Source organism: Anaeromicrobium sediminis (genome assembly GCF_002270055.1).
In the GTDB taxonomy this organism is placed as follows: Bacteria; Bacillota; Clostridia; order Peptostreptococcales; family Thermotaleaceae; genus Anaeromicrobium; species Anaeromicrobium sediminis.
On record NZ_NIBG01000001.1, the window covers coordinates 1 to 57,671 of the forward strand.

Annotated in this window: 56 protein-coding genes, 2 tRNA genes and 1 other annotated feature (1 of these 59 running past the window's edge); of the genes, 55 read left to right on the forward strand and 3 right to left on the reverse strand. The window is 30.6% G+C overall.

The annotated features are described in order from the left end of the window. The 14 genes from CCE28_RS00005 to leuS form a co-directional block, all read left to right on the forward strand. On the forward strand, window positions 1-734 hold a 734-nt coding region (locus CCE28_RS00005), incomplete at its 5' end, for a copper amine oxidase N-terminal domain-containing protein (protein ID WP_141228288.1). A 492-nt stretch (window positions 735-1,226) separates the two neighbouring features. Next, window positions 1,227-1,736, forward strand: coding sequence for a ribosome maturation factor RimM (gene rimM / locus CCE28_RS00010; RefSeq protein WP_095129702.1), 510 nt, complete (start codon window positions 1,227-1,229; stop codon window positions 1,734-1,736). Continuing rightward, on the forward strand, window positions 1,733-2,416 hold the full coding sequence (gene trmD, locus CCE28_RS00015; protein ID WP_095129704.1) for a tRNA (guanosine(37)-N1)-methyltransferase TrmD: 684 nt from the start codon (window positions 1,733-1,735) through the stop codon (window positions 2,414-2,416). The genes rimM and trmD overlap by 4 nt, the downstream gene beginning before the upstream one ends. 118 nt (window positions 2,417-2,534) lie before the next feature. Further along, the gene (rplU, locus tag CCE28_RS00020; RefSeq protein ID WP_095129706.1) at window positions 2,535-2,846 is read left to right on the forward strand and encodes a 50S ribosomal protein L21; all 312 of its coding nucleotides are present in this window, start codon (window positions 2,535-2,537) and stop codon (window positions 2,844-2,846) included. Window positions 2,847-2,851: 5 nt separating this feature from the next. Further along, on the forward strand, window positions 2,852-3,181 hold the full coding sequence (locus CCE28_RS00025; protein ID WP_095129708.1) for a ribosomal-processing cysteine protease Prp: 330 nt from the start codon (window positions 2,852-2,854) through the stop codon (window positions 3,179-3,181). A 7-nt stretch (window positions 3,182-3,188) separates the two neighbouring features. Beyond that, on the forward strand, window positions 3,189-3,488 hold the full coding sequence (rpmA, locus tag CCE28_RS00030) for a 50S ribosomal protein L27 (RefSeq protein ID WP_095130790.1): 300 nt from the start codon (window positions 3,189-3,191) through the stop codon (window positions 3,486-3,488). Between the two features lie 189 nt (window positions 3,489-3,677). Continuing rightward, complete coding sequence (gene obgE, locus CCE28_RS00035) at window positions 3,678-4,955, forward strand: GTPase ObgE (protein WP_095129710.1); 1,278 nt, start codon at window positions 3,678-3,680, stop codon at window positions 4,953-4,955. Window positions 4,956-4,974: 19 nt separating this feature from the next. After that, window positions 4,975-5,268 (forward strand): ribosome assembly RNA-binding protein YhbY, encoded by a 294-nt coding sequence (gene yhbY / locus CCE28_RS00040; RefSeq protein ID WP_095129712.1) that lies wholly within the window; start codon window positions 4,975-4,977, stop codon window positions 5,266-5,268. 141 nt (window positions 5,269-5,409) lie between these two features. Further along, window positions 5,410-6,048, forward strand: coding sequence for a nicotinate-nucleotide adenylyltransferase (gene nadD / locus CCE28_RS00045; protein ID WP_095129714.1), 639 nt, complete (start codon window positions 5,410-5,412; stop codon window positions 6,046-6,048). A gap of 17 nt (window positions 6,049-6,065) precedes the next feature. Further along, window positions 6,066-6,632, forward strand: coding sequence for a bis(5'-nucleosyl)-tetraphosphatase (symmetrical) YqeK (gene yqeK / locus CCE28_RS00050; protein WP_095129716.1), 567 nt, complete (start codon window positions 6,066-6,068; stop codon window positions 6,630-6,632). 14 nt (window positions 6,633-6,646) lie between these two features. Further along, on the forward strand, window positions 6,647-7,555 hold the full coding sequence (locus CCE28_RS00055; RefSeq protein ID WP_095129718.1) for an LCP family protein: 909 nt from the start codon (window positions 6,647-6,649) through the stop codon (window positions 7,553-7,555). 49 nt (window positions 7,556-7,604) lie between these two features. Continuing rightward, a complete protein-coding gene (locus CCE28_RS21910; RefSeq protein ID WP_176461561.1) occupies window positions 7,605-7,745 on the forward strand; it encodes a hypothetical protein in 141 nt (46 codons plus the stop codon). Window positions 7,746-7,920: 175 nt separating this feature from the next. Continuing rightward, window positions 7,921-8,274: a ribosome silencing factor gene (gene rsfS, locus CCE28_RS00060; protein ID WP_095129720.1), complete on the forward strand. Its 354-nt coding sequence runs from the start codon at window positions 7,921-7,923 to the stop codon at window positions 8,272-8,274. Window positions 8,275-8,321: 47 nt separating this feature from the next. Then, window positions 8,322-8,504, forward strand: a binding site (T-box leader). A 72-nt stretch (window positions 8,505-8,576) separates the two neighbouring features. Next, on the forward strand, window positions 8,577-11,036 hold the full coding sequence (gene leuS, locus CCE28_RS00065; RefSeq protein WP_095129722.1) for a leucine--tRNA ligase: 2,460 nt from the start codon (window positions 8,577-8,579) through the stop codon (window positions 11,034-11,036). Window positions 11,037-11,064: 28 nt separating this feature from the next. Here the strand turns inward: leuS and CCE28_RS00070 are convergent, their stop codons facing one another. Continuing rightward, on the reverse strand, window positions 11,065-12,378 hold the full coding sequence (locus CCE28_RS00070; RefSeq protein WP_176461562.1) for a D-alanyl-D-alanine carboxypeptidase family protein: 1,314 nt from the start codon (window positions 12,376-12,378) through the stop codon (window positions 11,065-11,067). A 140-nt stretch (window positions 12,379-12,518) separates the two neighbouring features. Here CCE28_RS00070 and CCE28_RS00075 point away from each other — a divergent pair, with 140 nt between their 5' ends. The 5 genes from CCE28_RS00075 (at window position 12,519) to CCE28_RS00095 (ending at window position 18,657) form a co-directional block, all read left to right on the forward strand. Continuing rightward, window positions 12,519-13,088, forward strand: a complete 570-nt coding sequence (locus CCE28_RS00075; RefSeq protein WP_095129726.1) for a ComEA family DNA-binding protein — start codon at window positions 12,519-12,521, stop codon at window positions 13,086-13,088. A 13-nt stretch (window positions 13,089-13,101) separates the two neighbouring features. Beyond that, window positions 13,102-14,145 carry a selenide, water dikinase SelD gene (selD, locus tag CCE28_RS00080; RefSeq protein WP_095129728.1) on the forward strand — a complete coding sequence of 348 codons (1,044 nt, stop codon included), beginning with the start codon at window positions 13,102-13,104 and terminating at the stop codon, window positions 14,143-14,145. A gap of 71 nt (window positions 14,146-14,216) precedes the next feature. Next, the gene (gene selA, locus CCE28_RS00085) at window positions 14,217-15,641 is read left to right on the forward strand and encodes an L-seryl-tRNA(Sec) selenium transferase (RefSeq protein WP_095129730.1); all 1,425 of its coding nucleotides are present in this window, start codon (window positions 14,217-14,219) and stop codon (window positions 15,639-15,641) included. 1 nt (window position 15,642) lies between these two features. Next, window positions 15,643-17,532: a selenocysteine-specific translation elongation factor gene (gene selB, locus CCE28_RS00090; protein ID WP_095129732.1), complete on the forward strand. Its 1,890-nt coding sequence runs from the start codon at window positions 15,643-15,645 to the stop codon at window positions 17,530-17,532. A 150-nt stretch (window positions 17,533-17,682) separates the two neighbouring features. After that, on the forward strand, window positions 17,683-18,657 hold the full coding sequence (locus tag CCE28_RS00095; protein ID WP_095129734.1) for a stalk domain-containing protein: 975 nt from the start codon (window positions 17,683-17,685) through the stop codon (window positions 18,655-18,657). A gap of 637 nt (window positions 18,658-19,294) precedes the next feature. On the opposite strand, the gene CCE28_RS00100 is transcribed toward CCE28_RS00095, so the two are convergent. Further along, a complete protein-coding gene (locus CCE28_RS00100; protein ID WP_095129736.1) occupies window positions 19,295-20,389 on the reverse strand; it encodes a GerAB/ArcD/ProY family transporter in 1,095 nt (364 codons plus the stop codon). A 255-nt stretch (window positions 20,390-20,644) separates the two neighbouring features. Between CCE28_RS00100 and CCE28_RS21915 the strand changes: the two genes are divergently transcribed. The 13 genes from CCE28_RS21915 to CCE28_RS00160 all read left to right on the forward strand — a co-directional run bounded on the left by CCE28_RS21915 (window position 20,645) and on the right by CCE28_RS00160 (window position 36,189). After that, a tRNA-Sec gene (locus CCE28_RS21915) sits at window positions 20,645-20,741 on the forward strand. 123 nt (window positions 20,742-20,864) lie between these two features. Further along, the gene (locus CCE28_RS00105) at window positions 20,865-21,851 is read left to right on the forward strand and encodes a tyrosine-type recombinase/integrase (RefSeq protein ID WP_176461563.1); all 987 of its coding nucleotides are present in this window, start codon (window positions 20,865-20,867) and stop codon (window positions 21,849-21,851) included. A 198-nt stretch (window positions 21,852-22,049) separates the two neighbouring features. Then, window positions 22,050-22,208, forward strand: a complete 159-nt coding sequence (locus CCE28_RS00110) for a tyrosine-type recombinase/integrase (RefSeq protein ID WP_278277506.1) — start codon at window positions 22,050-22,052, stop codon at window positions 22,206-22,208. Window positions 22,209-22,741: 533 nt separating this feature from the next. Further along, complete coding sequence (locus tag CCE28_RS00115; RefSeq protein WP_095129743.1) at window positions 22,742-23,245, forward strand: hypothetical protein; 504 nt, start codon at window positions 22,742-22,744, stop codon at window positions 23,243-23,245. A gap of 1,483 nt (window positions 23,246-24,728) precedes the next feature. Next, entirely contained in the window at window positions 24,729-25,742 is a 1,014-nt protein-coding gene (locus tag CCE28_RS00120; RefSeq protein WP_141228289.1) for a phage lytic cycle repressor MrpR family protein, read from the forward strand. Window positions 25,743-25,868: 126 nt separating this feature from the next. Continuing rightward, window positions 25,869-26,681 carry a hypothetical protein gene (locus CCE28_RS00125; RefSeq protein WP_095129747.1) on the forward strand — a complete coding sequence of 271 codons (813 nt, stop codon included), beginning with the start codon at window positions 25,869-25,871 and terminating at the stop codon, window positions 26,679-26,681. Window positions 26,682-26,794: 113 nt separating this feature from the next. Beyond that, window positions 26,795-27,997 carry a hypothetical protein gene (locus tag CCE28_RS00130; protein WP_095129749.1) on the forward strand — a complete coding sequence of 401 codons (1,203 nt, stop codon included), beginning with the start codon at window positions 26,795-26,797 and terminating at the stop codon, window positions 27,995-27,997. Between the two features lie 308 nt (window positions 27,998-28,305). Continuing rightward, on the forward strand, window positions 28,306-29,052 hold the full coding sequence (locus tag CCE28_RS00135; RefSeq protein ID WP_176461564.1) for an HNH endonuclease: 747 nt from the start codon (window positions 28,306-28,308) through the stop codon (window positions 29,050-29,052). A 490-nt stretch (window positions 29,053-29,542) separates the two neighbouring features. Next, complete coding sequence (locus CCE28_RS00140; protein ID WP_095129753.1) at window positions 29,543-30,346, forward strand: hypothetical protein; 804 nt, start codon at window positions 29,543-29,545, stop codon at window positions 30,344-30,346. Between the two features lie 214 nt (window positions 30,347-30,560). Then, window positions 30,561-31,190 (forward strand): recombinase family protein, encoded by a 630-nt coding sequence (locus CCE28_RS00145; protein ID WP_095129755.1) that lies wholly within the window; start codon window positions 30,561-30,563, stop codon window positions 31,188-31,190. A gap of 561 nt (window positions 31,191-31,751) precedes the next feature. Then, the gene (locus CCE28_RS00150; RefSeq protein ID WP_095129757.1) at window positions 31,752-32,984 is read left to right on the forward strand and encodes a hypothetical protein; all 1,233 of its coding nucleotides are present in this window, start codon (window positions 31,752-31,754) and stop codon (window positions 32,982-32,984) included. Next, window positions 32,971-33,915 carry a toll/interleukin-1 receptor domain-containing protein gene (locus CCE28_RS00155; protein ID WP_207652823.1) on the forward strand — a complete coding sequence of 315 codons (945 nt, stop codon included), beginning with the start codon at window positions 32,971-32,973 and terminating at the stop codon, window positions 33,913-33,915. The genes CCE28_RS00150 and CCE28_RS00155 overlap by 14 nt, the downstream gene beginning before the upstream one ends. 537 nt (window positions 33,916-34,452) lie before the next feature. Further along, window positions 34,453-36,189: an ion channel gene (locus CCE28_RS00160; protein WP_141228290.1), complete on the forward strand. Its 1,737-nt coding sequence runs from the start codon at window positions 34,453-34,455 to the stop codon at window positions 36,187-36,189. A 124-nt stretch (window positions 36,190-36,313) separates the two neighbouring features. On the opposite strand, the gene CCE28_RS00165 is transcribed toward CCE28_RS00160, so the two are convergent. Then, window positions 36,314-37,018, reverse strand: a complete 705-nt coding sequence (locus tag CCE28_RS00165) for a hypothetical protein (RefSeq protein WP_095129763.1) — start codon at window positions 37,016-37,018, stop codon at window positions 36,314-36,316. A gap of 274 nt (window positions 37,019-37,292) precedes the next feature. On the opposite strand from CCE28_RS00165, the gene CCE28_RS21920 reads away from it, so the two are divergent. The 23 genes from CCE28_RS21920 to CCE28_RS00275 form a co-directional block, all read left to right on the forward strand. Further along, a tRNA-OTHER gene (locus CCE28_RS21920) sits at window positions 37,293-37,380 on the forward strand. A gap of 99 nt (window positions 37,381-37,479) precedes the next feature. Next, entirely contained in the window at window positions 37,480-38,145 is a 666-nt protein-coding gene (locus tag CCE28_RS00170; protein ID WP_095129764.1) for a hypothetical protein, read from the forward strand. 216 nt (window positions 38,146-38,361) lie between these two features. Beyond that, window positions 38,362-38,856, forward strand: coding sequence for a crossover junction endodeoxyribonuclease RuvC (gene ruvC / locus CCE28_RS00175; protein ID WP_095129766.1), 495 nt, complete (start codon window positions 38,362-38,364; stop codon window positions 38,854-38,856). A gap of 16 nt (window positions 38,857-38,872) precedes the next feature. Next, window positions 38,873-39,469, forward strand: coding sequence for a Holliday junction branch migration protein RuvA (gene ruvA, locus CCE28_RS00180; RefSeq protein WP_095129768.1), 597 nt, complete (start codon window positions 38,873-38,875; stop codon window positions 39,467-39,469). Window positions 39,470-39,497: 28 nt separating this feature from the next. Next, the gene (gene ruvB, locus CCE28_RS00185; RefSeq protein WP_095130792.1) at window positions 39,498-40,496 is read left to right on the forward strand and encodes a Holliday junction branch migration DNA helicase RuvB; all 999 of its coding nucleotides are present in this window, start codon (window positions 39,498-39,500) and stop codon (window positions 40,494-40,496) included. Between the two features lie 11 nt (window positions 40,497-40,507). Continuing rightward, a complete protein-coding gene (locus CCE28_RS00190) occupies window positions 40,508-41,821 on the forward strand; it encodes a SpoIID/LytB domain-containing protein (RefSeq protein ID WP_141228291.1) in 1,314 nt (437 codons plus the stop codon). 11 nt (window positions 41,822-41,832) lie between these two features. Further along, a complete protein-coding gene (gene queA / locus CCE28_RS00195) occupies window positions 41,833-42,858 on the forward strand; it encodes a tRNA preQ1(34) S-adenosylmethionine ribosyltransferase-isomerase QueA (RefSeq protein WP_095129769.1) in 1,026 nt (341 codons plus the stop codon). A 27-nt stretch (window positions 42,859-42,885) separates the two neighbouring features. Continuing rightward, window positions 42,886-44,004: a tRNA guanosine(34) transglycosylase Tgt gene (gene tgt / locus CCE28_RS00200; protein WP_095129771.1), complete on the forward strand. Its 1,119-nt coding sequence runs from the start codon at window positions 42,886-42,888 to the stop codon at window positions 44,002-44,004. 69 nt (window positions 44,005-44,073) lie between these two features. Further along, window positions 44,074-44,343 carry a preprotein translocase subunit YajC gene (yajC, locus tag CCE28_RS00205; RefSeq protein WP_095129772.1) on the forward strand — a complete coding sequence of 90 codons (270 nt, stop codon included), beginning with the start codon at window positions 44,074-44,076 and terminating at the stop codon, window positions 44,341-44,343. Between the two features lie 226 nt (window positions 44,344-44,569). Next, on the forward strand, window positions 44,570-46,111 hold the full coding sequence (rny, locus tag CCE28_RS00210; RefSeq protein ID WP_242972875.1) for a ribonuclease Y: 1,542 nt from the start codon (window positions 44,570-44,572) through the stop codon (window positions 46,109-46,111). Between the two features lie 230 nt (window positions 46,112-46,341). Beyond that, the gene (spoVS, locus tag CCE28_RS00215; protein ID WP_095129775.1) at window positions 46,342-46,602 is read left to right on the forward strand and encodes a stage V sporulation protein SpoVS; all 261 of its coding nucleotides are present in this window, start codon (window positions 46,342-46,344) and stop codon (window positions 46,600-46,602) included. Window positions 46,603-46,716: 114 nt separating this feature from the next. Then, window positions 46,717-47,544, forward strand: coding sequence for a PHP domain-containing protein (locus CCE28_RS00220; protein ID WP_095129777.1), 828 nt, complete (start codon window positions 46,717-46,719; stop codon window positions 47,542-47,544). A 58-nt stretch (window positions 47,545-47,602) separates the two neighbouring features. Continuing rightward, on the forward strand, window positions 47,603-49,033 hold the full coding sequence (gene purB / locus CCE28_RS00225) for an adenylosuccinate lyase (protein WP_095129779.1): 1,431 nt from the start codon (window positions 47,603-47,605) through the stop codon (window positions 49,031-49,033). Window positions 49,034-49,147: 114 nt separating this feature from the next. Then, window positions 49,148-49,546 carry a TIGR04086 family membrane protein gene (locus CCE28_RS00230; protein ID WP_095129781.1) on the forward strand — a complete coding sequence of 133 codons (399 nt, stop codon included), beginning with the start codon at window positions 49,148-49,150 and terminating at the stop codon, window positions 49,544-49,546. A gap of 58 nt (window positions 49,547-49,604) precedes the next feature. Then, window positions 49,605-49,751: a six-cysteine ranthipeptide SCIFF gene (scfA, locus tag CCE28_RS00235; RefSeq protein WP_095129783.1), complete on the forward strand. Its 147-nt coding sequence runs from the start codon at window positions 49,605-49,607 to the stop codon at window positions 49,749-49,751. A gap of 197 nt (window positions 49,752-49,948) precedes the next feature. Then, window positions 49,949-51,298, forward strand: coding sequence for a thioether cross-link-forming SCIFF peptide maturase (gene scfB, locus CCE28_RS00240; protein ID WP_095129784.1), 1,350 nt, complete (start codon window positions 49,949-49,951; stop codon window positions 51,296-51,298). 12 nt (window positions 51,299-51,310) lie between these two features. Next, entirely contained in the window at window positions 51,311-51,823 is a 513-nt protein-coding gene (locus CCE28_RS00245; protein WP_095129786.1) for a gamma carbonic anhydrase family protein, read from the forward strand. 28 nt (window positions 51,824-51,851) lie between these two features. Continuing rightward, the gene (gene secD / locus CCE28_RS00250; RefSeq protein WP_095129788.1) at window positions 51,852-53,099 is read left to right on the forward strand and encodes a protein translocase subunit SecD; all 1,248 of its coding nucleotides are present in this window, start codon (window positions 51,852-51,854) and stop codon (window positions 53,097-53,099) included. A gap of 17 nt (window positions 53,100-53,116) precedes the next feature. Next, complete coding sequence (secF, locus tag CCE28_RS00255) at window positions 53,117-53,998, forward strand: protein translocase subunit SecF (RefSeq protein WP_095129790.1); 882 nt, start codon at window positions 53,117-53,119, stop codon at window positions 53,996-53,998. 161 nt (window positions 53,999-54,159) lie between these two features. Further along, window positions 54,160-54,672 (forward strand): adenine phosphoribosyltransferase, encoded by a 513-nt coding sequence (locus CCE28_RS00260; protein WP_095129792.1) that lies wholly within the window; start codon window positions 54,160-54,162, stop codon window positions 54,670-54,672. 70 nt (window positions 54,673-54,742) lie between these two features. Next, window positions 54,743-56,914, forward strand: a complete 2,172-nt coding sequence (locus CCE28_RS00265; protein ID WP_095129794.1) for a RelA/SpoT family protein — start codon at window positions 54,743-54,745, stop codon at window positions 56,912-56,914. A 13-nt stretch (window positions 56,915-56,927) separates the two neighbouring features. Further along, on the forward strand, window positions 56,928-57,377 hold the full coding sequence (gene dtd / locus CCE28_RS00270; RefSeq protein ID WP_095129796.1) for a D-aminoacyl-tRNA deacylase: 450 nt from the start codon (window positions 56,928-56,930) through the stop codon (window positions 57,375-57,377). Window positions 57,378-57,387: 10 nt separating this feature from the next. Then, on the forward strand, window positions 57,388-57,671 hold the 5' end (the start) of the coding sequence (locus CCE28_RS00275; RefSeq protein ID WP_095129798.1) for an MBL fold metallo-hydrolase. It continues 337 nt past the right edge of the window; only the first 284 of its 621 coding nucleotides appear in the window; it begins with the start codon at window positions 57,388-57,390; the stop codon falls past the right edge of the window.

Below are 57,671 nucleotides of genomic sequence, written 5' to 3' on the forward strand. Positions count from 1 at the left end.
TAATTAATGGTAGAGTATGTGTACCATTAGGCGAATTCATAAGAGACATAGGGGGCAGTGTTAGCTACGATGGGGCAACTAGAACTATACAAATTAGTCAAGGTGAGACAGATCTTGAATTTGTTCAAGGGTCTAGCACAGCTAAACTTGATGGAGAACCTATAGCTATGGATCATTACACTATAGACGGTAGGGTGATGATTCCTATAAGGTTTATAGGTGAAACTTTAGGATTAGATGTGGAATGGGATGGAGATACAAAAACTGTTATTTTGACTGATGAAACTAATTCAGAGCAAATTGCTAAAATAGAGGGAATAGCTCAAAATGGAGATGCATCAAGTATAACAATAGAAGATATAAAAGATGCAGGAGTAACTGAATCGAAAGTGTTAGATGGAAACTTATTAGCATATCAAGCAGCTATAGTAGCGGCAGAAGATGGAGCGTTAAATACTAAAGCTAAGATTGAAGATATGGTAGATGGTGTAAATTTAGCGCAAGCAGCAGTTAAGAGAGATGCAATTGCCAAAATAGAGGGAATAGCTAAAAATGGTGATGCATCAAGTATAACGATAAAAGATATAAAAGATGCAGGAGTAACGGTATCCAAAGTGTTAGATGGGAACTTATCAGCATATCAAGCAGCCATAGCAGCGGTAGCCGATGGAGGATTAGATACTATAGCTAAGATTGAAGATATGGTAGATATTGTAAATTCAGTACTGGAGTAAAGCTTCCACAAGCACCTCTGAGGTTTAAAATTTTCTAAAGGCAAGTTTAAAAATAAAGAAACCCAAAATGATACCCATGTGAATGACAATCTTAAAAGAGATATTAAGATGTTAGAAGATGATTTCTGTATTCTACAGAAGTCATCTTTTTTAATACCTAAAATGGATGGGATTGTCTTTACACTTGTTAACTACCATATTTACATTTGAAAATTATTATGGTAAAGTAAATGAGAATATTAAAAGGAAGGTAGGTGAAAATCCTGATTCGTGGTTAATCAATAGAAAAAATTATTAGGTATAGTAAATTATAATTAACTTTAAAAATAAGTTAGTATTACCTAATTACATCTAGTGGGAAGGTTTAGGCGATTGTGAGATTTAGCAAAGCTATCCTAGTGGTGAAATTCTGTGATACCATCGTCTTATAGGTGTATAAGACGAAAAATTTGGATGAGTAAAATTATCCGAATTTTAGAAATTAGGCATAATATGAGTAATCTCCTGAAAGTAGGACAAATAGTAGGCACTCATGGAATACGTGGTGAGGTTAGAGTATATCCACTTACGGATTATAAGGAAAGATTTGAAGAATTAAAATGGGTATATATGGATGGACAAAGGGATGAAAAATATCACATTCAAAGTGTTAAATATAAGAAGAATATGGTTATATTAAAGATAAAGGAAATTAACACATGTAATGATGCAGAAACTTATAGGGATAAATACTTATACATAGACAGAGAAGATGCTAGAGAGTTACCAGAAGATACATATTTTATTACAGATTTAATTGGTATTGAAGTTTTCTCTACGGAAAATGAATATATTGGTAAATTAAAAAATGTAATACAAACTAGTGCCAATGATATATATGAAATAAAAATTGAGGGAAAAAAAGCTCCTGCACTAATTCCAGCTGTAGGAGAGTTTGTGAAAGAAGTAAATATTTCTGAAAAGAAGATGATTATAAAATTAATAGAGGGATTAATAGAATGAAAATAAGTGTATTGACATTATTTCCACATATGTTTGCAGGCCCAATGGGAGAGAGTATTATAGGTCGTGCAGTAGATAATAATTTACTAGAGTTAAATCTTATGAACATAAGAGATTATACTAAGAATAAACACAAAAAAGTTGATGATTATCCCTATGGTGGTGGTGCTGGCATGGTAATGCAGGCAGATCCTATATTTAATGCTCTTGAGAGCATTGACACAAAAAATAGTAGGATTATATATATGACACCTAAAGGAAAGGTTTTTAACCAAGATCTGGCCATAGAGTTTTCAAAAGAAGAACATTTAGTGTTTTTATGTGGTCATTATGAAGGTGTAGATCAAAGGGTAATAGACCATTGGGTAACAGATGAGGTGTCCATAGGGGACTATGTCCTAACAGGAGGAGAACTGCCTGCTATGGTCATGATAGACTCCATAGCTAGGATGATACCGGGAGTTTTAGGACAAAAGGTATCCTATATGGACGAGTCCATATATAGTGGTCTTTTAGAATATCCTCATTATACTAGACCTAGTGAGTATAGGGGCATGTTAGTTCCAGAAGTTCTTTTATCTGGAAATCATAAAAAGATTGAACAGTGGAGAATGGACAAATCTTTAGAAATAACGAGGGAAAAAAGACCAGATTTGTATAAAAAATATAAAAAGTTATAAAACATATTGACTTTATAGTATTTTTATACTATAATACATATCTGTAGGTAGCCGCACAAATCGGGTTTAAAACGAAAGTACCTGGTATTTGGCGAGTCTGGTTAGAGGAGGTGTAATTATGTACGCTATTATAGAAACAGGTGGAAAGCAATATAGAGTTCAAGAAGGAGACACTTTATTTGTAGAAAAGTTAACTGCAAATGAAGGAGAAGTTGTAGAATTCGATAAAGTGTTAGCTTTATCAAAAGAAGGACAACTAACTGTAGGAACACCATCAGTTGATGGAGCTAAAGTTTCTGCTACTGTAGTTAAGAATGGTAAAGCGCCAAAGGTTATTGTATTTAAATACAAAGCTAAGAAAGACTACAGAAAGAAGCAAGGTCACCGTCAACCATATACTCAAGTTAAGATTGAAAAAATCAATGGTTAATTAAAATGATTAAAATTGATTTTTCAAGAGATGACCAAGGAAATATAGTAGAATTTTCTGTAGAGGGACATGCAGACGCAGCTCCTCATGGAGAAGACATAGTTTGCGCAAGTATTTCTATACTTTCACAAACAACTATTTTAGCATTACATGAACTTCTATCAATAGATTTAGAGTATGCCATGGAGGATGGATATCTTTCATGCAAATTGCCAGATTTATCTGAAGAGGTCCGTGAAAAGGCTAATCTAATACTTAATACTATGTTAATTGGCATAAAAGGAACTCAGGGTATGTACAATGAATTTATTGACCTTAATGATAAGGAGGTGTAACAGTATGTTGTTCAATATTAATTTACAACTATTTGCGAGTAAAAAAGGAGTAGGAAGCTCTAAAAACGGTCGTGATAGTCAAGCTAAAAGACTTGGAGTTAAAAGAGCTGACGGACAATTCGTATCAGGTGGAAGTATTTTAGTACGTCAAAGAGGTACTAAGATTCACCCTGGAACTAATGTTGGTAAAGGTGGAGACGATACACTTTTTGCTAAGATAGATGGAATTGTTAAGTTTGAAAGAAAAGGTAAAGATAAAAAACAAGTTAGCGTATATCCAAAAGAAGTTGTTGCGGCAGCTAAGTAATATAAACCCATGCATTTAGCATGGGTTTTCTATCTTTAAGGATAATTTACATGGAAAATTTAAAGTAGTAGGTTTTGTATAATTTTTTGAATTTTAATTATTAAACAATTTAGTATAACTAATAATAAAAATTAAAATAATAATTAAAACAATAAAAATAACCTAATTACATATATAAGGGTGATATAAATGTTTGTTGATAAAGCCAAAATTTTTGTTAAAGGCGGACGCGGTGGTAACGGATGCGTTTCCTTTAGAAGAGAAAAATATGTACCAGCAGGAGGTCCTGATGGTGGTGATGGTGGACGTGGAGGCAGCGTAATATTAGAAGTAGATGAAGGACTAAGGACTTTAATGGACTTTAGATACCAAAAGAAATATGTTGCTGAAAGTGGAGAAAACGGAAAAGGAAAGAAGATGTATGGTAAGGATGCTAAAGATCTTATCCTAAGGGTACCTCCAGGAACTATTGTAAGAGATGAAGAAAGTAATTTGATAATGGCAGATCTGACTAATCATGGAGATAGGGCAGTAGTAGCAAAGGGAGGACGTGGTGGAAAGGGTAATACCCATTTTACTACATCTACTAGACAAGCCCCTAACTTTGCTGAAAGTGGAACTTCATCTGAGGAAAGAAATATTATACTAGAACTTAAACTTTTAGCTGATGTGGGATTAGTAGGATTCCCTAATGTTGGTAAATCTACTATATTGTCCATAGTGACGAAGGCTAAGCCTAAAATAGCTAACTATCATTTTACTACAATTACCCCAAATTTAGGAGTGGTTGAAGTAGATAAAAAGAGTTTTGTTTTAGCAGATATACCTGGACTAATAGAAGGAGCCCATGAAGGTGTGGGATTAGGTCTTGAATTCTTAAGACATGTGGAAAGGACTAAAATGCTTATACATGTGGTAGATGTATCTGGCATGGAAGGTAGAGATCCTATTGATGATTTTCATAAAATAAATGAGGAATTAAGACAATACACAGAGCTTCTTGGTAAAAAAGTACAAGTGGTAGTGGCAAATAAGATAGATGTACTTGCGTCAGATGAAGAGTATAAAGAATTTGAAGAAGAAATGAATAAACTAGGATACAAAGTATTTCCTGTATCAGCTGCTACTAACAAGGGGCTTACAGAGGTAATGAGATATGTATCTAATGAATTAGATAATATAGAAATTGAACCACTTTATGACGAAAGTGAAGATTTTAAATATTATACTAATGAAGATGAAAAGAAAGATGATATTAAAATTAGAAAAGAAAATGATTATTTCATATTAGAAGGAAAACTTGTAGAGAAAATATTTTATTCTACAAACTTTGAAGATATGGATTCCTTAAGGTATTTCCAAAACTTCTTAGTTAAAAAGGGAATCGTGGATGAACTAAAGAAACTTGGCATTGAAGATGGAGATACGGTAAAGATATTTGATTTTGAGTTTGAATTCTATGGATAGGATAAATTGGAGGAGAAGTATGCTAAAAGGAAAACAAAGAAGTTATTTAAAGGGATTAGCTAATAAAATGAAACCTATAGCCCAAATAGGTAAAAATGGTATAACAGAAAGCTTTGTAAGTCAATTAGATGACATGTTAGAGTCAAAAGAGCTAGTTAAAGTAAATATATTAGAAACTAGTTTATTAGAAACAAAAGAGGCAGCTAATGAGTTAGCTAGATTAACTAATTCTGAATTTGTACAGGCTATAGGTAATAAGTTTGTATTATATAGAGAAGCTAAAGAAGAACCGACTATAGAACTACCTAGATAACAAAGGGTGTGACTGGGTAATATTACCTTTTGTCACACTTTTTAATTTGGCAACATTTATTGAATATAATATTTGATTTAATACATATATACAAATATAATATAATATGAAGTCAATTTTTACTATTTTGGAGGAAGTTATATGTTTTTTAATAAACATAATGAAAATAAACCGAAAGAAAAGATTGGAATTATGGGAGGTACTTTCGACCCAATTCATTATGGACATTTAGTAATAGCAGAGCAAGTGCGTTCAAAGTACAATCTAGATAAGGTCATGTTCATACCTACGGGAAATCCTCCCCATAAGGAAGCTTTGGGAGTAACACCTAGTAAGCATAGATATTTTATGACTTTGCTTGCCACTGTGACTAATTCATATTTTGAAGTGTCTAGAATGGAAATAGAGAAGGATGAAATCTCATATACGGTAAATACATTAGAATGCCTAAAAAAAGAGAATAGAGATGCAGAATTATTTTTTATTACGGGTGCTGATGCCATATGTCAGTTAGACACATGGAAGAATGTAGAGAAGCTTGCAAGCCTGTGTAAGTTTATTGCAGCCACAAGACCAGGCCATTCTTCTAAAGAAGTAACAGATAAGGTAAATGAACTAAGAAACCAATATGATGCTGAAATAGAAATAATTGACATTCCTGCATTGGCAATATCTTCTACAGACATAAGAGGCAGAGTTAATAAGGGCCATTCTATAAAATATTTGCTTCCTGAACCAGTTGAATATTATATATATAAAAATCATTTATATATGGATTAGGTTTTGGAGGTATACACATGGATATTGTTAAAATTAAGGAATTTATTAAAAAGAATCTTTCGCCAAAGAGATATAATCACTCCTTAGGAGTAGAGAAAACTGCCTTAAAGTTAGGTGAAAAATATAATTGTGATCTTGAAAAGTTACAGATAGCAGCACTTTTACATGATTGTGCAAAAAATTTTACAGATGAAGAACTATTAAAGCATATGCCACAAGTTTCAATAATAGAAAAAGACATATATTACAAACAACCACAATTATTGCATGGTTTTGTAGGTTCACTTATAATACAACAAGAATTTGGAATAAGCGATGATGAAATAATTAATGCAGTAAGATACCATACTACTGGTAGAAAGAACATGAGTGTACTAGAAAAAATCATTTATATATCAGATTATATAGAACCAAATAGAGTTTTCGAAGGGGTCAATGAACTAAGGGAAATAGTGGAAATGAATTTAGATTTAGGCGTATTAGAAGGATTGAATAGAACTATAAAATATACTATTGACAAAAATGAATTAATACATCCCCTTAGTGTAAATGCAAGGAATTATATTTTGGCAAATATAAAGTAGCACAGGAGGAAAAAATGAAAAAATTTTTCAAAGTATTTATTATAGCTTTTTTTTGTTTTTTACTTGTGATGGGCTCTGGTACCTACATTTTTTTAAATAGTATAGAACAAAAGGAATTTGCTACAGAAAATACAGAAGTTGATTCCAGACAAGTTAGTGAAAAAAGAAAAATAAACATTCTAGCTGTAGGAGTAGATGCTAAAAATTTAAAAAATTCACAAAAGGCCAGAACTGACACTATGATGTTAGCTTCTATTGATACGGATACGAAAGAAATAAGCGTCATATCTATACCTAGAGATTCAAGAGTTGTAATAAGAGGAAGAAGTAAAAAAGATAAAATAAATCATGCCCATGTCTATGGAGGTATGGAACTTACAAAGAAAGCTGTAAAGGATTTATTAGGTGTTCCTATAGATTACTATGTAAAGATAAATTATGAAGGATTAGGAAAGGTAGTAGATACATTAGGAGGAATAGAAGTGGATGTTCCTATGAACATGAAGTATTATGATCCTTATGCAGATCCTCCTTTAAGAATAAATATAAAAAAGGGTAAGCAGGTACTAGATGGAGATAAGGCTATGCAATTTGTTAGATTTAGAAAAGGGTATAAAAATCAAGATTTAGGAAGAATACAAGCACAGCAAATGTTTATTAATGCAATTATAAAAAAGGTTAAATCACCTAGTATTATAGTTAAATTTCCAAGGCTTATAAAGACTTTCAGTTCTTATGTGGATACGGATATGCCCTTATCTACTATGACATATTTAGCTATAATGGCTAAGGATTTTGATTTAGGATCCATCCAAATGACTACAATACCTGGTGATGTGAAAACCATAAATGGCGTTAGTTATTTTATACCTGATTTAGACGGGGTAAAAGAACTAGTAAATAGACTTGTGTATAATCGATAGGAAGTAAAAAATAAAATGTCATTCTAGAATGACATTTTATTTTTTTAACATGAATAGGATAGCAAATAAATTAGTAGGCTTAGGATTGATATTAATATTAATTAACTATATAATAGTTAATGTTATAGAATTTAGAAGTAAAGATAAATATAATAATAAGGGAAATGATAAAAAGAATAAAGTTAATTAATATTAAGTTTATAGGATAAACCTGTTCTATTATTTCAAAAGATTGACTAATAATAAATAAGGATGTATTTTTACTTATTAAAAGAGTTTTTCAGCAGGTCTAGAAATTACCTTATTTAACATTTATTCCATATATATTTATGCTTTAACAAACATATTGTAGCTAGGAGGATTTTATGATAAATAATACTATGGAAACGGTAAAAATCATAATAAAGGCAATCGATGAAAAGAAGGGATTAGATATTAGGATTTTAGATATAAATAATGTATCTAATATTGCGGATTTTTTTATTATAGCCCATGGAAAATCCACAAGACAAGTAAAGGCTATTGCTGATGAAATAGAAAAATCACTGAAAGAAAAAGCAGTTTTATTAGGTCATAAGGAAGGTTATAGGGATGGTAAATGGATATTACTAGACTATATAGATGTGGTTGTTCATGTCTTTACAGAAGATGAGAGAGCTTTTTATGGAGTGGAAAGAGTATGGAAAGATGCTAAGGATATATGCCTTGACAACTTCTAAAAAACAAATTATAATAAAGTAAATTTTGTGGAATTAAAAGTAAATATAGTAAAATAGAGGAGTAGTAAAATTGGATTTTTTTCAGAGAATCGATGGTTGGTGTGAATCGGTAGAAGGAAAATTTGAACTTGCCTCATGGAAATAAATAGGTTAGTTACCTTTATAAAACTATTAAAGAGGACATGGACATGTCAATTAGGGTGGTACCGCGGGTATTTCTCGTCCCTACTAGGTGGATGAGAAGTATTTTTGGTACTTTTTTTTGTAAATAAACAAATTAGAAGAAAATTAGGAGGAGTTTTATGTCTAGGTATGATTTTAGTACAATTGAAAAAAAATGGCAGAGCTCATGGGATAAGGATAATGCCTTTGAGACAAAGAATGATACAGAAAAAGAAAAATATTATGTTTTAGAAATGTTTCCTTATCCATCAGGAAAGTTACATATGGGACATGTTAGAAATTATTCTATAGGTGATGTGTTAGCTAGATTTAAAAAAATGAAAGGCTATAATGTTCTTCATCCTATGGGATGGGATTCCTTTGGTCTTCCAGCAGAAAATGCTGCCATTAAGCATGGAATACATCCTAACAAATGGACTTGGGAAAATATTGAAGAGATGAGAAATCAATTAAAAGAATTAGGCATAAGTTATGACTGGAATAGGGAAGTAGCTACTTGTCATCCAGATTACTACAAATGGACTCAATGGATTTTCTTACAAATGTATAAAAATGGACTAGCATATAAGAAAAAATATCCTGTAAATTGGTGTCCATCATGTGAAACAGTTCTTGCCAATGAACAGGTTGTTGGTGGCCTATGTGAGAGATGTGATACGGCAGTAGGTAAAAAGGATTTAAGTCAATGGTATTTTAAAATAACAGATTATGCAGATGAATTATTAGAGGATATAGAAAAATTAAAGGGATGGCCAGAAAAAGTTAAAATAATGCAAAAAAATTGGATTGGTAAGAGTACTGGAGCAGAAATGTCCTTTAATATTGATGGGTTTGAGGAAAAATTAGATATATTTACTACTAGACCAGATACTATTTGTGGAGTAACATATATGGTTTTAGCTCCAGAACATCCATATGTTCAAAAGTTAGCAAAAGGAACTGAGAATGAAGAGTCTGTAACTAAATTCAAAGAAAAATTACAACATATGTCTGAAATTGAAAGAACGTCTACAACAGTAGAAAAAGAGGGAGTTTTCCTAGGAAGATATGCTATTAACCCTGTTAATGGTAAGAAAATTCCAATATACATAGCAAACTATGTACTTATGGATTATGGTACTGGTGCTATTATGGCAGTACCTGCCCATGACGAAAGGGATTTTGAATTTGCAAAGAAATATAATCTTGATATAATTCCTGTAATAGAACCTAAGGATATGAAACTAGATGAAAACATGGAATGTGCCTATACTGGGGAAGGGATAATGATAAATTCTGGAGACTTTAATGGTACAGATAGTAAAGAAGGAATAGAGAAGATGGTAAACTTCCTAGAAGAAGAAGGCCTAGGGAAGAAAACTATCAACTTTAGACTTAGAGATTGGTTAATCTCTAGACAAAGATATTGGGGAACGCCTATTCCTGTAGTATATTGTGATGACTGTGGTACAGTGCCTGTAGAAGAAAAGGACTTACCATTAGAACTTCCAACGGATGTAGTATTTTCTGGTAAAGGAAAATCTCCACTTACTACAAGCGAAAGCTTTATGTATACTTCTTGTCCAAAATGTGGCAAAAAGGCTAAGAGAGAAACAGACACAATGGATACTTTTGTAGATTCTTCTTGGTACTTCTTAAGATATGCAGATCCTAAGAATGACTTAGAAATATTTAGTAAGGAAATGGCAGATTATTGGATGCAAGTTGACCAATATATAGGAGGAGTAGAACATGCTATACTTCACTTGTTATATGCAAGATTCTTTACGAAGGTATTAAGCAAACTGGGATATTGTTCTGATTCTGAGCCATTTGAGAACTTATTAACTCAAGGAATGGTTCTTAAAGACGGAGCTAAGATGTCTAAATCCAAAGGAAATGTAGTTAGTCCTAAAGAAATCATTGAAAAATATGGTGCAGATACGGCTAGAACATTTATACTATTTGCTGCTCCTCCTGAAAGGGATTTAGAGTGGAGTGATGCAGGAGTAGAGGGTTGCTTTAGATTCTTAAATAGAGTATGGAGAGTAGTAGACGAACTAAAGAATATTGACTCAAGTAAAGACAGAGAATTAACTAGGGAAGATAAACAATTAAATTATATGATACACAACACTATAAAAAGAGTTAGTGAAGATATAGAAGAGAGATTTAATTTTAATACGGCAATAAGTGCTACTATGGAACTTATAAATGAAGTTTACAAGTATAAAGACTTAGATGGTGAAAAGAATGAAAAATTATTAAAAGAGGCCCTTGAAACTATCGTAGTTCTATTAGCTCCATTTGCACCTCATATGACAGAAGAATTATGGAGTATATTAGGAAACGAAACTAGTGTACATGAAGCTAGTTGGCCAACTTACGATAAAAATGCTATTATAAAGGACGAAGTTGAAATAGTAGTTCAAGTAAATGGCAAGGTTAGAGATAAAATAGTTGTAGCAGCTAATATGAGTAAAGAAGATATGGAAAAAGAGGCTATGAGTAATGAAAAAATAGCTGGGTTAATAGCTGAAAAGAATATAATCAAGGTTATTGCAATTCCAAAGAAATTAGTTAATATTGTTGTTAAGTAGATAAAAATAAGAGTCTTTCAAAAGACTCTTATTTTTTATATATATTAACTTGTTTGTATCTCTCTAATTTACGTTTGCGAATTTTACGACGTTTAATGCGTCCCATAGTAACAAAGGTTCTATAGATTAAGAATAATATGATTAGAGACAGAAATCCTATTAAAAATATTTTTCCAATATTAAAGTTGGAAAATAATTTTTTTTCCTCTACAGATCTATCCGATATTAAATCTACTTTTCCAAATTCCACATCATTGTTTGTGTAGACTATTTCACCAAGAACTTGGCCCTTTTCTATAGGGAGTTTTATTTCATCAAATATTTCAACCTTTTTTTCTATATCGTAACTATTATCCTTAGGAACTGTTTTGTATAAAGTATCTTTAGTTAAAAGATTTACGTTTAAACTCTTATCATTATTTATATATATACTTTTAATTTTTTGATTTCCACTTGTAAGCTTTATAGTTTTGAAATTTCCAAAGCCATAATCTAATAGTGTCCTAGTATCAGAATATATATTTTTACCTGTTGCCTTTAATACTACACTTATAACCCTATGTCCATCCTTTTGAGCTGTAGCTACTAAACATTGCTGAGCAGCAACTGTATATCCAGTTTTCATTCCATCTACAATATCATATTTTATATCTATTAGGTCCCCTTTATATTCCATCTTATTTCTGCTGCCAGTTCCCCATAAAAGCCTATTAGAATTTTTTAAATACCTAGTTTCTTCTTGTTTGTTTGTAGGAGGAATTTGATATCTTGTTGTTTTTACAATTTCACGGAACTTTTCAATTTCCATAGCTTTTTTACCTATTAAAGCTAAGTCATAGGCTGTAGTTATATGTTTTGGATCTGGTAATCCATTTGGATTTGTAAAATTAGTATTTTTTGCTCCCAATTCCTTTGCCCGTTCATTCATTAAGCCTGCAAAGGACTTCACATCTCCAGAAATGTGTATTGCCAATGCCACGGCAGCATCATTAGCAGATTCTACTAATAAGGCATATAATAATTGCTCTATAGTAACTTTTTCACCTTCATTTAAATAAATTCGACTACCATTTGTAAAGGGGCTTTTGCTGTCTATAGTAACAACTTCATCTAATTTACAATTTTCAAGAGTAAGTAAAGCTGTCATTACTTTAGTAGTACTTGCGGGATACATGGGGGTATTTCCATTTTTATCATATAACACATCGCCAGTTTCAAAATCTATCAATATGCCGCTAGGAGCACTTATTGTAGGTTTTGAAACTGCAAATGCATTTGTACTAAATAATACATTAAATAATAGGATGAACACTAGTATAAAAGTGGTTAGATTTTTTTTCACGTTATTACCTCCCATAAGTTGACTACCTTACTAGTATAGCAAAAACTAATGAGATTTTTAATAGGTTTAATGGAAATAGTTAAATAATCACATATATTGTTAAATAATATTAGGGATACTATATATTAGGAGGTGCACTAGTGAAAAAAGAAAAGATTATAGTAGGATTAATCATAATAGTTGCTTTAATATCCCTATGGAATAGTAGTTTAGTTAAAAAAAATGATTCATATAAAATGTCTATTAATGAAATAAGAGATAATGTGGAGACTGACAATGAAAAAAATGTAAAAAAAAGTACACAAATTATAATAGATATTTGCGGTTGTGTTAAAAATCCAGGTATAATAGAATTAAAGGAAAATTCTAGAGTGGCAGATGCTGTCCAAATGGCTGGTGGATTTAGACAAAATGTAGATAGGGTAAAAGTTAATTTGGCTAAGAAATTAGTAGATGGAGAACAAATATATATCCCTTCTATAGATGATAAAAATGAAGAACAGTCATTAGAAGATAGAAAAGTAAATATTAATTTAGCCACCAAGGATGAACTGATTAATTTAAATGGCATAGGTGAAAGTTTGGCCATGAGAATAATAGAATATAGAAGTAACTATGGAAATTTTGAAAAAATTAATGATATAATGAATGTGACCGGTATAGGTAGTAAAAAATTCAATAGTATTAAAGATTCCATATGTTGCTATTAGATGAGGTGATAAAATGACAAAAGAGTTAGTAAAGTTAACTCAAATGGCTAGAACATCAGGATGAGCTGCCAAAATTGGGCCAGAGGATCTGGCTAAAGTATTATGCAACTTACCTAAAATAGAAGATAAAAATTTAATAATAGGATTAGATACGGCTGATGATGCGGCTGTATATAAATTATCCGATGACACAGCAATAATACAAACACTGGATTTTTTCACACCAGTAGTAGATGATCCCTATGAATTTGGACAAATTGCAGCGGCGAATTCATTAAGTGACGTATACGCTATGGGTGGAAAACCCCTTTTAGCTATGAATATAGTATGTTTCCCAACTTGTGTATCCTTAGATATTTTATCAGATATATTAAGGGGTGGAGCAGATAAAGTAAAGGAAGCTGGAGCCACTTTAGTAGGTGGACATAGTGTAGATGATAATGAACCTAAGTATGGATTATCCGTAACAGGTTTAGTTCATCCTGATAAGGTCATGGGAAATAATATGGCCAAAGAAGGAGATTTACTTGTTTTAACTAAACCTATAGGTAGTGGTATTTTAAATACTGCTATAAAGGCAGAACTTTTGTCCAATGAGGAAAAAAGAGAAGTAATTAGAATAATGGCTAATTTAAACAATGTAGCAGCAGAGGGCATGAATATATGCGAAGCTAATGCATGTACAGATATAACTGGATTTGGACTTTTAGGTCATTGTCTTGAGGTGGCAAAGGCTAGTGAGGTTAGTATTATAATAAATAGTGATAATATGCCAATTATGGGTAGGGCACTAGAATATGCTCAAATGGGACTAATTCCCGCAGGTGCATATAAGAATGAGGATTACATAAAATCTGACTTAGAAATAAGTAATGAAGTAAATAGGGAATTGATAGATATAATGAATGATCCTCAAACATCAGGCGGTCTACTAGTATCAATACCAAAAGAAAGAGTATCTGATTTGATGGATTTTTATAAAAATAATTTGGATACAGAATTTAGCATTGTTGGAGAAGTTGTAAAAAAGAAGGACAAATATATTTATGTGAAATAGGCATCATTAAGATGCCTTTTCAAATGCTAGAATAAACCATAATAAAATTTTATTTAAGTGGAGTGATTTACATGGCAGATAAAAGACGATTATTTAGTTTAATTCCTAAGGTAGATGATATTTTAAATGAAGAAAGAATAATGGAAATACTAGAGGATAATAATAGAGATTTTGTAGTCAAACATGTAAGACAAAATATAGAAAATATTAGAAAACATATTGTAGAATTGAAGGATAATGAAATTGAAAGTTTTAAAGTTGACGAGGACATGGTAATTTCAAATATAATAGAATCTGTAGAAAAAGAAAAGGCAATGAATTTAAGGAGAGTTATAAATGCTACAGGAGTAGTACTTCATACTAACTTAGGAAGAGCTCTTATTAATGATGAACTAAAAAATAGCATATGGGATGCTGTTAGTAATTATTCTAATTTAGAATACAATATAGAAACGGGAAAGAGGGGGTCTAGGTATTCTCACATAGAAGAGGTACTAGGACAGCTTACAGGGGCTGAAAGCGCTATGGTTGTAAATAATAATGCGGCAGCCGTATTATTAGTTTTAAGCACTATGGCTAAGAATAAGGAAGTAATCGTATCTAGAGGACAATTAGTAGAGATTGGTGGCGCTTTTAGGGTTCCTGAGGTTATGGAACAGGGAGGAGCCTTACTAAAAGAAGTAGGTACTACAAATAAAACTCATGTATGGGATTATGAAAATGCTATAGGTGAAGAAACGGGACTTTTATTGAAGGTTCATACGAGTAATTATAAGGTTGTAGGATTTACTAAGGAAGTATCAATTGATGAATTGGTAGAGATAGGAAATAAATACAATCTACCTACAGTTGAAGATATAGGAAGTGGAACTTTAGTAGATTTCTCTAAGTATGGAATAATAAAGGAACCAACAGTGCAAGAGAGTATTAAAAAAGGTATAGATGTGGTTACTTTTAGTGGAGACAAGCTATTAGGGGGTCCTCAAGCAGGTATAATAGTTGGTAAAAAGAAATACATTGATGCTATGAAAAAGAATCCATTAACTAGGGCTATTAGAATAGATAAATTAACTTTGGCTGCCTTAGAAGGAACGCTAAGAACTTATCTTAGTGCTAAAAATCCGGAGAAAGAAATTCCTACTTTAAGAATGTTAACTTATAGTCATGAGGAAATAAGTGAAAAGGCCCATAACTTATATGAGGTTTTAATAAATTCTTTAAAGGATTTTTTAATAGAAAAGGAAGAAGGCTATTCTCAAGTTGGAGGAGGATCTATGCCTACTGAGTATTTAAAAACTACTTTGATTAAAATAAATCATAAGGAAAAAAATGCTAACTGGATAGAAAAGAAAATGAGAGAAAGTAATATTCCAGTAATAGGTAGGATAAGTGAAGAGAATATATTATTAGACGTACGTACAATAAAAGAAGAAGAATTCAATATAATTAAAACATGCTTAGTTGAAATAGAGAAAATGGCACAAGGGGGCAAGTAGGGTGAAAAATGTTGTAATTGGGACAGCAGGACATATAGACCATGGTAAGAGCACTTTAATTAAGGCATTGACTGGTTTAGACCCGGATCGATTGAAAGAAGAGAAAAAAAGAGGTATTACTATAGATTTAGGATTTGCCGAGTTTGTGTTACCAAGTGGTAAAAGGGCAGGGGTAGTTGATGTACCAGGTCATGAAAAGTTTATAAAAAATATGTTAGCAGGTATAGGTGGTATAGACATAGTTTTGTTAGTAATTGCCGCTGATGAAGGAGTAATGCCTCAGACTCAAGAACATTTAGATATTCTATCCATATTGGAAATAGAAAAGGGTATTGTGGTACTTACTAAAACCGATTTAGTAGATGAAGATTGGCTTTCCCTAGTTAAGGAAGATATTAAGGAAAAACTAAAGGGGACTTTTTTAGAAGATGCTACCATGATGGAGGTCTCAGCCGTCGAAGGAAAAGGTTTAGATGAACTAGCCCATGAAATCGATAGACAAACAGATGAGTTAAAGGATAGAAACATAAACTTACCTCCAAGAATACCTATTGATAGGGTATTTTCCATATCAGGATTTGGAACTGTTATAACAGGAACTCAAATTGAAGGAACTTTCAAAGTTGGAGATGAAGTATTAATATATCCAAATAAAGTAGAGACAAAAATTAGAGGAATCCAAGTACATGGAAAGAGTGTGGATAGATCATATGCAGGGCAGAGGGTTGCCATAAATCTTGCCAATATGAAAAAAGAGGATATTAAACGAGGAGATGTACTTAGTATAGATAAGGTATTAGAGCCAACTATGATGTTAGATGTAAAGGTTAATGTACTAAAAGAATCAAATTGGTCTATTAAAAATAGATCAAGGCTTAGACTATATCATGGTAGTTCTGAAATATTATGTAGAGCAGTGATTTTAGATAAAGAGGAAATATTACCAGGAGAATCTGCTTATATTCAACTGAGACTAGAAGAAGAAGTTGTAGCAAAGAGAGATGATAAAATAGTACTTAGATTTTATTCACCTATGGAGACCATTGGGGGCGGATTTATTATAGACTCCAACCCACATAAACATAAAAGATTTAAAGAGGACATAATTGAAAAATTACAATTAAAAGAAAAGGGAGACATAGAGGATCTCATTGAAGAGATGATTAAGGTTAACAGTGAAAACTATGAAACTATGAAGTTTTACATAGATAAAGGTGAATTTGCAGAGAATGAGATGGAAAAGGTAATTGAAAAATTCATTGAAGAAGATAAAGTGGTTAAGTTTGTAGATAATGTTATATTACATAAGGACTATTTAGAAAAGCTTGAAAAAAATATAATAAAGGAATTAAAAGATTTTCATAATAAAAATACTCTAAAGTCAGGAATGCTTAAGGAAGAGCTTAGAAATAGGGTAATGAAAAAAGTGAAAAACAAATTATATGATGATCTATTAGCTTATTTTGAAAGTGTATTAAATTTAGTAGAAAATAAAGTTTCATTAAAAGACTTTAAAGTTACCTATACTAAAGATCAAGAAGAAATAAAGAAAAAAATTGAAGACAATCTTACTAAAGGGAAATTTAGTCCTAGAACTATAAAAGAAATGGCTCAAACCTTTAAAGATGAAAATGAATTTAATAAGGTTATTCAATCTATGATTGATTTTAATTTATTAATAAAATTAGATGAAAATATAGTTCTATACCACACGGTCTATAATGAGGCTGTAACAATGATAAAAGATTTTATAAAGGATAATGATGGCATTACTCTTGGTCAGTGCAGAGATGTACTTAGTACTACAAGAAAATTTGCCCTTCCCCTATTAGAGTATTTAGATAACAATAAGATAACTAAGAGGCATGGAGACAAACGTATAATTAATTAGTAAAATAGAAATATGAAACTAACCTTAATTTGGGAATTAAGGTTAGTTTTTTATTTATATGAATAAAAAGGACAGTTAACCATAAAGTGATGATTTATACATTATGTAAATCATGATATAATTTTTGGTATTAGTGTGAGGAGGGAAAACATGATACTTAGATTAACTGGACTTGTTGTAGCTTTGGGGATTCTAGTGAGTACATTGCCAGTTCATGCCGATTCATATGTAATGCATACAGTGAAAAGCGGTGAGACATATTCAATAATAGCTGAAAAATATAATAAGGATGAAGAAGAAATAAAAAAGTTAAATGATTCTTCAGAAGAATTGTACATGGGGAATTTAGTAAAGATTAAACCTATTAAAGGAAATAAGGACATAGGAATAAATGTGGATGGTGAACTGTTGAATGTAGATAGTGAACCATATATGGAAAATTCCAGAGTTTTTGTTCCTGTAAGCTTTATAGCTAAGGCCCTAAATGTAGATGAAATTAAATGGGACGATGAGAATCAAAGTGCAATTATAAAGGATGATAATAAAAAAATTATTTTACCAATAAAATCAGACCAGGCAATTATAGATGGTAAAAAAGTTAAATTAGATGCGCCTATTAATATTAATGATGGAAGAACTTTTGTTCCTGTTAGATTTGTAGCCCAAGCCCTTGAGTGTGATGTGGATTGGGATGGTAATAAATATACTGTCAACATAAGAAAAGATACAGAGTTGGTGGCAAAAGTACAGAAAAGCTATACAGAAGAAGATTTATATTGGTTATCTAGAATAGTAGAAGCAGAAGCTAAAGGAGAACCCTTTGATGGGAAATTAGCTGTAGCCAATTGTATAATAAATAGAAGAAAACATCCTGAATTTCCAAACAAAATAAAAGATGTTATATTTGACAAAAAATGGGGGTATCAATATACTCCTGTTGTGAATGGAACTATATACAATAATCCATCTGCAGATAGTATTAAGGCAGCTACCATGGCATTAGAAGGGAATAACAATATAGGGGATTGTCTGTATTTCTTAAATCCCAAAAAAATAACTAACTTTTGGATAGTTAATAATAGAAAATATTATAAAACAATACAAGAACATGATTTTTATCTATAAGATAGAGTAGACCTTTGGTCTACTCTATTTTATGTTAATCTCAAGCATAAGTAGATTTTCATGTATAATAGTACTATATTATGTAAATCATAAAGAGGTCTATTGATGAAACAGTATCTAAGAAAAGCTATATATATAGTTATTTGAATCTTATTTTTCTATTTACTATCCTACCTCTTCTTATTACGTCGAAAAATATAAAAAATATCCCTTGACATAAAATATAGACGTGCACTACTGTAGTAGTGACAAGGGAAAAGGTACTACATGGGAGTAGATGGTGGCTGGTGTTGCCTCTGGTCTTCAAAATTTGACAAGTGATTCTCGGATAGTTTTTAATAGTGACGATTAATTGTATATAATGATTGGAAATAGCCACATGAGACGATTTGGAATTTCATGTGGTTTTAGTTGTTTTTGGACGGCTTCGGGCATTAAGGCGGCGTGTCGGCGGCGGAGATGACGTTTGCGACGGTGTAGGGTTATGGTAGACTATATTCGATGTTTTTACTAGGGTTGTGGGCTGGTTTATTTTCGTCATAAATTGTTAATGCAATGATTGGAGGAACATTTTTAGCAGATGGTCTAGAAAGTGGTGTGGCTTATATATCCTTTCTATAGTCAGCTGTTAGAATTTTTATATTAAACTGTTCTTTAAAGTCCTTCTTTTTATCTCAGCTACGATAAGAATAATGATAGGAAAAATCACTTGGAATAGAAAAGCAAAGGGTGGCCATACATCTATACCCCATTCAACCCATTCCATTACACTATCATGTAAAAAATAGGATAAAATAAGCATTAGTAAAGAAATAGGCGTCACTATAAACCTATAATCATCAAGAGCAAATATTTTACTAATACCTATGCATGTTGCTAATAGACATATACAAAACTTTGCGAAGGTCCCAATACTGAACAGAATATTTACAACTGCTTCTGCTCTTTGGAGCAATCTCCCAACGGATATCCTTGAAGCAGCAAGGTGAGCAGGAAAGTATTGGGTTGCAGCTGTATTAATGCCGAGAACTAGAATATATGTCATTCCCAATATAAGCAGTAATATTCCAGCGATTAGTAGTCCTATAATGTATATCTTATAAGGTGATTTTCTAGTTTCAAAACTACTAAATACCATTGTGAAAATTACTATTTCTCCAAAGGGGAATGAAAATGCTGAAAAAGCCCCTTTAATAATTGGACCAATTTCACTAGAAAATATGGGATGAATATTAGTTATATTTATTTCTGGAATTAACAACAATACAAAAATAGTTATTATAAATATAAGTATAGGAAGGAAAATTTTTCCCCAACGTGCTAGTACTTCAATGCCTAATTTTACAGTATATGTTCCTACTACGACACTAAGAATGTTAAAAGCTATTCCAGGTGTTTTAGGAAAGGCAAGAGTTGTAAAGACAAAATCAATGTATGTTAGAATCAGAGCATTTAGGTGAAAGGCAAACCATATATATAGTAGACCTATTATCTTTCCAATAAGCTTTCCAAAACAAATTTCAAGAATATCAAACAAATCCCTGTGTGGAAAAAGATAGTGAAGTCTAGCGAATATAAAACATATTACTAATGTCATGAGCATTGCTAAAATAATAGATAACCATAAATCCTGTTTAGCTTCAATTCCCCGTATTAAAATTGTAGCTGTACCTACAAGGAACATAATTATGAGATATATACTTTGTTTGTCAGTAATAATTGTCCTGTTCACTAGCAAGTCCTCCAAGCATTTTGTAGAAATAAAATTGATATATATAATAGTTTAACCAAATATTTCTTTTCTAATAAATTTGGTAACAGTATTGATTATGCTAAAGGGCAAGGGGCCAGGAAATCTGTCCCGCTAGTTCATCTTATTTCACCGCCTCAGTGTCGTCTTAAGACGTCGAAAAATGTAAAAAATATCTCTTGACATAAAATACATATGTGCTATAATGTAATAGTGCCAAGGAGAAAGGTACTACATGGGAGTAGATGGTGGCTGGTGTTGCCTCTGGTCTTCAAAACCAGTTTGAGGGGTTAGTAGCCTCTTAGGTGGGTTCGATTCCCACATATTCCCGCCAATTATGATAATATAAATGGTTTCAACAAATTATGTTGAAGCCATTTTTTATTTTGAATTTTTTATAAACCAGTATGTTCAATACCACTTTACATGGAATTTTAAATCAATGGAGGTATTGAAAATGGCCATTTCTATGAATGGAAGAAAGAAAATCAAAACCAGTATGAAAGTAGACCAATTTTCACGTAAGGAAATTACTATCAAAGAATTTATTGAACTACACAATGAATTTATTAGGGACAAGATGTTGGAAAATCTATCTCAGAAGACAATTAAAGACCATAAATATTTATTCACATTTCTTACTCGTTGGATTGAGCAATCCAACTGGTCTGATACAAACCAGTGTGTTCAAAAGTCATTATTTATGGACTATAAAGAATATATGTTGTATGAAAAGAACTATGCTCCATGTACTGTAAACATAAGACTTAGACCATTAAAAGCATATATAAACTGGTTGTTAAAGAATCAATACATAAAGAATAACTTTAATAATCATATTAAGCTTGTTAAAGTTGCTGACGATAGAATTATGCCTCTTTCAAAGATAGAGGTTAAGAAATTAATTGAAGTAATTGGAAATTACACTTATGCACGATTTAGGGACTTGACTATTACCATAACTATTCTTGATTGTGGCATACGAATTGGGGAGCTTCTTCAAACTACGATTAATGATGTGAATTTTGCAAAAGGATTTATTATAGTACGTGCTAAGGTAAGTAAGACAAGAACAGAAAGAATTTTACCTGTATCTAAAAGAACATTGAATCATTTAGAACAATTAAAGGAGATAGCAATAGAACAAAATCAGATACATTTATTTCTATCAACAACTGGTAAAAAGGCAATTGCTGAAGGCGACATTTTCACGAATTTTCGTAAATACAAGGTATATGCCAATATAAATAAAAAATGTACTCCATATGTTTTAAAGCATACTTTCGCTACACAAATGGTTAAAAAGGGAGTAGACATATTTACACTACAACGCCTAATGGGGCATAATAATATCACAACAACTAGACAGTATGTATATTTAGACAATGATGATATTTTGGAGAAGCATAGACAAAGTGATATATTAAACTATTTCTTTACATAAAAGGATGCAGAAATGCATTCTTTTTTATTTTAATTGTGTATATAAGGCATTTTAATATCTAGAGTAGTTTAGTATAGTCAATATACTTTCTGGCCTTCAGATTCCCGATTTGACGCGTTTGAATTTCTAAGTAGACCTGTTGGACTACTGAAAACGCTATAAGTAAGATATCGGTATCAGAAGGCAAATTAATAAACAATAGCAAGGCATACCAATGCGACGATGATGTATAAAGCAGGAGTAAAAACTAAAGTCATGCAGGAAAGATTTGGACACTCAGTTATATCTACTACATTAGATATATACACTCATTTATTTAAGGAAGACCAAGAAGAAGTGTCAAGTATTCTTAGATAATAAAGTGTTTAGATAAATAATTAAAAGAGTATTGCGATTGCATTAAATTTAATTTTGGTATATTATAGCAAAGTTATGAAATATGTAAGCATGTAATTTGAAGATAAAGGCAAATATTCCTAAATCAGTACACAAACACCATAACATATGTATAAAAAGCGAATGAGATTCAGGGAAGAGTAGATAGCAGACATTGTACACTATGCTACGTATGTATATTAAGGGTTAGTAGAAAAAGTGGTTGTTCAGTAATATAAGCAAAAATCACTTTATGGTTTTGTACAATTACATATTTATGATAAAATAGAATTTTGAAGAAAAGGTGTGACAAATTTAAGGATTAAGTGAATTGAGAAGGGGGATTATAATTAGTTTTGATGAGTTATAGTACACAAAAATTGGAGATAGTTTAGTTGATTATGTCTATAGGTATGAATTGTATTAAGACAGTGGAGCAATCTTTGGTAAAGAAAACTTAAATTAAATAACAATGAGAAAAAATAATAACTGATATAAAAGCGAGGTTAATTATAATGTTAATATTAAATATTTTTGGAAGTATAGTAAGTATAGTTGGATTTATAGTTACATATATAGTGAATCCACTAATGAAGAAATATAATAAGAATGAGAAAATTAGTAGAATAATTGATTCTTCAATAAAGCCGTTGTTATTAATTGTAATATTTATATTAATAGCAACAAACTGTGTAACATACGCTTATATAATAGAGGAAAATAGTAAAGTAAATGTAGCTAATGAGCTCATTAATTCTTTTCCTAAATCGGATAGAATTGGTTTTGCAAGTAACGGACAGTTAAGAGGTTTTACAATAAATGGTTACAATTTTATTGTTAAGTATAAATTAATGGATTCAATTGAGTTAGAAAAGCTAGATAAATTTTTATTTGCCGATTTATTACTAACTGAAAAAGGAAAAGATTTGGATCATTCAACTGAAAGAAAATTATTATTAGAAGCATTTGATACTGTCCTAACAATTGTGAGAAAGCAATCAACTGTACACTATTATTAAATATACAGTGATTTTGAGATATTCTAAACTTCTATACATAATACTTGCTAACAAAACATTGCTGACACCAAACCACTTAGCTAGAACAAACATTTGTTTAGCTCTTGTATAGGTCACGAGAGTATACTTATAGGGTAGTGTAGCATTAGTAATACGAAGCGTTAGGTGAAATAATTAGTTACTCATTATCTATATTATGTGATACATGTGTTAGTCGTCTTTTAATAAGCTACTTCAACTTTAAATAAGGTAAACAGATAGATTAAATTAAGAGAGAACCAGTTAGGTTCTTTTTTTATTGAAGATAAACAATTAGAGGGGCAATGTGATTTTAGTCCGTTATAAGGATGGTTAGAAGATTAGAAGAAAATTTCATAAAAATTAAATAAGCTAGTGTACTCAACCATTGTTTTTTAAATGGTAACCTAATAAGAAAAAGTAATAGTATCAATCTATTTACTAATTATACATAGAAAGCATATAGAATTACATCTATTTTTAAATGCAAAGAATTGAATAAAAGATTGGTTTTACATATACAAGATGATAGTGGCACACATTTATCTTTCTGACCTTGAGATTTGGATTATAGGGTGATTAATACATAAACTAGACCTGTTCATCCATTGAAGATACTGTGGTCAAGTGGTGACTTCAAATTATGAATATGAGAGAAGCGTGATAATTTAGAAAAGGCAATAATGCAAGGGGATAAACATATCACATGAAAGTAGGATAGGTACTATACGTAGTATCTATTTTTTTATGAGTAATTATTCTAGAGATGATTTGAAAAAGTTCTTAAGGATGATTTGGACTTTATGGTTAGGTATTGGTAGGCAATAAGAGTATAAGGGTATTCAGAATACATACTAGCAGAAAAAATAAGCGAAGTCGACTAAACTTCCGAAATAGATAGAAAGTTCAATTTAACAAAGAATCACTTACAAAAATATTACTTCATAAAATCGAAAAAACTTTAAGAAAATAGATTGGAGAAAGAAAAAAGCGTATGAAATGACTAGGGTTATACCGACATACATACGATGATTTTAATCAAAAAATCATAGATAAATATATCGTATTATTAGTTTTATCATATAATATTAGCTATGTATGTTGAAAATAAGGTAACAATGATTAAAACTCAATAATACATATGATGATATTGAAATTAATTAAGATACTTATAGAATAAATTTTTAAAAGAAATTTAAAAAAGGTATTGACAAACGATTTAAGAGGATATAAAATAAGATTAAATCAAACACGAAATATAATAATTTACAAAATTCAATTAAATGGAAAGGAGAAAATAATATGATAAAAAAGTTATACAAAAAAATTATAAATAAAGCCACTACAAACACAAAATATAATAATGATCATTGGTGATGAATGATAATAGGCAAACAAATATTTCTTCAAATCTGAAGGTGTAAAAATAACATCACAAGATTAGATACATATGATTTGATATTTTATGATGCTTTGCTATAATCGTATATATATTTACATTAACAGACCTAAAGGAGTTAGTATTATGAATAAGGAATCATTTAAAAGAGCCATTGAATATATAGAAGCTCAAAGCATAAAATCTGAGAAAACAAAAAAACTCTATAGAGATATTTTACAAAAAATCTTTACTAAAGAAGAAGAGTTACGAAAACCATACGTCGAATTTACATATCATGAAGCAATTGATATGTTAAAGTTTTGGAAGATAAAAACACTCCGTTCGTTAAATATCATCAATACAATTCTTAATAAATATATTGAATTTTACGTTAATGAAGGTATGGCTAATCCAAAAGAGGTTATATTTTTAAGCGAAGAAGATTTAAAGCTGTGTATCTACAGTGATTATGATAACAAATATTTTACATCAGTTGAAGAATATGAGTATTTTGTTGAAAACTTTTGTCACAATGCCCAAGATGCAGTTGTATATACATTAAGGTTTGAGGGTGTTGGTGGAAGACAGCACGAAGAAATCAGAAATCTAAGAGAAGAAGATTGTAATACAGAAACTAATGAATTAACTTTAAGAAGTACAGATAAAGATGGAAATGAACAAGTAAGAACCATTAAAATAAGTAATGTCAGTATGAGAGTTATTCAAGATGCCATTAATGAAACTTCTTACTTCAAAAACAATGGATTAGAAAACCCTGACAACAAGACACAAAAATTTACCGTTTCTAGGAATGGATACGTAGTACGATACTCGGGAAGAGAATCTTACGAGCCAGTTAAATTTTATCTTATTAACGATAGGGTAAAAAAGTTATCTAGAGCATATGGGAAGGAACTACTTAATCCGAAAAACGTATTCTACAGTGGAATGGTATTAAGGCTTAAAGAATTAGAAGATAACAAGGGCGAGTTAACAACACAAGATTATAAAGCCATCCACAAGAGGTATGGATTGAGTGAAAACACATGGTTCTATAGCAAACAACTATATCAAAATATTAAACAATATTTGAGCTAGAAGGATAAGTTATTGTTGGTGTAGAAAAAGTTTCAGTTACTATGATTTTGATATTTAATTATTTTTCATCATATAACGCCTTTAACAAAACCCAAAAATTCAAAAAGAAAGCAGGAGGATGTTTATATGAAGAATCAAATCAAAAGTAATCAAGTAAAAGTAGGAATTAAACTACAAAATAAGTTAGAGAGTGAATTAACGACTAGGGTCGAAATGTACTATATAAACCTCGATATAGAAACAAATCGAAAAGGTTACTGTTTCAATATATATGATAATAAATATGACTACAAAAAAGTATTGGTAGATTTTTCCGAAGACAAAACATTAGATTGTTACATCAATGAGGTATTATCTAGCTTGGAGTATGGAAAATTTGCTATTCATCTAGCAAATGCAACAGAAATATTCTTATTGGAGTTATTGGAAGAAAATAAAATTGGTCATGAATTTTTATACATAAGTGAGGCGGAGCTATATACGTGGGACGATTCTATAGGGGATTCTATTCCAATTTCAGAAATAACAAATTTAAATTATAATCCAGAAAACCTTATGTTAGAGATTGTTACTTTCGGTGATTATAAGTATTGGATAGATTTAAAAAATAAGGATATTAAAATGTTAGAGCTTACGCATAACGAAGATACACAAGTCCTAAAGCTGAGCGAAGAAGATATAATTCATGATATACTTTGTAATTGGTTCGAAGAGATGACTGACAAACTTTTAGATTGTTCACTTGAAGAAATAATACAAGGACTTAAAGATGAACTTCAAATAATGATAGACGAAGATTGTGCAAGTCATCTTGAAGAAGAATTATTAGTAAAGTTACAAAATCCTTCTACAGAGATGTTATATGATATAGACAAAAAATATCTTCATAAAAAGAAAATGTTTATTGAGTCACAAAAACAATATGCTAAAACGGTATAGTTCACGTAAAGAGTGATATAGCAGTAGATAAATCTAAAAAAACTTTATAATAAGGTCATATAAGAAGCACCTTAGCACATGAATTAACAATACTATTTCGGAGGTGCTTTTATATGATTAAAAATAGAATTAAAGTAGTAGATACTATTATGGGCAGTGGCAAAACATCCTGGGCAGTCGAACATATGAATGAAAACTCATTCGGTAGAAATTATATTTACATTACTCCATATCTTGATGAAGTAGAAAGGATAAAGAAGTCAGTAACGAATAAACATTTTTATGCTCCCATTAATAAGGGTGAAGGAAAGCTTGATAACCTGAAAGATTTAGTACTTGAACAAAAAGATATAGTTGCAACGCATAAGTTATTCCAAATGGCAGATGAAGAATTAATAGAATTAATTTCATATAATAATTATATTTTAATACTAGATGAAGTAATGAATGTGATAGAGCAAGTTCCGTTACAACAGGATGATTTTAGGTTATTAAAGGATAATGAAATCATAACTATAGATAGTGAAGATTTCATAATATGGAATGATGAAAAAGGGTATGAGGATACGAGATACAACCTTATTAGAAATATGTCTAAAAATAAGAACTTAATGTTCCATAGGAATAGCGTGCTAATGTGGACTTTTCCAGCTTCTTGTTTTAAAGCTTTTGATGAAGTATATATATTAACCTATCTATTTAATGCACAATATCAAAAATACTACTATGATATGTTTGGTTTAGAATATGAATACTTCGGTATTAAGCAATTGGATGAAAAGTACATACTCACTCCAAAGGAAGAAATGAACGAAGACAAGTCACAATTAAAGAAATTGATTACTATCTACGAAGGAAAGCTTAATGCAATAGGAGATAGTAATAGCTTAAGTTCTACATGGCTAAAAAATAGAAAAAATAATAGGAAAATTCTACAATTGAAGAATAATACTTATAATTTTTTTAGAACAATAGTTAAATCTAAGTCAAAGGATAATATGTGGACTACATTGTTAGTAGCAAAAGATAAGTTGAAAGGTAAAGGGTATACACTCGGCTTTGTTTCGCATAATACGAGGGCAACAAATGACTATGCACGCAAAAGAAATATAGCTTATTTATTGAATAAGTTTATGAACCCTATGGAAAAGAGCTTCTTTGAAGATAGAGGCATTAAGGTAGATGAAGAAAAATGGGCTTTGAGTGAATTGTTGCAATGGATTTGGCGTAGTGCTATAAGAAAAAATCAAGAAGTTACCATATATTTACCTTCTAAGCGAATGAGAGATTTATTTGTTAAATGGCTTGAGTCGTGAAGAAAAAATTAAATCTTTAAAACCTAGCAAATTACTTATGCACCTTGAAGGTGCAGAAATGAAAAAATAACGAAAAATATTTTGTTTGCTACACTATGTTTTTTAGATGTTTTTCAGATACTATCCTTAAAAGAAAGATGACATTAAAAGTAATAATCATAATCAGAAAGTGTGGAATCGGCTGAAAGCCGAAAAGTAGCATGAACCTAGTGAATGCTACTTAATAAAAAAATACAAAATTATCTATAAATCATAAGTCTCCCCTCACTCAAAATCAAACTTAAAAAAATTCAATGAGGAGGATTACTATGATAGTAAAAACAATAGATAGAGTGCTAATAACAGAAAAAACACAAGTGGCAAAAGGTGGCAATAAGTATAAGGAAGCAAACGAATATATCTACATCTTTTCAAATGATGGTCAACACTATGCGATTATTGATAAGGCAGTTAAAAACGAGATACTTTCACATAAGTGGACTTATGATAGGTCAAAGAAGTTATTTGTTAATAATTCTAAAGTTCTGAAGAAGAAAATGTATCTTCACCAAATGGTATTGTATTATTCCTATGGCGAGGAAGACTATTTAAGATTATATGGTGATAGGACAAAATCAAAAGACCCAACCTTAAAGATGGTAATAGACCATATAGACAACGACATGAAGAATAACACGATAGAAAATCTTCAAATAATATCACATTACCATAACACACAAAAAAAGAGGAAAAAATGTACATCTGATAGTGTGATAATTTCTTGGAAAAAAAGAGAAGGGGTATATATGTTGGTGTTCGATTTTATCGATAAGCAATGTGATATATTTTATTATGAGGATTATGATGGATTTATTAACGCGTATCAAAGTATGAAACCTAAGTCAAGCAAAGACGATGTGATTGAATACATAAAGAAAATAGAAGAAAGCAAGAACTATATACGTTTTGAAACCGTACTATATGATAGGCATCCTCAGATGCTAGAAAATATTAACTTGAAGAATTATAATATATTTCAGACCAAAGATGGGTATATACTTCAGTTTAAAAAATAGATAGATATATATATGGAACACTAATTCATTGGAAATTGGTGTTTTTTCATTTTATCCCCAAAATGTGTAAGCTTATATAAGTAAAATTCGATTAGATGTGTGTTGATTTGATTAACTATACACATAGGAGGCCAAACGATTAAGAGTACGTGTAAGGAAGAAAAACAATAAACTTAATCTTTAAGTACAAGAGATTCAAGTTAAATACAATAAGTACATAAAAAATAGGAACCTAAGAATTAATATTGTTACCATTCTAAACGATGGTGGGTGAATGATTTGAAGAGCACTTTAAATGTGATAAGAAAAAATATTGAACATGACAATATATAATAGAATTTATGGAATAGATATATAATTGAATATCTAGGACTACTCATAAGACACTAACCGATTTTAGTTCGTGTTTTTTTATATGATATATAGAAGCAGTTATGCTAAGATAGGAATATAGGAAAAATTTTACAAAGAACAAATGGAGGAATAGAATATGAGAGGGTATGTCAAAAATGTGATAATAGGAACACTAGAGTGTGATAATTTTGATGAAGATGATTTTACAATACGTTATGATGTGAACAAAGCGATTATAAGATATGATTATAGTGACTTAGAGTATAAGTTCATAGTTAATATACCAGATGAAAGAACAGAAGTTGAAAAGGAATCAAATGTGATGGGGATGAAACTCGGAAATAGAATCAAGAAGGTATATTTTTTTGAAGGACAGATGAATCCTGGTAGGTATAGTGCGTGTGAAAATTTTGAGTGCCGAAATCTTAAAGAATTAAAAGAAGAACTTAACTCATGGAAAAAATATTTATTTGGTGAATTGTCTTCATCTAGGACTAATTTAGATAATGGTATTGAAAATAGAACACATTCATTTGATTTTGAATATATAGAAAAATATATAGATGAAAACATAGCTGATGAAATGTTTTCTTGTAAAGAAATAGAAGAATTAAATAATAAGTTAAATGAAGTACAAAGCAAATTTGAAGAAGAATTAAAGAATATAATATCAGACCAAGAAAAATTGAAAGAAGAACTAAATAAAGTGAAAAAAGATTTTTCAAAATTAAAAACAGCTTCAACTATTATGGCAAAAAGAGATTGGTGTAAGAAATATACTAGAAAAATAAAAGACTTTTTAAGTGATGAAGAAAAAAGAGCAACAACATTAAAAGTGCTAAAAGGTGGCAATATGTTTTTAAAAATATTTGGCATGGAGATTCCTATGTTAGGAGAAGGAATTGAAACTATGGAAGAAGTAGCTAATTCTATAGATTAAGTTCGGATATAATAAAGCCTATCTATTTTTTATATGAAATAAGTAGTTATAAAGGTATAGTATTAAAACGAGTAAAAATAACCCTTTATTCATGATTGTAAAGGCCCAACCAATAATGTATAAACGTTGACAAAAACTCCTCGAGCTTTACAAACAGATATGGTAAAATCTGTCTGTGATAAGAATGTGAATATAAAGTTTGGGGGATGTACATATGAATATTGGATATATAAGGGTAAGCTCTAAGACTCAAAATGAAGATAGGCAACTTGAAAAGATGGAGACATTAGGAATAGAAGAGAGATTTATTTTTATAGACAAGCAAAGTGGCAAGGATTTTAATAGACCACAGTACCAAGCCATGAAAAAGATAATACGAGAAGGTGATTTGGTTTACATAGATGCACTAGATAGGCTTGGAAGGGACTATGACGGAATCATTAGAGAATGGAAAGAGATAACGAGAGAATTAAAAGCAGATATTATTATACTAGAAAATGAAACATTATTTGATAGTAGGAAGTTCAAAGATATGGGAGATTTGGGAAAGCTAATGGAAGACCAATTTTTAAGCCTACTATCTTATGTAACAGAACAAGAGAGAAAGAAAATAAGGCAAAGGCAAAAGGAAGGTATAGAAATCGCAAAGGCACAAGGTAAGCATTTAGGTAGACCTAGAATAAATTTAAGTACGTTAAGTAAAGAACAAAAGGATATATTAGAATGTAATCATGTTAAATGGAAGAATAAAGAGATTACAGGTGTTAAGTTTATGGAAATGCTAGGCTTGAAGAAGAATACATTTTATAAGATTATAAATGAATATGAAGGACAAATAGGATAGGTATGTATAGACCTATCCTTTTTTTTTACATAGTCACAGGGGGGAGGAAAACATTGAGAATGGGGTTCTAGGGATTATAGAAAGGTATAGCTACTAAATTCACGTATCACCACAAAAAATACATAGACCAAATTAGTTTAAACAAAGCTTTATGCAAATTCAATAAAACTACCTTTACATATATAAAGGTTAATTATATAAAATATACTACAGCAAATGCAGGAAAATGGAAATATATGTTGAATTAACAATAAATGTAAAGTCTATTCCAGTAGGACAATTGCTGAATTTTGTCCGTTATAATGTCTAGTTTTACAAGGAAGCTTAAAGCAATAAGTAGCTTTAGTTGTAGTAATTATAAATATCTATAAAAAGAAAACAGATAAATAGTTAAAAATGATAAAGTGAAAATTTAAATTTAAGATTGTGTAAGTAAATAATTATAATTTATTTGTAATAGGTATCAGTGAATATCAGAGTGATGTATTTTGAATCAGTTATTAAGATTTTACTTCTAAATTATAATTATTTTAACAAAAAACCAATATAAGGAGAGGGAATATGGTAACTAATCTAAAGGAAAAAGCAGATAATTATATTGTTTTTTCAAGTGCAATCTCAAATAATGTGTTAAAAGGGCAATTTCATAAGCTGTTTGGTATAAAGAGAAAAAGGAATGAATTTATTAGAAGTGGTTTAGACGTAGATATTTTTACAACCCAATTATTAAATGAAAAAATCATATCTTTTGATGAATTGAATGATTTTTTATTTAATGAGTTATTTTATGGTATTCATAAACATGTATATATTAGAAAAATAAGGAATTATAAATATGATTTGACTCATGAAAACAATGTACTAAGAATTTTAAAAACATGTTACGATATTCATGAAATAGATTATAATAATATTTCTAGTACAATTTTTAAACATGATGAAAACGATGTAAAACTTGTAGCTGTTAGAGTAATAAAAGAAGCTAATAAAATAGAAAAGATAAGATTAATTTATGGTGAAAAAGTTAGTAAATTAGATGGAAATAAACAATATAACGAAAATAGTTATACATGTATTGAAATAGATTTAAGAAAAAACTTAATTATTACCAAAGTTGCACCTAAGTCGAATGTTATAGGGGATACAAAAAAGCCTTCAAGTATTGAATTGAAAAATACTAAAGATGCTTTGGGTAAATTTGGCATATATACCGAGGTATATGGGCATAGCCATAGAGAAGTTCTGTTCAATATATCAAAAAGTTTGTCAGATGAACTTTTTTCAAAGGCAGATTATGAAGAACCTAAAGAAATAGATGATCTGATAAGTGAATTTTCAAGAAAAATATTGGATAAAATTAACATATGCAATATGAAAGGAAATTCCAATGCCAATTTACAAGCCCAAGTAAATAAGCTTATACAGCAAATTAAGATAACATCTATATTAGAAGAGACAGAAATTGGGAATATGAATTTAACAGGAAAAATTTCTTATTTAAAATTCAAGGATTGTGATAGTGTTAAGGCTGTCCTTAAATCTAAACGTATAAGAGAATCATTAGCTGATTCAGAAGCATACTTTGGATTGAAAAATAGCATTGAAAATTCTAAGGAATTAGAGATGTTAAGGGTGGTGTGGTATCATGGTGGCGAAGAAGTTGTTATAAAACATGATGCCTCGGACATTAATGTTTTATTTATGCAGTTTTATACAAAGTTAGATGAAGGGGATTTTTATTATGTACTTGAAAAATATGAGGAATTCCAAAGAAAGCATAATGGAAAGATTTGAAGAGTGGACCATAAGAAAAAGAAAGTTAGATGACTTAAACCCTTACAAATTTGCTAGAGAAATCAATATTGATGAAAATGAAGCTATCTATTTTTTTAAAGAGTTGGAAACAGAAGGCTATCTAATTGGTTATATTATTTGTGATTGTCCAGCTTGTGGAAATGAGTGTTATGTTGAACATTATAATATTGATAATCTATATGAATGTGAAGAGTGTGAAGAACTTATTAATATAAGAAATTTGAGAAAGAAAGACGTATCATATAGTATTAATAAAGAGATGCTGGTAAATGGAATAAAGAAGTGTGTAAACCCAATTGAGCTTATGCTTGAAGAACATAATGAAAAAGTTATTAGAATTGATAGAAACAAAGGAGTAGACAGTATTAAAGGTAAAATAAAGACAAAAGATGAAGGAGTGATAAAGATGGAAAGGAAGTCGACAAGAATTTTTATAAGTCATTCAGAAAAAGATAAAGTAATTGTAAGAAAACTTATTAGATTATTACATGATATAGGTATACCGAAACAAAAAGAATTTATTTTCTGTAGTTCTTATGAAGGATACAATGTACCACCTGGAGAAGACATTTCAGAATATATCAGAAAAGAGTTTGATGAAAATATTCTTGTAATTTTCATGCTATCTGAAAATTTCTATAATAGCCCTGCATGTTTATGTGAAATGGGTGCTGTGTGGGTTAAAACTAAAAAGCATATTCCACTTTTAATACCACCTTTTCAATTTAAAGAAATAAAAGGCTTTTTAAATTCTAATACTAGAGGAATTCACATAAATAAATCTGAAGGATTAGATTCATTCAGTAAAAAAATTACTGAAGAATTTAATTTGCCAAATATTGATATTACTATATGGGGAAATGATAAGCGAGATTTTTTAGAGGACATAAAGAATTTATTAGAAGGTTAATAAACTGAATTTGTACTTTTGATACTATTTAAAATGGTGATTTAATCACTTAAAACAGCAAAATACCATAAAGCGATAAAATATATTGAAAACAACGAGGATAGGTATAATATAGACCTATCCTTTTTTTGTGGCTCTGGGGGTATCAAAACATCGAGAAAGGGTTAAGAGGAATTGCAGAGGGGAGGAGCTACTAAACTTACACATCACCAAAAAAATATACTGATAAATTTAATTTCGACAAAGTTTGACGCAAATTCAATAGGTATATGTCGATGTGGATACCATGCCATAAATAAAGGGAAATGTAAAAATGTGGAGAATTTTACAATAAAGTTCATTGAGTTGAATTGAAAGATATGTAGGGGTATTGTAGATATATCACCTCATAACAATAATCGGCATAACGGTGGCACAAATATTTATCCTTGTGAAAATAGGGTGTATTAGGTGTTAATAGAAAATATTGAGCATTTAAAGCAAAATGAGTATATTTTTATTTGCCAAAATATTTGTTGCAGAAATGGGGTATATAATATGGAGATAATTTTAGAAAAAATTTTAGAGGAACCATTTAGAAGAGGGATAAATAAGACAGCTATAGTCACAATTATTAAAAAGCATAGCACGATTAAAAGTGAAAGATATGGTTATTTAACGGCTAATCAAGTGTATGATATGATTGATGAAGGTGCAGCGATACACTTAAGTAAAGTTTATGTAAAGGATTTTTCGTTAGATGAATATAGAGCCACTAGAAAGCTTGCAAAATATGCTAATGTTAAACTGAAATGGTGTAACTTTGAAGAATGTGTTTTTGATATTAGTGATAGTAATTATATTTCATTTAATAATGCAGACTTTGGTAATTTTAGTGTTAATTTTAGTAAAGCGACTTTTGGTAAAGGTGATGTATATTTTAGTGGAGCTATCTTTGGAGGAGGCTATATTAATTTTAAGCAAGCATATTTTAGTAAAGGTAATATTAATTTTGATAATATTAATTTTGGCACAGGTGATATTAATTTTGATGCGACACATTTTGGTGACGGTCATGTCTATTTTAATGACACAAATTTTGGTGAAGGTAATATTAATTTCTTATGTGCAACTTTCGGTAAAGGCAATGTAGATTTTTTTGACTGCACTTTTGGTAAAGGGAATGTAGATTTTTATTATACAATTTTTGATGAAGGTGGTATTTATTTTGGTGGAGCAACTTTTAACAAAAGTAATCTAAATTTTGCTGAAGCAACCTTTAGTGGAGGGGATGTTTTCTTTGATTGTGCTACTTTTAACGAAGGAAGTTTAAGTTTCGATGAAGTTATTTTTGGTGAAAGTAATGTTGATTTCAATGACATGTCATTAAATGAGTTACTATTTGATAAATGTAATTTTAAAACTGATATAAATATAAAGAAATTGAAATGTAAAGAATTATATGTAAAGGACTGTATAATTAAAGAAATTTTTGATTTAAGCAATATGAGTAAAGAAAAAATTAATACATTGAGTTTTAATAACACGAAAAATTTAGGTCAAATATTTCTTTGTTGGGATGATAACATAAGAAGTGCAATAGTAGGTGTAGAAAATTCAGAAAAATACATCTCAAAATCATATACATGTAAGTTATTAAAAGAAAATTATCATAATATAGGTGAGTATAATAATGAAGATTATGCATATGTAGAATTTAGAAGGTGTCAAAGAAAATCATTATATTATAGGGAAAATATTAATAAGCCTAAAAAGAATAATAAAATCTTTTCAAAAGAAGGAATAACATACATGTGGGAGTACTTAAAGTATACATTAATGCCTCTAAGAAGTAGAGTAGACTACATAATAGGGGAGCTTATAGGTGGATATGGTACTAAGCCACGAAATGTTTTTTGTTCATGTATTATAACTATTTGTATATTCGCATTTATATATAACATACTTCCTAGTGGGAGTGAATTATCTGATTTATTTAAGGAAAAGCCAAGTGAAGTTAAATTATTCATAGAAAGTGCAAATGGGAAGACACCTATCTCTGTGAAATATGCTGAAAACATATTATTAATGGATAAATCAACTTCAAACAATTTGTGGGCGTCACGTTTGTGGTCTGGGATTTATTTTAGTGGAATAACTTTCCTAACGATTGGATATGGAGATATTGCACCAAAAGATACATTAACAGCAATATTTTGTGTACTAGAGGGTTTTTGTGGCATTTTCTTAATGTCATATTTTACTGTTGCTTTTGTTAGAAAAATACTCAGATAAATATTAGAAAAGTTTTGCATAAATAGACGTCTCCTTAATTCTTACTTATTTAGAATTATTGACCATTTACACAAAACTTTATACATTACCATTTTATTGTTAAGCCTACATGCTAATGCTATTATTATAGCCTTAGAATTTCCACGCTTCCACCATTGTTTTGTATAATTTCTTTTAAAATAGTTTCTAATGTTGAAATTGGTAAATCATTGAGTTCGTTATTAAAGAAGAAAACATTATTAATTGTAAAGTCAGCATAGTTATCATGCTTATCAAATTTTTGCAAATTAAACGGAATTTCAATATCATAAAACTGTGCATATGATTTAGCAGGTGTAAAATAACCAAAACTTTCTAAAAGTTTCCTTGTATTATAAAGTTGAGAAGCATATGTAAAGTTAGCATTTAACCAAAAATAATGATTAGTATTTTCTTTATCATTAAATCTATCTTTTTCACATTTTGATATAAGTAGATTTATTTGATGAATAGGGGTTAGATTACTTTCACTTATATAGCTTTTTTCTTCAATTTTATAATCATTTTTTAATCCAAATATATTAAGGATTTTTTGAGTTGAATATGGTCCCGTACCTGAATATCCACAGATTGTATTTAACCAAAGTTCATTATCTTTATCATCTTTAAGAACAAATCTGTAAACCTTATTACTTTCTTCATCTATATAGGGAGATTGTTTTTCATCTCTATATACTTCAAATTCCTTAATGTTACTAAACAATGGAACTATGTTTTTAACGAATCTTACAGTTAAGTTTGGGTCATCGTGATAGAACTTGATAGTTGTTGGATATGGTAAATTACTCATAATTAGTACACCTCCAAGATTGTTATTATACTTTATGATATATATGAAATTTGGACAAGAATAGAACCGATTTATTATAATTTACTTTGCCTAAAATTATTTACGTCTACTAGCATCATTTTATATGTTTATTAAATACACTAACGTGCTTATGTTTCCTTAGTAAATTATTAATGCCTTGACATATAGATTTTTCTCACTTATGCTGGAGAAAAGTGAACCATGCGTATTATTGAACATAAAATGGTTGTAATCATTGAAAATACAAAGGATTGGCAAGAATGATGAAAAAGGGGTCTTCAAAACCAGTTTGAGGGGTTAGTAGCCTCTTAGGTGGGTTCGATTCCCACATATTCCCGCCAATTATTTTAAAGAGTTTGCATATGCAGACTCTTTTTTCTATTTGTTGGAATAGAATGAAAAAAAGTGGTAATAATATACTGTTAGATGGGAGGTACATTATGAAAAGAAGAAAACCAAAGGGTAGAATAATTTTTATTTGTGTCTTTTTACTAGCAGTTAGTTTTATATACGGATATTACACGAAAGATAATACTATAGAAGAGAAGATTACTTTAGGTCCGAAAAAGGTGGAAGAAAAAATTCCAACCGAAAATGAAAATGTAAAAATACCAAAAAAAGAGACTCGAAAAACAATTGAAGAAACTAAAAAAAATATGGAAGCTAATATAGATGAAGAAAAGATAAATGAAGAGTTAGTCACAGAAAAAACTCAAATGGTATTTAAAACTCATTATGAAAAATATAATGATATACAAGTGGAAAAGAAAAAAGTACCTAAGGATGTAATTGGCTCTAATATGGAAACTTTTAAAGACTATGTAAAAAACACATATTCAAATTGGAAAATTAGGGAAATAAATAAAAATGAAGTAGAGCTATATAAAAATAGTGATGAAATCCCACCTAATTATTATGTTATAAAAGAGTTAGATGGATATTTAGCCGTATACAAAACTGATAAGGACGGAAAATTTGAGTTAGTAGAAAAAACAGATATTCCCCTAAATATTTTAGGAGAAACGGATATAGGATATATTAAAGCAGGAATAAAAAAGAAGACATTAGAAGAAATATATGCTGTATTAGAAGATTATAGCAGTTAGACTATATATAAAAGCCAATAGGGTTAATAAATACAATTGGTCAGAATAAATTCAATACGTCAATAAACTGTCTAAGCGCCAATAGGCGCTTTTTTTATGAACTATTAAGTAATAAAAGGGTGTATAGACCCTTTTTAGTTTCGTCCATATTTAATCTTATATGTAATTATGTTACAATGGAGTGTATAACTGTATATGCAAAAGGGAGAGATGTGGATGAGAATCTTAGGAATAGACCCAGGTATAGCTATAGTAGGATATGGAATAATTGATTATGTGGGAAATAAGTTTAAAACAGTAGATTATGGAGCCATAACTACAGATTCTAAAATGAAAACATCAAAAAGGTTAAAGGTAATATATGATTCATTACAAGAACTTATACAAGTTCATAAGCCAGATGTTATTGCAATTGAGGAATTATTTTTTAACAAGAATGTTAAAACGGCTCTTATAGTAGGCCATGCAAGGGGCGTATGCATATTGGCTGGAGAAAATTTCAACTTAAACATATTTGAGTATACACCTCTACAAGTAAAACAGGGGATAGTTGGATATGGTAGGGCTGAGAAAAAACAAGTTCAGATTATGGTAAAGACCCTTTTAAATTTAAAGAGTGTGCCTAAACCAGATGATGTGGCAGATGCATTGGCTGTGGCCATTTGTCATGCCCATTCAGGAAAGTTTGGAGATTTATTCAGTTTAAAATAGAGTGGAGGATGTAGTTATGTTTGCTTATATAAAAGGCTCCTTAGAGTATAATGGTGGAGATCATATAATAGTTGAGAACAATGAAATTGGATATAAGGTATTTACAACAAGTTTTTCTATAAGTGAATTTATTAAAGGCGAAGGAAATATATGTGTATATACGAAAGTTGTAAATAGAGATGATGAAATGAATATATATGGATTTTCATCAAAAGATGAGATGGATATGTTTAATAAATTAGTAAGTGTATCTGGTGTAGGAAGTAAAATGGCACTTGGAATATTATCATCCATAAGTCTAGGCCAATTAGTTGGAGCTATTGTGGCTAATGATACTAAAGAACTTACAAAGGCTCAAGGGGTAGGGAAGAAAACTGCTCAAAGGATAGCATTAGAATTAAAGGATAAGGTAGATAAAAACTTAGCATTAATCCAACCAAGTTTTGATGATTTTATAACACCGATTGAAAATCATGTGGAAGAGGCAACTGAGGCACTTATGAGTTTAGGATATAAAAAATCAGAAGTACAAAATGCTATAGGTAAAATAAGGGTTGATAATTTAAAGGTTGAAGATATAATAAAAGAGGTGCTAAAAATTCTTTCACTATAGGAAAGGGAGGCATATATAATTGTATAATATGGAAGATGATAGAGTCATAACTAGTTCTTTGAAAAACGAAGACTGTGAAATAGAGAATAATTTAAGACCTAAAAGTATAGGTGAGTATATAGGCCAGGAGAAGGTAAAAGAGAAGTTAAATATATTTATAGAAGCAGCTAAGATGAGAAATGAGGCTTTAGATCATGTATTGTTATATGGACCACCAGGCTTGGGAAAAACAACCCTTTCTAGTATTATATCCCATGAAATGGGTGTAAACTTAAAAATCACATCTGGTCCTGCCATAGAAAGACCTGGAGATTTAGCGGCCATATTGACTAATCTAAGTGAAAATGATGTTTTATTTATAGATGAAATACATAGATTGAGTAGAAGTGTAGAGGAAGTATTATATCCTGCCATGGAAGACTATGCACTAGATATTATTATAGGAAAAGGTCCAAGTGCTAGGTCTATAAGATTGGATTTAAGTAAATTTACTTTAATTGGAGCTACAACTAGGGCAGGGCTTCTAACATCACCACTTAGGGATAGGTTTGGTGTCATATGTAAACTAGAACTATATAAACCAGAAGAATTAGGAGAAATTATAATTAGATCTGCTAATATACTAGGTATTTTAATAGAAAAGAGCGCTGCAATTGAAATTGCAAGAAGATCTCGTGGTACACCAAGGATTGCCAACAGAATTTTAAAGAGAATAAGAGATTTTGCACAAGTGAAAGGCAATGGCATGATAACTCATGAAATAGCTAATAATGGTTTAAAGTTATTAGAGGTTGATGAATATGGATTAGACAATACTGATAGAAATATATTAAGAACTATAATTAGTAAATTTAGTGGTGGACCTGTAGGTTTAGATACCCTTGCTGCGTCCACGGGAGAAGAAAGAACTACAATAGAAGATGTGTATGAACCTTTTTTACTACAATTAGGATTTATAGAAAGAACTCCAAAGGGAAGAAAAGTTACTAAACTTGGATATGAACATTTAGGTATTAAGTGGGAATAGGAGAATAGAACATGAAAAAGTTTATGGGTTTGTGTGTAATTATAATTTTTATTGTAACGAATACTTTTTTTGCAAGTGGACAAGTTCAAATTCCAGCCACAGTTAAAGTGGGAATAATATTTGGCAGTAATGAAATTGATAATATTAAGCTAGAAGGAGATTCAAAAATAACCATTGTAAAAGATGGAAATATAATTGATGAAGGTTCCATATTCATATTAAAAAAAGATACTGGAAATACTTTGAAAGTAACAAATAAAAATGGTAATGAAATACTTAAATATGATGTAAAGAAAGATAAAATCTCCTTTAAAGGGGAAAAAATAATAAAAGTAAATGGTCAAAGCTATAGAGGAAACATAATAGTGGATAGATATTATAATAGTGATTTGACTATAATAAATGAACTAGAAATTGATGAATACCTATATGGGGTCTTACCAAAGGAAATTTCTGGATCATGGCCTATGGAAGCACAAAAGGCTCAGGCTGTAGCAGCAAGAAATTTTACTCTAGTAAAATTAGGCTCCCATAGGGGACTGGGATTTGATTTATGTGATACTACCCATTGTCAAGTCTATGGTGGTTTTTCTGTAGAAAATAGCCAATCTAATAGGGCCATAGATGAAACAAAAGACCAAACACTAACTTATAATAGGGAACCTATTTCTGCATATTATCATTCTAATAGTGGTGGGAAAACTGAAAATATGGAGAATGTATGGTCTGCAAAGGTAGAATATATAAGGAGTGTAGAAGACCCATACTCCATAGGTGCACCTAATGATTCTTGGGAAAAAGTTTATTCAAAGAATGAAATAGAAGATATATTAAATAATGGTGAGAATTATGTAGGAGAGTTGAAAAGTATAAAAATAAAGACTAGAGCAGAAAGTGGAAGAGTTACTGAACTAGAGATTATTGGAGATAAAGATGAAATAATTCTACAAAAGGATAAAATAAGAAAGGTATTTGGTTATAATAATATAAAGAGCACCTGGTTTAATATAAAGCATGATGGGGACATGAATAAAATAGCTTTACAACAACCCTATGAAGATCCTAAAAATGTCAATATGGAAAAGGTATATGTTATAAGTGATGAAAAAACTGTGAAAGTAAAGGATGAATTATACATATACAATGGTGAAACTAAAGGAAAAGTTGATTTTCAAAATGTTTCAGGAGATTATTTGTTTGTTGGAAGAGGATGGGGCCATGGATTAGGTATGAGCCAATGGGGTGCTAAGAAAATGGCAGAAGAAGGATTCTCCTATGAAGAAATACTAATGTTTTACTATAAAAATACACTACTAGAAAGATAAGGGGCATGACAATGAACAAAAGTGATTTTTATTTTGACTTACCAGAGGAATTAATAGCTCAAACTCCCATAAAAGAGAGAGATACTTCTAAATTAATGGTGGTAGATAGACAAACTGGTAATATAGATCATAAACAATTTAAGGATATTATAAAGTATTTAAAAGCAGGAGACTGTTTAGTCTTAAATAACACAAAAGTATTACCTGCAAGATTATTTGGAGCCAAGGAACATACTGGTGGGAAAGTTGAATTTCTATTACTAAAGAGAATAGAAGGCAATAAATGGGAGACCCTAGTTAAGCCTGGGAAAAAGGCAAAACCAGGAGATGTGATAGTGTTTGGGGACGGTATTTTAAAGGCAAATATACTAGAAGTAGGACAAGAAGGGTCTAGAATAGTAGAGTTTGTATATAAAGGAATATTTGAAGAAATATTAGACCAGTTAGGAAGTATGCCTCTACCCCCATACATTAAGGAAAAATTAGATGAAAAGGAAAGATATCAAACTGTATATGCTAAAGAACAGGGTTCGGCAGCAGCACCTACTGCAGGTCTTCATTTTACTAAAGAGTTAATAGAAGATGTTAAGAATAAGGGGGTTAAAATTGCTTATGTGACCCTTCACGTGGGACTTGGTACTTTTAGGCCAGTAAAGGCAGATAGTATATACGATCATAAAATGCATGAAGAATTGTATATTATAGATAAGGAAGCGGCAGACATAATAAACAAAACTAAAGAAGAGGGTGGCAGGGTTATATCAGTAGGAACTACTTCCACAAGAACTTTAGAAAGTGCAGCAGATGAACTTGGAAAAGTAAAAGCTGAAAGCAGATGGACTGACATTTTCATGTATCCAGGATATGAATTTAAAGTAGTGGATGGTATAATAACAAATTTTCATTTGCCAGAGTCCACATTGATAATGTTAGTAAGTGCTTTTATGGGAAGAGAAAGAACATTAAATGCATATGAAGAAGCTATTAAAAATAAATATAGATTTTTTAGTTTTGGAGATGCAATGTTTATAATATAGTCATAGTAAGTTTAGGAGGAATAATTAATGGCAATTAAATACGAATTAATTAAAGTATGTAAACAAAGTGGAGCAAGGCTTGGGAAAATACATACACCCCATGGAGTTATAGAAACGCCTATTTTTATGCCAGTAGGAACACAAGCTACTGTAAAGGCCATGACACCAGAGGAGTTAAAAAAGATTGAAGCACAAATAATATTAAGTAATACATATCATCTATATTTAAGGCCAGGTCATAAGCTAGTAGAAAAAGCTGGTGGTCTTCACAAATTTATGAATTGGGATAAACCAATTTTAACGGATAGTGGTGGATTTCAGGTGTTTAGTTTAGGGGATTTAAGGAAAATATCTGAAGAGGGAGTTGAATTTAGATCTCATATAGATGGATCAAAGCATTTTTTGAGTCCAGAGAAGGCTATTGAAATAGAAAATTCACTGGGAGCAGACATAATAATGGCTTTTGATGAATGTGCTCCATATCCTGCAGATAGACAATATGTGAAAAATTCATTAGAAAGAACTACAAGATGGTTAAAAAGGTGTATAGATGCTCACAAATATCCAGAACGTCAGGCACTTTTTGGAATAATTCAAGGTGGGATGTATAAGGATTTAAGACATCAAAGTTTGAATGAAATTCTTTCATTTGATTTGCCAGGATATGCCGTGGGAGGACTTAGTGTAGGTGAACCAAAGGACTTAATGTATGAAGTGTTAGAATATACTACTCCTCTTATGCCAAAGGACAAACCAAGATATTTAATGGGAGTTGGAAGCCCTGATTGTTTAATTGAAGGAGTTATAAGAGGAATAGATATGTTTGACTGTGTCCATCCTACTAGAATAGGGAGAAATGGAACAGCCATGACTTCAATTGGTAGAGTTGTAATTAAGAATGCCAAATATGCAGAAGACTTTATGCCACTTGATCCAAATTGTGATTGTTATACATGTAAAAGCTATTCAAGAGCATATATTAGACATTTATTCAAAGCAGGTGAGATTCTAGCATCAAGGTTAGTTACTTACCATAACTTACATTTCTTGCTAAACTTAATGAAAGAAATAAGACAGGCAATCATGGAAGATAGGTTATTAGATTATAGAAGAGAATTTTTCCAAAAATATGGATATACTTTGTAATTAATAGAGGGATTTTTCATATGGATGTAGAAATAAGTTAAAGACCATAGTTAAAGGAGGAAGGATTAAATGCAACAACAATTTATGCAACCTATTATAATGACAGTGGTGTTTATCGCCATATTCTACTTCTTTATAATAAGACCGCAAAAGAAAAGAGAGAAAGAAGTAAAGGACATGAGATCTAATCTAAAAGTTGGAGATTATGTAGTTACAATTGGTGGAATCCAAGGAAAAATATCTAAAATTAAAGAAGACGATATCACTATGGAAGTTGGCTCTGACAAGGTTAAATTAAGGATAGCTAGATGGGCTATAGGTAACGTGGTAAATAAGTAATTCTAAGTGGGGCAAGAGGTTACATGCCCTTAAGTTCAGCTTGACAGTATATAAAAAAAGATATACAATTATAACAGATATTGGTGTGTGGAGTTTATAATTATGGAAGAAACCTAGTTAGTATTTTAAATTTTTACTATAATAATAAAATAGTGGAAGATTTAAAAACCGAGGATTCTCGGTTTTATTCTTTATCTGACTCTTTATCAAAAGGGAGGTGTGAGATATTAGTCAATTATACATTATAGCAATATCAGCAGTAACTGCTGGGATAGGTATAGGCGTAGGGTATTTAGTAAGGAAAAATATCGCTGAAGGAAAAATTAATAATGCAGAGAAAAAATCTGAAGAAATAATATTAGAAGGAAGAAAAAAAGCAGAAACTTCTAAAAAAGAAATGCTTCTTGAAGCAAAAGAGGAAGTTCACAAGTTAAGAAATGAACTAGAAAGAGAAAGTAGAGAACGTAGAAATGAACTTCAGAGATCAGAAAGAAGATTGGTCCAAAAGGAAGAAGCATTAGATAGAAAATCTGATAACTTAGAAAAGAAAGATGATATCTTAAACAGAAAGATTAAGGATGCAGATTCTAAGAGAGATGAAGTTGGCAAAATGCTTCAAAAACAAATGGAAGAACTTGAAAGAATTTCAGGATTAACATCAAATGAAGCTAAAGATTTGTTGTTAAATGAAATAGAAAAAGAAGTTAAGCATGAAGCTGCTATAATGATTAAGGATATAGAGCAAAAGGCAAAGGACGAAGCTCAAAAGAAGGCAAAGGAAATCATTGCTTACTCTATACAAAAATGTGCAGCTGACCATGTGGCAGAAACTACAGTATCAGTGGTTAATTTACCTAATGATGAAATGAAAGGTAGAATAATTGGTAGAGAGGGTAGAAATATTAGAACCCTTGAAACTTTAACTGGTATTGACTTAATTATTGATGATACTCCAGAAGCAGTTATCCTTTCAGGATTTGACCCAATACGACGCGAAATAGCTAGAATAGCCCTTGAAAAATTAATTGTAGATGGTAGAATACATCCAGCTAGAATTGAAGAAATGGTGGAAAAAGCTAAAAGAGAAGTAAATGAAATAATTAAAGAAGAAGGAGAGCAAGCTACCTTCGAAACAGGAATACATAGCTTGCATCCAGAGTTAGTTAAATTATTAGGTAGATTAAAATACAGAACTAGTTATGGACAAAATGTATTAAAACATTCTATAGAAGTATCTCATTTAGCAGGTGTAATGGCCGCTGAACTAGGTGTTGACGTGAAACTAGCTAAAAGAGCTGGACTACTTCATGATATAGGAAAATCTATAGACCATGAAGTGGAAGGAACTCATGTTGAAATTGGAATGAATTTACTTAAAAAATACAAAGAGTCTAGTGAGGTTATTCATGCCATGTCTACACATCATGGAGATTATGAACCTCAAACTATAGAAGCAGTTTTAGTGACTGCAGCAGACGCCATATCAGCAGCAAGACCTGGAGCAAGAAGAGAAACACTAGAAACTTATATTAAGAGATTGCAAAGATTAGAAGAGATAGCTAATGATTGTGGTGGTGTTGAAAAATCATTTGCTATTCAAGCTGGTAGAGAGATTAGAATTATGGTTAAGCCAGATGAAATGAATGATGGAGACATAATTTACTTAGCGAGAGAAATTACTAAAAAAATCGAAAGTGAATTAGAATATCCAGGACAAATTAAGGTGAATGTAATAAGAGAAACTAGAGCTATAGAATATGCTAAATAACATAAAAAAAGGAAACCTTTCTAGGTTTCCTTTTTTAATATTCTTGTTTTGTCATTTAAAGTTCAATATCCCCAATTGCCATGGGTTCAACAGTTTTTTTATAAATAAAAATTCTTTTGAATTTTTTAATATTATTTATAAAAAAGAAGGAATTGAACCCAGAACGTAGAATATATATAGAGAACAAATGTTAAAAAAAACCAAAATCAAAACTTTAGGGGGGCGTAATCATGGAAGTATTAAAAGTATCAGCAAAATCAAGTCCAAATTCTGTTGCAGGAGCACTAGCAGGAGTTTTAAGAGAGTGCGGAGGCGCTGAAATTCAGGCTATAGGTGCAGGGGCTCTAAATCAAGCAGTAAAAGCTGTAGCAATTGCTAGAGGTTTTGTCGCTCCAAGTGGTGTAGACTTGATATGCATCCCTGCATTTACTGATATAATGATTGACGGGGAAGAAAGAACAGCTATTAAATTAATTGTTGAACCGAGATAGTTTAGTATGATTATGGATAAACCTGCTTTTAAGCAGGTTTTTTTCATTTGAGGAATAGGTAGAATAATAAAAAAAAAAATTAAGGTAATAATAATTAAGCGAGAAGGTGATAAAATGGAAAAAATAGATATGCATGTACATACTACTGCATCAGATGGAGTTTTTACTCCCAAAGAAATAATAGAATGGGCTTTAAGATTAAATCTTGCAGGAATTGCCATAACTGATCATGATACGGTAGAAGGAATAAAAGAGGCCTTTGAATTTCTAAAAGATAATACTGATTTTTTGTTGATTCCTGGGATTGAGTTTAGTTGCTTGTATAAAGATTCTGAAGTACATATACTAGGCTACTTTATAGATTATGAAAATGAAGAATTAAATAGAATCTGTAGAAAAATAAAGGATGCAAGAAAAAATAGGGCAACAAAAATAATAGAAAAATTAAGAACTGAAGGTATTGATATAACTGAAGATGATATTAGCAAAATGGGTCATGTCGAGTCAATTGGAAGACCCCATATTGCTAGGATTATGGTGAAAAAGGGATATGTAAAGGATATAGAAGAGGCCTTTCATAAATGGATTGGAAGAAATAAAGTGGCTTATGTGGAACGATATAAAATATCCATTAAAGAGGCCGTTGGCTATATTAAGGGAGCAGGAGGTATTGCAGTGTTAGCCCATCCTGGTCTATTAAAAGAGCATATAGATCTATTGGATATTTTAAATTTGGACATTGATGGGGTAGAAGTTTATCATACTAAACATACAGAAGAAAAATGCGAACAATTACTAAAGATAGCAAAAGAAAATGAAAAGTTCATAACAGGAGGGACTGACTTTCATGAGCCAGCCTATAACTGTAAACCCCATTTGGGGGAAATACATATAAAAAAAGAAGAAATAGAAAAAATGTTAAGAAAAACTCTAGAAAAATAAAAAATATATAGTATAATTGATAGAGTAAAAAGTTTTTAATTGAGAGGAGTACAAGAAATTGTCAAATTTATATGAGAATCCTTTAATCAGTAGATATGCAAGCAAAGAGATGGCTGAGACTTTTTCAAATGATGAAAAGTTTAGTACGTGGAGAAAATTATGGATAGCATTAGCAGAGTCACAAAGAGAACTGGGACTAAACATTACAGAGGAACAAATTGAAGAAATGAAGGAATTTTGTGAAAACATAAATTACGATGTGGCAAAACAAAGAGAAAAGGAGACTAGACATGATGTTATGTCTCATGTATATGCGTTTGGAGTACAATGTCCAAATGCTAAGCCAATTATTCATCTAGGGGCTACTAGTGCTTATGTGGGAGACAATACAGATGTGATAGTTATTAGAAAGGCTTTAATGCTAATTAAGAATAAACTTGTGAATTTAATAAATGAATTGAGTAAGTTTGCATTTGAATATAGAGAGATTCCTACACTTGGATTTACTCATTTTCAACCAGCCCAATTAACTACAGTGGGGAAAAGGGCTACCTTATGGATTATGGAACTAATAATGGATTATGAAGATTTAGTTTATACTATTGATAGTTTGAGATTTAGAGGTGTAAAAGGTACCACAGGTACTCAAGCAAGTTATTTAAATTTATTTAACAATGACCATAAGAAAGTAGAAAGCTTAGATAAATCAGTAGCCAAGAAAATGGGATTTGACAGAGTATTTCCTGTTACTGGACAGACATATAGCAGAAAACTTGATTATAAAGTTTTATCTGTATTAAGTGGAATCGCACAATCGGTACATAAAATGACTAATGATATAAGATTACTGCAACATTTAAAAGAAGTAGAAGAACCATTTGAAAAAAAGCAAATAGGTTCGTCTGCTATGGCATATAAAAGAAATCCTATGAGAAGTGAAAGGGTTGCGTCCTTAGCAAGATATGTAATGTCTAGTTTAGGAAATACGGCCATGACTAGTTCTACACAATGGTTTGAGAGAACTTTAGATGATTCTGCCAATAGGAGAATTAGTATACCACAAAGTTTTTTAGCCACGGATGCTATTTTAAAAATATGTATTAATATTAGCCAGGGTATGGTGGTAAATGATAAGGTTATAATGAAACATATTATGGAAGAGCTACCTTTTATGACAACGGAAAATATTATAATGGAATCAGTAAAAAGAGGTGGAGATAGACAAGAACTTCATGAAAAAATAAGAGAATATTCCATGGAAGCAGCTAAGGAAGTAAAACAAAAGGGAAATAAAAATAATCTTTTAGAGATGATTGCTAATGATGAAGAGTTTGGTTTATCAAAGAAAGATATTGATAAATTAATGGATCCAAAACTGTACATAGGAAGATCCAAAGATCAAGTAGAAGAATTTATAAAAACTGATGTATCTCCAATTATAGAGGAAAATAAAGGAGCATTAGGAATTAAGGTAACTTTAGAAGTGTAAGATATAAAAGTCAATTTGAAAAAATTGACTTTTATTTTTTTATGCATAATTGCATAGTAATAATTAGCCTACTATTTGAATACATATGTATAAGTAATTAGTGGAGGTGTTACTATGTCATATAAAAATAAAATTAAAACTGGTAGGGAAAAATTCTTTTGGACTTATGTAAAAGGAATTTTTATGGCTTGTATGTTAATGCTAATAATGTTTGTACTTCTTGCCTTGTTAATTACATATACTAGTGTATCAGAAAGTATAATTCCTATAGCAGCTACTATAAGCTTATTGATAACGGCCATGATAAATGGTATGTACGTGGCTGGAAAAAGAAAAAAGAAAGGCTGGTTAAATGGTATAATTGCAGGGATTATATATATGTTAGTAATTTTATTCCTAAGTTGGGTATTTATGAAGGAATTTAAATTAAGTATTTCCATATTATACAAGAGTATTATGGCCTTAGCTTCCTCTAGCATAGGAGGTATGATAGGGGTGAATTTAAACAAATAACTTTGACATAACTTATCTTTGTGTTATAATTTAGTGGAAAGTCTTTTAAGGGAGGAATATTAAAATGAAGCACATTAAAACTTTAAGTAAAGCTACTTTAAAGGATAGCGCTCACAAAGGTGGATGTGGCGAATGTCAAACATCTTGTCAATCGGCATGTAAAACTTCATGTACTGTTGCAAACCAAGAGTGTGAAAATAGATAGTACATACTAGAAAAACAGTAATATGACAATATTACTGTTTTTTAAATACTTTATATAAATAATATGCCCTTAGGGAGTTATATATAGATCTTAGTTAGTAATGGTTAGTTAATATGTAGTCTATAAAATTCTAGAGAATTAGCCACTAATATGAACAACCATACCAATTAGATACATAATATTAGGAGGTTTATTTAATGATACATAAGTTTCAGCATAAAGACACAAAAATGGTTTTAGATGTGAATAGTGGAGCTGTTCATGTGGTTGATAAAATCATATATGACATACTAGATTGGTATAAGGAAAATAGTGATGATATGATTATGGACAAGCTTAAGGATAAATATCCTGTAGCGGATTTAAAGGAAGCCATAGAGGAACTTCATTTATTAGAAAAAGAAGGACTTATTTATTCAGAAGATAATTATTCTGATCATCCTACTTTTATAAATAGAAAACCTGTAGTTAAAGCTCTCTGTCTTCACGTAGCCCATGATTGCAATATAAGATGCAAATATTGTTTTGCTTCTCAAGGTGATTTTAAGGGAAATAGATTATTAATGAGTGAGGAAGTAGGAAAGAAAGCCCTTGATTTACTAATAGAGAAATCGGGAAACAGAAGGAATCTGGAAGTGGATTTCTTTGGTGGGGAACCTCTTATGAACTTTGAGGTGGTAAAGAATCTTGTTGAATATGGAAGAAAGAGAGAAAAGGAATTTAATAAAAAATTCAGATTCACCATAACTACAAATGGTGTATTACTTGATGATGAAAAAATGGAATATATAAATGAACATATGGACAATGTGGTTTTAAGCATAGATGGTAGAAAAGATGTTAATGATAATATGAGATACACTATAAATGGTAATGGAACTTATGATATTATAGTTCCTAAATTTAAAAAGTTTGCCGACATGAGAGGTAATAAAAACTATTATGTAAGGGGCACCTTTACAAGAGAAAACTTAGATTTTTCTAAAGATGTACTACATCTTGCAGATTTAGGTTTTGAACAAACATCTGTAGAGCCTGTAGTTGATAGTGAAGAAAACAACTATGCCATTAGAGAAGAGGACTTAGATACTATATTTGAAGAATATGAGACATTGGCAGATGAATACGTTAAAAGAATAAATGATGGGAAAGGCTTCAACTTTTTCCACTTTATGATAGATTTAAATCAAGGTCCTTGTGTTATAAAAAGGTTATCTGGATGTGGAGCAGGATCAGAATATCTTGCAGTTACTCCAGAAGGAGATATATATCCATGTCATCAATTTGTAGGCAATGAAAAGTTTAAGATGGGAGATGTATTTACAAAAAACGTAAATGAAGATTTAGGACATGTATTTAAAAATGCCCATGTATATAACAAAGAGAAATGTAACGATTGCTGGGCAAAGTTCTATTGTAGTGGCGGTTGTCATGCCAATGCATTTAATTTTAATAACGACATAAATGAGCCTTACGATATGGGATGTGAGATGGAAAAGAAAAGGATTGAATGTGCATTAGCAATACATGCTAATCTATCAGAATAGGAGGAACATGAAATGATAATACCCTATGAAGGACATGAGCCAAATATCCATGAAAGCTGTTATGTATCCAGTAATGCTACAATTATAGGAAAAGTTATACTTGGGAAAAATGTAAACATATGGTATGGTACCGTTATTAGGGCTGATGATAATTATGTAACTATTGGAGAAAATACTAATATACAGGATAATTCTACTATTCATATATCAAGTGAATATGAAACTCGAATAGGGAAAGATGTTACAGTAGGCCATGGAGCCATAGTACATGCTTGTACAGTTGGAAATAATGTGCTGGTTGGTATGGGCGCAATAATTTTAAATGGAGCTAAAATAGGAGACAATGTAATAGTAGGAGCAGGAACATTAATTCCACCAGGAAAGGAAATTCCGTCTAATACATTAGTTATGGGATCTCCTGCAAAGGTAGTTAGAGAACTAACACAGGAAGACATAGAAAGAATAAGAAAGTCAGCGCAAGATTATATTAATTTAGCTAATAGGCATAAAAAAGCTGATAAATAAAAAATAGGGAGCGTTAGGAGGACAAAATATGAACTTAAAAAATGCCGTTATACTTATATTACTTATATGTTTAACAGTAACGGGAGCAGTAGCTGGTTTTAAGGGACTTGAAGTTGGAAATGTAAAAATAAAACCTATTAAGGATATGATGCAATTAGGATTAGACTTAAAAGGTGGAGTATATGTGGTACTTGAGGCAGAAACGGATGCTACTGGAAATGATTTAGATAAAATTATGAATCAAACTAAAGAAGTACTAGAACGTAGAATTGATGCAATGGGACTTACTCAACCTAATGTGAATAGAGAAGGGGACAAGCGAATTAGAGTAGAGCTTCCTGGAGTTTCTGATTCTAATGAGGCAATTAAAGCTATAGGTAAAACAGCACAATTACAATTTGTGGATAAAGAAGGTAAAGTAATACTAACAGGAAATGATGTGAAAAATGCAGAATTAATGTTCCAAACTGATAAGGGAAATTTACCTGTAGTTTCTTTAGAGTTTAAATCTGAAGGGACAGAAAAATTTAGGGAAGCTACAAAAGAGGCAGCTATTAATAAGGATCCGATCATAATAGTATTAGATAATGCTGTCATATCTGCACCAAGGGTTAATAGTGAAATTCCAAATGGAAAGGCCATTATAGAAGGTGATTTTACAAGGGAAGAAGCAGCTAATTTAGCAGCCTTAATTAGAGGTGGAGCATTGCCTGTGGAGTTAAAAGAAGTTCAATCATCAGTAATAGGACCCACTTTAGGATTAGATTCTCTTAATCAAAGTGTAAAAGCAGCTTTGTTTGGTATAATAGGCGTATTTATATTCATGTTAATTGTATACAGATTACCAGGTCTAATAGCTAATTTAGCTTTAGTTATATACATATTAGTAGTATTATGGTCACTAATAGGATTTAATGCGGTCTTAACATTACCAGGAATTGCTGGATTGATACTTTCTATAGGTATGGCCGTAGATGCGAATGTAATTATATTTGAAAGAATTAAAGAAGAAATAAGAAATGGCAAAAGTATTAGAGCAGCTATTTCATCTGGTTTCTCAAGAGCCTTTAAAACCATATTAGACTCAAACATTACTACACTAATAGCAGGTGTTGTATTGTATCAATTTGGTTCAGGCCCAATTAAGGGATTTGCAGTAACTTTAATGCTAGGTATAGTGGCAAGTATGATTACTGCTTTAGGCGTAACAAGACTAGTACTAAATATTGCGGCCAATTCTAAAGGATTAAATAATCCTAAATTTTATGGGGCATAGAAAGGAGCGAGAGATAAATGAAAGTTATTGAAAAATCAAAAGTTTGGTTTGGACTTTCTACTGCCATTATTGTATTAGGTTTAATAATGGGAATGATAAGTGGATTTAATTTAGGAATTGACTTTACTGGTGGAACTATGATGCAGATACATATGGGAAAAACAGTACCAGTAGATGAAATAAAAGATACTATAAAAGAATTTGAATTAGATGCAGATGTGATCCATGCAGGTACTAATAAAGAAGAAATAATTTTAAAGACTAAGAAAGATTTAAATAGTGAAAGTAGACAAGAAGTATTTAATAAGATAAAGGAAACTTATAATTTAAAGGATGAAGACTTCAGGCAAGCAGAGCAATTTGGACCAAGTATAGGTAAAGAAATTCAGTCAAAGGCTATCCAGTCTATTTTAATTGCATCCGTATTAATGCTTATATATATTAGTTTTAGGTTTGAATTTAAATTTGGTGTGGCAGCCATATTAACATTAATACACGATATTCTAGTGGTATTAGCATTATTTGCCATATTTAAAATACCTATTAACAATTCCTTTGTTGCAGCTATGTTGACAATAGTTGGTTATTCTATAAACGATACAATAGTTGTGTTTGATAGAATACGTGAAAATATTAGATTCTTAAAGAAGAAAAACTATGGATTATTAGTAAATGAAAGTATTAGTCAAACAATTGTTAGATCAATAAATACTTCTGTAACTACCTTAATGACTATAACTTTCTTGTATATCCTAGGAGTGGAATCTATAAAGGAATTTGCATTACCCCTAGTATTAGGAGTAGGAGTGGGAACTTATTCATCCATATTTATTGCCAGTCCTATATGGGTAATGTGGAAAAATTATGAAGTTAGAAAAAAAGGTTATGGTGGCAGATAAATTATAACTAACTAGATTGAAAGTGGTGATTAATATAAATTATCACCATTTTCTCAGTTATATAAATATTTATTCTCAAGGATAGTATTGAATGAAGAAAACATATATTTTATAATGAATTATACACAATATTAAAAGAAGTATATTTAGGGAGGAAAAATATGAATTTAAAAGATAAGATAAGGGTAATTGAAAATTTTCCACAAGAAGGAATTAGTTTCAAAGATATAACTACTCTTTTAAAAGATGGAGAGAGTTTTAGATATACTATAGATAAATTTGTAGAAGAATTAGATGGTAAAGAATTTGATTTAATAGTGGGACCAGAATCAAGAGGGTTTATTATAGGGACACCCCTTTCATATGCTACTAAAAAGGGATTTGTTCCAGTAAGGAAACCAGGGAAATTACCAGGTGAAACTGTTAAATATGAATATGATTTAGAATACGGAAGTGATTCATTAGAAATACATAAAGATGCTATACAAAAGGGACAAAAGGTTGTTATAGCAGACGATTTATTAGCTACGGGTGGTACATTACTTTCAACTATTAAATTAATAGAAGAATTAGGTGGAGAAGTGGTAGGAGTACTATGCTTAATTGAGTTATGTCACTTAAATGGTAGAAAACACTTAAGTGATTATGACGTTAAATCATTAATTCAATATTAGTGGTGGAATTTTACCACCACTAATTCTATATTCTCTATGTTAAAGATAGGTATAACTTAAGGGTGATGATATGATAGAAAAATTGTTAGCACAAATACAACAATATAATTCACTTTGTGACAGGCGATTAATTATAAAGGCCTATAATTTTTCAGAAGCAGCTCATGAGGGTCAAGTTAGAAAATCCGGCGAAAAGTATTTTATTCATCCTGTTGAGGTGGCCAAAATACTTGCTGAGTTGCATATGGATGATGCTACAATTGTGGCAGGGCTTATGCATGATGTTATTGAGGATACTAAATATACTTATGATCAGATAAAGGATGAGTTTGGTGAAGAAATAGCTATTTTAGTAGAAGGTGTTACAAAGTTAGGCAGATTTACATATGAAACAAAAGAGGAAAGACAAGCAGAGAGCCTTAGAAAAATGTTTTTGGCCATGGCGAAGGATATAAGAGTAATAATTATTAAATTAGCCGACAGACTTCATAATATGCGAACATTAAAATATATGAACGAGAATAAGAAGAAGGAGAAGGCTAAAGAGACCTTAGAGATTTATGCTGCCATAGCCCATAGATTAGGTATATCTAAAATAAAATCTGAATTAGAAGATTTATCACTTAGATATTTAGATCCAGAGGGATATTACGATTTAGTTGAGAAAGTTTCTAAAAAGAAGAGAGAGAGAGAAGCTTATATTAATCAAGTAATAGATCAATTAGATACTAACCTATCAAAAAATTTAGATTTTCAATATGAAATAAGTGGTAGATCTAAGCATTTTTATTCTATATATAGAAAAATGGTATATAGGCATAAAATATTTGAAGAGATTTTTGATTTGACGGCCATAAGAGTATTAGTAGATAAGGTGAGAGATTGTTATGGAGTCTTAGGGATTGTTCATACTATGTGGAAGCCAATCCCAGGAAGGTTTAAAGATTATATAGCAATGCCTAAGCCTAATATGTATCAATCTCTACATACTACGGTTATAGGCCCTGATGGAGAACCACTAGAAATTCAAATAAGAACCTGGGAAATGCATAGAATAGCAGAATATGGTATTGCTGCCCATTGGAAATATAAAGAAAGCCAGTCTGTAGATGCATCTAATGATGATAAATTAAGATGGTTAAGACAATTATTAGAATGGCAAAGGGATATGAATGACCCTAAGGAGTTTATGGAATCTTTAAAAATTGATCTCTTTACTAACGAGGTATTTGTATTCACTCCTAAGGGAGATGTAATTGATTTACCAGCAGGATCAACACCTATTGACTTTGCATATAAAATTCACTCTGCTATAGGTAATAGTTGTATAGGAGCTAAAATAGATGGTAGGATAGTACCTATTGACTATAAACTTAAAAATGGGAATATAGTACAAGTTCTTACATCAAAAAATTCTAATGGACCAAGCAGAGACTGGTTGAAATTTGTTAAAAGTACTCAAGCAAAGAACAAAATAAAACAATGGTTTAAAAAGGAACGTAAAGAGGAAAATACCATAAAAGGTAAAGACATGTTGGAGAAGGAAATTAAGAGACATGGACATGAGCCTCAAGAACTTTTAAGGACAAAATGGTTAAATAGTTTAGTTAAAAAATTGAGTTTACATTCTATTGAAGATTTATATGCTGCCATAGGATATGGGGGAATATTGCTTAGCCAAGTAGTACCAAAATTAAAGGAAAAGTATAAGGAAAACAACACAGAAGAAAAGTCTAACGAAGAAATAGTCGAAAATATTAATAAGCAACCTAAAAGAAGATATGATAAAAGAAGTACCCAAGGTATTCGTGTAAAGGGAATAGATAGTATTTTAGTAAGGTTTTCTAAGTGCTGTAGTCCTGTTCCTGGAGATGAAATTGTAGGTTTTATAACAAGAGGAAGAGGAGTATCTATACATAGGGAAGATTGTATAAATATAACTAATGGAAATGAAGACTTAGATAGATTTATAGAAGTGGAATGGATTGAAGATAGACAAAAGTCATATCAAACAGAAATACAAATTATATCTGCAGATAGAAAGGGTCTTTTATCAGAAGTTACAAGTGTATTGGCAGACATTAATTTGATTGTAACTGCAATTAATGCCAGAAGTACAAAGGACAAAGTTGCCATAGTAAACTTAACTATAGAAATTAATAATGTAGCACAATTAGATAAATTAATTAACAAAATAAGAAGTATGGATGGAGTAATAGAAGTCAAACGTGTGAATTCATAATAGGAGGGGTATTATGCGTGCAGTAGTACAAAGGGTAAGTAGTGCTAGTGTAGATGTAGACCATGAACGGATAGGATCTATAGAAAAGGGTCTATTAGTATTACTTGGAGTAGAAGAAACTGATAATTCAAAGGATTTACAATATATGGTTGATAAAGTATTAAACCTTAGAATATTTGAAGATGAAAACGAAAAAATGAATTTATCATTAAAAGATGTAAGTGGTGAATTAATGGTAGTTTCTCAATTTACTCTTTTAGGTGACTGTAGAAAGGGAAGACGACCTAGTTTTATTGAAGCTGCAAAGCCTGAAAAGGCAAATGAATTATATGAGGAATTTGTTGCAAAGTGCAGAGACGAAGGTATAAAAGTAGAAACAGGAAAATTTCAAACTCATATGCATGTTAATTTATGTAATGATGGTCCTGTTACCATATTAGTTGATAGTCATAAAAAGTTCTAGGAGTGATTAGATGATAATTGAAAGAATACCAGCAGGAATATATGCTACAAATTGCTATATATTAACCTGTGAAGAAACCTATGAATGTGCAATTATTGATCCTGCAGGAAGTGCAAATGATATATTTAATTATATTAAAGAAAATGATTTTATACCTAAGTATATAATACTAACTCATGGACATGCAGATCATATTGGAGCAGTAGAAGAATTAAGAAGTAAATTTAATTTAAAAGTATTAATTCATAAAGATGATGAGTATATGCTTAAAAATGCAAATTACAATTTATCTGC

Excerpts from the sequence above, each read along its gene's own strand:
- yhbY (WP_095129712.1), top strand. The coding sequence starts at position 4,975 with ATGCTAAAAGGAAAACAAAGAAGTTATTTAAAGGGATTAGCTAATAAA.
- secF (WP_095129790.1), top strand. The coding sequence starts at position 53,117 with ATGAAAGTTATTGAAAAATCAAAAGTTTGGTTTGGACTTTCTACTGCC.
- CCE28_RS00265 (WP_095129794.1), top strand. The coding sequence starts at position 54,743 with ATGATAGAAAAATTGTTAGCACAAATACAACAATATAATTCACTTTGT.
- CCE28_RS00135 (WP_176461564.1), top strand. The coding sequence starts at position 28,306 with ATGATAGTAAAAACAATAGATAGAGTGCTAATAACAGAAAAAACACAA.
- CCE28_RS00140 (WP_095129753.1), top strand. The coding sequence starts at position 29,543 with ATGAGAGGGTATGTCAAAAATGTGATAATAGGAACACTAGAGTGTGAT.
- CCE28_RS21910 (WP_176461561.1), top strand. The coding sequence starts at position 7,605 with ATGAATAGGATAGCAAATAAATTAGTAGGCTTAGGATTGATATTAATA.
- secD (WP_095129788.1), top strand. The coding sequence starts at position 51,852 with ATGAACTTAAAAAATGCCGTTATACTTATATTACTTATATGTTTAACA.
- CCE28_RS00155 (WP_207652823.1), top strand. The coding sequence starts at position 32,971 with ATGGAAAGATTTGAAGAGTGGACCATAAGAAAAAGAAAGTTAGATGAC.
- dtd (WP_095129796.1), top strand. The coding sequence starts at position 56,928 with ATGCGTGCAGTAGTACAAAGGGTAAGTAGTGCTAGTGTAGATGTAGAC.
- CCE28_RS00245 (WP_095129786.1), top strand. The coding sequence starts at position 51,311 with ATGATAATACCCTATGAAGGACATGAGCCAAATATCCATGAAAGCTGT.
- selA (WP_095129730.1), top strand. The coding sequence starts at position 14,217 with ATGGCAGATAAAAGACGATTATTTAGTTTAATTCCTAAGGTAGATGAT.
- CCE28_RS00115 (WP_095129743.1), top strand. The coding sequence starts at position 22,742 with ATGTTAATATTAAATATTTTTGGAAGTATAGTAAGTATAGTTGGATTT.
- nadD (WP_095129714.1), top strand. The coding sequence starts at position 5,410 with ATGTTTTTTAATAAACATAATGAAAATAAACCGAAAGAAAAGATTGGA.
- CCE28_RS00145 (WP_095129755.1), top strand. The coding sequence starts at position 30,561 with ATGAATATTGGATATATAAGGGTAAGCTCTAAGACTCAAAATGAAGAT.
- spoVS (WP_095129775.1), top strand. The coding sequence starts at position 46,342 with ATGGAAGTATTAAAAGTATCAGCAAAATCAAGTCCAAATTCTGTTGCA.
- ruvA (WP_095129768.1), top strand. The coding sequence starts at position 38,873 with ATGTTTGCTTATATAAAAGGCTCCTTAGAGTATAATGGTGGAGATCAT.
- CCE28_RS00170 (WP_095129764.1), top strand. The coding sequence starts at position 37,480 with ATGAAAAGAAGAAAACCAAAGGGTAGAATAATTTTTATTTGTGTCTTT.
- CCE28_RS00150 (WP_095129757.1), top strand. The coding sequence starts at position 31,752 with ATGGTAACTAATCTAAAGGAAAAAGCAGATAATTATATTGTTTTTTCA.
- trmD (WP_095129704.1), top strand. The coding sequence starts at position 1,733 with ATGAAAATAAGTGTATTGACATTATTTCCACATATGTTTGCAGGCCCA.
- CCE28_RS00025 (WP_095129708.1), top strand. The coding sequence starts at position 2,852 with ATGATTAAAATTGATTTTTCAAGAGATGACCAAGGAAATATAGTAGAA.
- CCE28_RS00260 (WP_095129792.1), top strand. The coding sequence starts at position 54,160 with ATGAATTTAAAAGATAAGATAAGGGTAATTGAAAATTTTCCACAAGAA.
- CCE28_RS00190 (WP_141228291.1), top strand. The coding sequence starts at position 40,508 with ATGAAAAAGTTTATGGGTTTGTGTGTAATTATAATTTTTATTGTAACG.
- CCE28_RS00120 (WP_141228289.1), top strand. The coding sequence starts at position 24,729 with ATGATGCTTTGCTATAATCGTATATATATTTACATTAACAGACCTAAA.
- scfB (WP_095129784.1), top strand. The coding sequence starts at position 49,949 with ATGATACATAAGTTTCAGCATAAAGACACAAAAATGGTTTTAGATGTG.
- CCE28_RS00130 (WP_095129749.1), top strand. The coding sequence starts at position 26,795 with ATGATTAAAAATAGAATTAAAGTAGTAGATACTATTATGGGCAGTGGC.
- CCE28_RS00095 (WP_095129734.1), top strand. The coding sequence starts at position 17,683 with ATGATACTTAGATTAACTGGACTTGTTGTAGCTTTGGGGATTCTAGTG.
- CCE28_RS00055 (WP_095129718.1), top strand. The coding sequence starts at position 6,647 with ATGAAAAAATTTTTCAAAGTATTTATTATAGCTTTTTTTTGTTTTTTA.
- rplU (WP_095129706.1), top strand. The coding sequence starts at position 2,535 with ATGTACGCTATTATAGAAACAGGTGGAAAGCAATATAGAGTTCAAGAA.
- CCE28_RS00125 (WP_095129747.1), top strand. The coding sequence starts at position 25,869 with ATGAAGAATCAAATCAAAAGTAATCAAGTAAAAGTAGGAATTAAACTA.
- rimM (WP_095129702.1), top strand. The coding sequence starts at position 1,227 with ATGAGTAATCTCCTGAAAGTAGGACAAATAGTAGGCACTCATGGAATA.
- yajC (WP_095129772.1), top strand. The coding sequence starts at position 44,074 with ATGCAACAACAATTTATGCAACCTATTATAATGACAGTGGTGTTTATC.
- CCE28_RS00165 (WP_095129763.1), bottom strand. The coding sequence starts at position 37,018 with ATGAGTAATTTACCATATCCAACAACTATCAAGTTCTATCACGATGAC.
- leuS (WP_095129722.1), top strand. The coding sequence starts at position 8,577 with ATGTCTAGGTATGATTTTAGTACAATTGAAAAAAAATGGCAGAGCTCA.
- yqeK (WP_095129716.1), top strand. The coding sequence starts at position 6,066 with ATGGATATTGTTAAAATTAAGGAATTTATTAAAAAGAATCTTTCGCCA.
- CCE28_RS00230 (WP_095129781.1), top strand. The coding sequence starts at position 49,148 with ATGTCATATAAAAATAAAATTAAAACTGGTAGGGAAAAATTCTTTTGG.
- rsfS (WP_095129720.1), top strand. The coding sequence starts at position 7,921 with ATGATAAATAATACTATGGAAACGGTAAAAATCATAATAAAGGCAATC.
- tgt (WP_095129771.1), top strand. The coding sequence starts at position 42,886 with ATGGCAATTAAATACGAATTAATTAAAGTATGTAAACAAAGTGGAGCA.
- CCE28_RS00160 (WP_141228290.1), top strand. The coding sequence starts at position 34,453 with ATGGAGATAATTTTAGAAAAAATTTTAGAGGAACCATTTAGAAGAGGG.
- CCE28_RS00105 (WP_176461563.1), top strand. The coding sequence starts at position 20,865 with ATGGCCATTTCTATGAATGGAAGAAAGAAAATCAAAACCAGTATGAAA.
- queA (WP_095129769.1), top strand. The coding sequence starts at position 41,833 with ATGAACAAAAGTGATTTTTATTTTGACTTACCAGAGGAATTAATAGCT.
- ruvB (WP_095130792.1), top strand. The coding sequence starts at position 39,498 with ATGGAAGATGATAGAGTCATAACTAGTTCTTTGAAAAACGAAGACTGT.
- CCE28_RS00220 (WP_095129777.1), top strand. The coding sequence starts at position 46,717 with ATGGAAAAAATAGATATGCATGTACATACTACTGCATCAGATGGAGTT.
- obgE (WP_095129710.1), top strand. The coding sequence starts at position 3,678 with ATGTTTGTTGATAAAGCCAAAATTTTTGTTAAAGGCGGACGCGGTGGT.
- ruvC (WP_095129766.1), top strand. The coding sequence starts at position 38,362 with ATGAGAATCTTAGGAATAGACCCAGGTATAGCTATAGTAGGATATGGA.